The sequence below is a fragment of the Pseudomonas sp. TSO6 genome, from assembly GCF_056098905.1.
Genome location: NZ_JBLZWV010000007.1, coordinates 173,015 through 223,493 on the forward strand (window position 1 = coordinate 173,015; position 50,479 = coordinate 223,493).

47 protein-coding genes are annotated in these 50,479 nt (G+C 62.3%); 23 read left to right on the plus strand and 24 right to left on the minus strand.

Annotated features, from left to right (window positions below; translation table 11 throughout):
* Positions 1-165: 165 nt before the first annotated feature.
* Positions 166-381, minus strand: coding sequence for a 30S ribosomal protein S21 (gene rpsU / locus ACN6NG_RS01915; RefSeq protein WP_003255575.1), 216 nt, complete (start codon positions 379-381; stop codon positions 166-168).
* A 204-nt stretch (positions 382-585) separates the two neighbouring features.
* Here rpsU and tsaD point away from each other — a divergent pair, with 204 nt between their 5' ends.
* A complete protein-coding gene (gene tsaD / locus ACN6NG_RS01920; RefSeq protein ID WP_016497697.1) occupies positions 586-1,611 on the plus strand; it encodes a tRNA (adenosine(37)-N6)-threonylcarbamoyltransferase complex transferase subunit TsaD in 1,026 nt (341 codons plus the stop codon).
* Between the two features lie 17 nt (positions 1,612-1,628).
* On the opposite strand, the gene plsY is transcribed toward tsaD, so the two are convergent.
* Positions 1,629-2,198, minus strand: a complete 570-nt coding sequence (plsY, locus tag ACN6NG_RS01925; protein ID WP_016497698.1) for a glycerol-3-phosphate 1-O-acyltransferase PlsY — start codon at positions 2,196-2,198, stop codon at positions 1,629-1,631.
* A 74-nt stretch (positions 2,199-2,272) separates the two neighbouring features.
* Between plsY and folB the strand changes: the two genes are divergently transcribed.
* Complete coding sequence (gene folB, locus ACN6NG_RS01930; protein WP_004375185.1) at positions 2,273-2,629, plus strand: dihydroneopterin aldolase; 357 nt, start codon at positions 2,273-2,275, stop codon at positions 2,627-2,629.
* The gene (folK, locus tag ACN6NG_RS01935) at positions 2,620-3,129 is read left to right on the plus strand and encodes a 2-amino-4-hydroxy-6-hydroxymethyldihydropteridine diphosphokinase (RefSeq protein WP_353456140.1); all 510 of its coding nucleotides are present in this window, start codon (positions 2,620-2,622) and stop codon (positions 3,127-3,129) included. Before folB ends, folK begins: the two co-directional genes overlap by 10 nt.
* A 109-nt stretch (positions 3,130-3,238) precedes the next feature.
* On the opposite strand, the gene ACN6NG_RS01940 is transcribed toward folK, so the two are convergent.
* From ACN6NG_RS01940 to ACN6NG_RS01990, 11 genes are all read right to left on the minus strand, one after another.
* Entirely contained in the window at positions 3,239-4,345 is a 1,107-nt protein-coding gene (locus tag ACN6NG_RS01940; protein ID WP_063424404.1) for a multifunctional CCA addition/repair protein, read from the minus strand.
* A gap of 55 nt (positions 4,346-4,400) precedes the next feature.
* Entirely contained in the window at positions 4,401-5,969 is a 1,569-nt protein-coding gene (locus ACN6NG_RS01945) for a SpoVR family protein (protein WP_043202470.1), read from the minus strand.
* The gene (locus tag ACN6NG_RS01950) at positions 5,966-7,240 is read right to left on the minus strand and encodes a YeaH/YhbH family protein (protein WP_016497702.1); all 1,275 of its coding nucleotides are present in this window, start codon (positions 7,238-7,240) and stop codon (positions 5,966-5,968) included. Before ACN6NG_RS01950 ends, ACN6NG_RS01945 begins: the two co-directional genes overlap by 4 nt.
* A gap of 131 nt (positions 7,241-7,371) precedes the next feature.
* Positions 7,372-9,294: a PrkA family serine protein kinase gene (locus ACN6NG_RS01955; protein WP_474312847.1), complete on the minus strand. Its 1,923-nt coding sequence runs from the start codon at positions 9,292-9,294 to the stop codon at positions 7,372-7,374.
* A gap of 285 nt (positions 9,295-9,579) precedes the next feature.
* On the minus strand, positions 9,580-9,912 hold the full coding sequence (glpE, locus tag ACN6NG_RS01960; RefSeq protein ID WP_063424406.1) for a thiosulfate sulfurtransferase GlpE: 333 nt from the start codon (positions 9,910-9,912) through the stop codon (positions 9,580-9,582).
* Positions 9,913-9,926: 14 nt separating this feature from the next.
* Positions 9,927-10,793, minus strand: a complete 867-nt coding sequence (locus ACN6NG_RS01965; protein WP_063424407.1) for a symmetrical bis(5'-nucleosyl)-tetraphosphatase — start codon at positions 10,791-10,793, stop codon at positions 9,927-9,929.
* On the minus strand, positions 10,793-11,173 hold the full coding sequence (gene apaG / locus ACN6NG_RS01970; protein ID WP_049273767.1) for a Co2+/Mg2+ efflux protein ApaG: 381 nt from the start codon (positions 11,171-11,173) through the stop codon (positions 10,793-10,795). The genes ACN6NG_RS01965 and apaG overlap by 1 nt, the downstream gene beginning before the upstream one ends.
* A 205-nt stretch (positions 11,174-11,378) precedes the next feature.
* Entirely contained in the window at positions 11,379-12,182 is an 804-nt protein-coding gene (gene rsmA / locus ACN6NG_RS01975; RefSeq protein WP_016497706.1) for a 16S rRNA (adenine(1518)-N(6)/adenine(1519)-N(6))-dimethyltransferase RsmA, read from the minus strand.
* Complete coding sequence (gene pdxA, locus ACN6NG_RS01980; protein ID WP_258654858.1) at positions 12,179-13,168, minus strand: 4-hydroxythreonine-4-phosphate dehydrogenase PdxA; 990 nt, start codon at positions 13,166-13,168, stop codon at positions 12,179-12,181. The genes rsmA and pdxA overlap by 4 nt, the downstream gene beginning before the upstream one ends.
* Positions 13,165-14,484 carry a peptidylprolyl isomerase SurA gene (gene surA, locus ACN6NG_RS01985; protein ID WP_059394945.1) on the minus strand — a complete coding sequence of 440 codons (1,320 nt, stop codon included), beginning with the start codon at positions 14,482-14,484 and terminating at the stop codon, positions 13,165-13,167. The genes pdxA and surA overlap by 4 nt, the downstream gene beginning before the upstream one ends.
* On the minus strand, positions 14,465-17,269 hold the full coding sequence (locus ACN6NG_RS01990) for an LPS-assembly protein LptD (protein ID WP_063424410.1): 2,805 nt from the start codon (positions 17,267-17,269) through the stop codon (positions 14,465-14,467). The genes surA and ACN6NG_RS01990 overlap by 20 nt, the downstream gene beginning before the upstream one ends.
* 130 nt (positions 17,270-17,399) lie before the next feature.
* On the opposite strand from ACN6NG_RS01990, the gene ACN6NG_RS01995 reads away from it, so the two are divergent.
* The 3 genes from ACN6NG_RS01995 to ACN6NG_RS02005 are packed head-to-tail and all read left to right on the plus strand — an operon-like array spanning position 17,400 to position 19,856.
* Positions 17,400-18,419 carry an aminoglycoside phosphotransferase family protein gene (locus tag ACN6NG_RS01995; protein WP_063424411.1) on the plus strand — a complete coding sequence of 340 codons (1,020 nt, stop codon included), beginning with the start codon at positions 17,400-17,402 and terminating at the stop codon, positions 18,417-18,419.
* Complete coding sequence (gene murU, locus ACN6NG_RS02000) at positions 18,416-19,087, plus strand: N-acetylmuramate alpha-1-phosphate uridylyltransferase MurU (RefSeq protein WP_353456138.1); 672 nt, start codon at positions 18,416-18,418, stop codon at positions 19,085-19,087. The genes ACN6NG_RS01995 and murU overlap by 4 nt, the downstream gene beginning before the upstream one ends.
* Position 19,088: 1 nt before the next feature.
* Positions 19,089-19,856 (plus strand): TerB family tellurite resistance protein, encoded by a 768-nt coding sequence (locus ACN6NG_RS02005; RefSeq protein ID WP_059394941.1) that lies wholly within the window; start codon positions 19,089-19,091, stop codon positions 19,854-19,856.
* A 46-nt stretch (positions 19,857-19,902) separates the two neighbouring features.
* On the opposite strand, the gene ACN6NG_RS02010 is transcribed toward ACN6NG_RS02005, so the two are convergent.
* Entirely contained in the window at positions 19,903-20,901 is a 999-nt protein-coding gene (locus ACN6NG_RS02010) for an alpha/beta hydrolase family protein (protein ID WP_353456137.1), read from the minus strand.
* Between the two features lie 95 nt (positions 20,902-20,996).
* Between ACN6NG_RS02010 and ACN6NG_RS02015 the strand changes: the two genes are divergently transcribed.
* The 9 genes from ACN6NG_RS02015 to trpE all read left to right on the plus strand — a co-directional run bounded on the left by ACN6NG_RS02015 (position 20,997) and on the right by trpE (position 32,304).
* On the plus strand, positions 20,997-23,384 hold the full coding sequence (locus tag ACN6NG_RS02015) for a PAS domain-containing sensor histidine kinase (protein ID WP_063424414.1): 2,388 nt from the start codon (positions 20,997-20,999) through the stop codon (positions 23,382-23,384).
* A gap of 7 nt (positions 23,385-23,391) precedes the next feature.
* The gene (locus ACN6NG_RS02020) at positions 23,392-24,024 is read left to right on the plus strand and encodes a response regulator transcription factor (RefSeq protein ID WP_353456176.1); all 633 of its coding nucleotides are present in this window, start codon (positions 23,392-23,394) and stop codon (positions 24,022-24,024) included.
* Between the two features lie 295 nt (positions 24,025-24,319).
* A complete protein-coding gene (locus ACN6NG_RS02025) occupies positions 24,320-25,444 on the plus strand; it encodes an ABC transporter ATP-binding protein (RefSeq protein ID WP_016484622.1) in 1,125 nt (374 codons plus the stop codon).
* Between the two features lie 40 nt (positions 25,445-25,484).
* Positions 25,485-26,519: an ABC transporter substrate-binding protein gene (locus tag ACN6NG_RS02030; RefSeq protein ID WP_063424415.1), complete on the plus strand. Its 1,035-nt coding sequence runs from the start codon at positions 25,485-25,487 to the stop codon at positions 26,517-26,519.
* Between the two features lie 417 nt (positions 26,520-26,936).
* Positions 26,937-28,184, plus strand: coding sequence for an ABC transporter permease (locus ACN6NG_RS02035; RefSeq protein ID WP_174370962.1), 1,248 nt, complete (start codon positions 26,937-26,939; stop codon positions 28,182-28,184).
* A gap of 11 nt (positions 28,185-28,195) precedes the next feature.
* Complete coding sequence (locus ACN6NG_RS02040) at positions 28,196-29,023, plus strand: ABC transporter permease (protein ID WP_016497719.1); 828 nt, start codon at positions 28,196-28,198, stop codon at positions 29,021-29,023.
* A gap of 240 nt (positions 29,024-29,263) precedes the next feature.
* Entirely contained in the window at positions 29,264-29,938 is a 675-nt protein-coding gene (gene rpe / locus ACN6NG_RS02045; protein WP_049273746.1) for a ribulose-phosphate 3-epimerase, read from the plus strand.
* Entirely contained in the window at positions 29,935-30,753 is an 819-nt protein-coding gene (locus ACN6NG_RS02050) for a phosphoglycolate phosphatase (protein WP_049273745.1), read from the plus strand. The genes rpe and ACN6NG_RS02050 overlap by 4 nt, the downstream gene beginning before the upstream one ends.
* A 69-nt stretch (positions 30,754-30,822) precedes the next feature.
* On the plus strand, positions 30,823-32,304 hold the full coding sequence (gene trpE, locus ACN6NG_RS02055; protein ID WP_049273744.1) for an anthranilate synthase component I: 1,482 nt from the start codon (positions 30,823-30,825) through the stop codon (positions 32,302-32,304).
* A gap of 119 nt (positions 32,305-32,423) precedes the next feature.
* Here the strand turns inward: trpE and estP are convergent, their stop codons facing one another.
* Positions 32,424-34,313 carry an esterase EstP gene (estP, locus tag ACN6NG_RS02060; RefSeq protein ID WP_063424420.1) on the minus strand — a complete coding sequence of 630 codons (1,890 nt, stop codon included), beginning with the start codon at positions 34,311-34,313 and terminating at the stop codon, positions 32,424-32,426.
* 367 nt (positions 34,314-34,680) lie between these two features.
* Between estP and ACN6NG_RS02065 the strand changes: the two genes are divergently transcribed.
* The 4 genes from ACN6NG_RS02065 (at position 34,681) to ACN6NG_RS02080 (ending at position 38,017) form a co-directional block, all read left to right on the plus strand.
* A complete protein-coding gene (locus ACN6NG_RS02065) occupies positions 34,681-35,274 on the plus strand; it encodes an aminodeoxychorismate/anthranilate synthase component II (protein WP_016497723.1) in 594 nt (197 codons plus the stop codon).
* A 9-nt stretch (positions 35,275-35,283) separates the two neighbouring features.
* On the plus strand, positions 35,284-36,333 hold the full coding sequence (gene trpD, locus ACN6NG_RS02070) for an anthranilate phosphoribosyltransferase (RefSeq protein ID WP_016497724.1): 1,050 nt from the start codon (positions 35,284-35,286) through the stop codon (positions 36,331-36,333).
* The gene (gene trpC / locus ACN6NG_RS02075) at positions 36,330-37,163 is read left to right on the plus strand and encodes an indole-3-glycerol phosphate synthase TrpC (protein WP_063424422.1); all 834 of its coding nucleotides are present in this window, start codon (positions 36,330-36,332) and stop codon (positions 37,161-37,163) included. Before trpD ends, trpC begins: the two co-directional genes overlap by 4 nt.
* A gap of 149 nt (positions 37,164-37,312) precedes the next feature.
* Positions 37,313-38,017, plus strand: a complete 705-nt coding sequence (locus ACN6NG_RS02080) for a lipoate--protein ligase family protein (protein WP_063424424.1) — start codon at positions 37,313-37,315, stop codon at positions 38,015-38,017.
* A 9-nt stretch (positions 38,018-38,026) separates the two neighbouring features.
* Here the strand turns inward: ACN6NG_RS02080 and crp are convergent, their stop codons facing one another.
* The gene (gene crp, locus ACN6NG_RS02085) at positions 38,027-38,671 is read right to left on the minus strand and encodes a cAMP-activated global transcriptional regulator CRP (protein ID WP_063424426.1); all 645 of its coding nucleotides are present in this window, start codon (positions 38,669-38,671) and stop codon (positions 38,027-38,029) included.
* A gap of 189 nt (positions 38,672-38,860) precedes the next feature.
* On the opposite strand from crp, the gene ACN6NG_RS02090 reads away from it, so the two are divergent.
* Positions 38,861-39,283, plus strand: coding sequence for an OsmC family protein (locus tag ACN6NG_RS02090; protein WP_004376171.1), 423 nt, complete (start codon positions 38,861-38,863; stop codon positions 39,281-39,283).
* Between the two features lie 137 nt (positions 39,284-39,420).
* On the opposite strand, the gene ACN6NG_RS02095 is transcribed toward ACN6NG_RS02090, so the two are convergent.
* The 6 genes from ACN6NG_RS02095 to hemJ form a co-directional block, all read right to left on the minus strand.
* Entirely contained in the window at positions 39,421-40,461 is a 1,041-nt protein-coding gene (locus ACN6NG_RS02095) for a DUF2157 domain-containing protein (RefSeq protein WP_353456135.1), read from the minus strand.
* Positions 40,462-40,471: 10 nt separating this feature from the next.
* Positions 40,472-41,119, minus strand: a complete 648-nt coding sequence (gene coq7 / locus ACN6NG_RS02100) for a 2-polyprenyl-3-methyl-6-methoxy-1,4-benzoquinone monooxygenase (protein WP_016497729.1) — start codon at positions 41,117-41,119, stop codon at positions 40,472-40,474.
* Between the two features lie 65 nt (positions 41,120-41,184).
* Positions 41,185-41,523 carry a histidine triad nucleotide-binding protein gene (locus ACN6NG_RS02105; protein WP_016484636.1) on the minus strand — a complete coding sequence of 113 codons (339 nt, stop codon included), beginning with the start codon at positions 41,521-41,523 and terminating at the stop codon, positions 41,185-41,187.
* Between the two features lie 63 nt (positions 41,524-41,586).
* Positions 41,587-42,369 (minus strand): SDR family NAD(P)-dependent oxidoreductase, encoded by a 783-nt coding sequence (locus ACN6NG_RS02110; RefSeq protein WP_063424430.1) that lies wholly within the window; start codon positions 42,367-42,369, stop codon positions 41,587-41,589.
* A gap of 67 nt (positions 42,370-42,436) precedes the next feature.
* Positions 42,437-43,393, minus strand: a complete 957-nt coding sequence (locus ACN6NG_RS02115; protein WP_353456134.1) for an NAD(P)H-dependent flavin oxidoreductase — start codon at positions 43,391-43,393, stop codon at positions 42,437-42,439.
* 28 nt (positions 43,394-43,421) lie between these two features.
* Positions 43,422-43,847, minus strand: coding sequence for a protoporphyrinogen oxidase HemJ (gene hemJ, locus ACN6NG_RS02120; protein WP_049275156.1), 426 nt, complete (start codon positions 43,845-43,847; stop codon positions 43,422-43,424).
* A gap of 142 nt (positions 43,848-43,989) precedes the next feature.
* Between hemJ and argC the strand changes: the two genes are divergently transcribed.
* Together argC and erpA are read left to right on the plus strand one after the other, a co-directional pair.
* Positions 43,990-45,024 (plus strand): N-acetyl-gamma-glutamyl-phosphate reductase, encoded by a 1,035-nt coding sequence (gene argC, locus ACN6NG_RS02125; RefSeq protein WP_019472953.1) that lies wholly within the window; start codon positions 43,990-43,992, stop codon positions 45,022-45,024.
* A gap of 146 nt (positions 45,025-45,170) precedes the next feature.
* A complete protein-coding gene (gene erpA / locus ACN6NG_RS02130; protein ID WP_016497734.1) occupies positions 45,171-45,521 on the plus strand; it encodes an iron-sulfur cluster insertion protein ErpA in 351 nt (116 codons plus the stop codon).
* 59 nt (positions 45,522-45,580) lie between these two features.
* Here the strand turns inward: erpA and ACN6NG_RS02135 are convergent, their stop codons facing one another.
* On the minus strand, positions 45,581-46,672 hold the full coding sequence (locus ACN6NG_RS02135; RefSeq protein ID WP_063424434.1) for an anhydro-N-acetylmuramic acid kinase: 1,092 nt from the start codon (positions 46,670-46,672) through the stop codon (positions 45,581-45,583).
* 4 nt (positions 46,673-46,676) lie between these two features.
* A complete protein-coding gene (locus ACN6NG_RS02140) occupies positions 46,677-48,098 on the minus strand; it encodes a peptidoglycan DD-metalloendopeptidase family protein (RefSeq protein WP_063424436.1) in 1,422 nt (473 codons plus the stop codon).
* 213 nt (positions 48,099-48,311) lie between these two features.
* Here ACN6NG_RS02140 and tyrS point away from each other — a divergent pair, with 213 nt between their 5' ends.
* The gene (gene tyrS, locus ACN6NG_RS02145; protein WP_474312851.1) at positions 48,312-49,511 is read left to right on the plus strand and encodes a tyrosine--tRNA ligase; all 1,200 of its coding nucleotides are present in this window, start codon (positions 48,312-48,314) and stop codon (positions 49,509-49,511) included.
* The last annotated feature ends 968 nt before the right edge of the window (positions 49,512-50,479 follow it).

Genomic DNA, 50,479 nt, shown 5'->3' on the forward strand with positions numbered 1-50,479 from the left:
CATACAGCAAGAAAGACCAGCTCTGACGTTTCAGGCAGGTTGCCCCTGTGCACTTCGCGTGAAGCTTGTGCGGGGCCTTGAGCTAGCTGCTCAAGCTTGAAACGACCGCTGCCATCACCCGGCGGTTAGCCGGGCAGGGCAGAAGCTTTGCGTAGAACGTCTGTATTAGTACAGACGAACGGCGCGGCGCTGTTCGCGCTGTACTTTCTTGGCGTGACGCTTAACAGCAGCAGCTGCTTTGCGCTTACGCTCGGCGGTCGGCTTCTCGTAAAACTCGCGGCTACGAACTTCAGCCAGTACACCGGCTTTTTCGCAGGAGCGCTTGAAACGACGCAGAGCTACGTCGAAGGGTTCGTTCTCTTTAACTTTGACGGCTGGCATCCAGGGCTACCTTAATTCATTACCGGGGTAGACGTGCTCCTGGCAAAACAAAGGTGTGCTGGAGAACGTCGGTTTTCAAGGGTTGCGGATGTTAACCCTTAGCAAGCCGGAATGCAAAGCCTCTGATCGAAAACCGCTGGTCGGCATCCGACACGGGGACTATCATGCGCGCCTTCGAATTCAGCCCCCACAAGGGACGAACCCATGCTAGTACTGGGATTGGAAACATCCTGCGACGAAACTGGCGTCGCATTATACGACAGTGAGCGCGGCTTGTTGGCCGACGCACTGTTCAGCCAGATCGACCTGCATCGCGTGTTTGGCGGTGTGGTGCCCGAGCTTGCCTCGCGTGACCACGTGAAGCGCATGTTGCCGCTCATTCGCCAGGTGCTGGAGGAGGCGGGCTGCGTCGCCACCGAGATCGACGCCATTGCCTACACCGCGGGTCCTGGCCTGGTCGGCGCATTGCTGGTGGGCGCCTCCTGCGCACAGGCGCTGGCCTTTGCCTGGGACATTCCGGCGATTGGCGTGCACCACATGGAAGGCCACTTGCTGGCGCCCATGCTGGAAGAAAACCCACCTGAGTTTCCGTTCGTCGCTTTGTTGGTTTCAGGCGGACACACCCAGCTGGTACGCGTCGATGGCATCGGTCAGTACGAACTGCTGGGCGAAAGCCTGGACGATGCCGCCGGCGAAGCGTTCGACAAGACCGCCAAGCTGATCGGCCTCAACTACCCCGGCGGCCCGGAAATCGCGCGCCTGGCCGAGCAGGGTGTTCCTGGTCGCTTCGTGTTCCCGCGGCCGATGACCGACCGCCCGGGCCTGGAATTCAGCTTCAGCGGCCTCAAGACCTTCGCCCTCAACACCTGGCAGCAATGCAAGAACGCTGGCGACGACAGTGAGCAAACCCGTTGCGACCTGTCCCTGGCATTCCAGCAGGCGGTGGTGGAGACTTTGACCATCAAGTGCAAGCGGGCGCTCAAGCAGACCGGCCTCAAGCGCCTGGTCATCGCGGGTGGTGTGAGTGCCAACAAGGCTTTGCGCGCGTCCCTCGAAGACATGCTCGGCAGCATCAAGGGCAACGTGTACTACGCGCGCCCGCAGTTCTGTACCGACAACGGCGCGATGATCGCATACGCCGGTTGCCAGCGCCTGTTGGCGGGGCAGCACCAGGACCTGGCGATTAGCGTGCAGGCGCGCTGGCCGATGGAGCAGTTGCCGCCGCTGTAACGTGTGAAGCCGAACGCTCAGAAGTGCCGTTCGCGCCCGGCGAACAGGTCGCGCAGGTTGTTGCGGTGGCGCCACACGATCATCACGGTCAGCACGGTGATCGGCAGGAGTGCTTCGGGCTCGCGCCAGGCCAGCAATGGCAAGGTCAGCGGCGTGGCAATCAGCGCCGCCAGCGAGCTGGTGCGAGTGAGGTAGAACGTCAGCAGCCAGGCGCCGATGGCCAGCAGCGCGGCCGGGAAATACAGGCCCATGAGCATGCCGGCAGCCGTCGCCACGCCCTTGCCACCCCGGAAGCGGAAGTACAGGGGGAACAGGTGGCCCAGCACCGCGCACACGCCCACCCAGGCTTGCGCGTGCAGGTCCAGCCCGGCAACGCGGGCGAGCAATACCGGCAAAAGGCCCTTGCACAGGTCGCCAAGCAGGGTCAGGATCGCCAGTTTACGGCCTGCCAGGCGTAGCATGTTGGTAGCGCCGGCATTGCCTGAACCACTGGAACGCGGGTCCGGGCTGCCCGAAAGGCGGCTGAGGAGAATGGCGAAGGACAGTGAGCCGAGCAGGTAGGCGAGCAACGCCAGTAACCAAAACATGCTAACTATTCCGGGCGAGGACGCCCTGATTCTAACGGCGCCAGTCGCCCTTGTCGTGCTGTGGAGAGAAGTGCTTGGACAGAGTGTTCATCGAAGGCCTGGAAGTCGATACCGTCATCGGTGCCTATGACTGGGAGCGGGATATTCGCCAGTGCTTGCGCCTGGACCTGAGCTTTGCCTGGGACAACCGCCCGGCCGCAGCGGGTGACGACCTGAACCTGGCGCTGGACTACGCCAGTGTCTCGGCACGCATCCAGGCGTTTGCCGAGCAGGCCCGTTTCGAGTTGGTGGAGACCTTTGCCGAGCGCCTGGTGGCAACCTTGATGGAAGAATTCCATATCCCCTGGGTGCGGTTGAAACTGACCAAGCCGGGTGCGGTGCCGGCTGCCCGTGGCGGTGTTGGCGTGGAGATCGAGCGCGGATGTCTCTGAGCACGGTTTACCTTGGCCTTGGCAGCAACATCGACCGTGAGGCGCACTTGTGCGCCGGGCTCGATGCGTTGGCGGGCATCCTCACCGACATGCGCTGCTCGCCGGTGTTCGAAAGCCAGCCGGTGGGGATCAAGAGCGGGCCGTTCATCAATTTCGTGGTGACCGGGCAAACCGCACTGCCGCTGATCGAACTGGACCGTCGGCTGAAGTTCATCGAGGCCGAAAATGGCCGTTACGCGCCGGACCGCATAGGGCTGCCGCTGGATATCGATGTGCTGATGTATGACGATCTGCACGGCACCTTCGATGGGCTGGTGTTACCCCGGGCCGAGATCCTGAAGAACGCGTTTGTGCTGTGGCCGCTGTCGTTGCTGGCGCCTGAGCTGGTGCATCCGGGGGCAGGCAAGAGCATGGCCCGGTTGTGGCAAGAGGCACAGATTGACCAGGTACTGGCCCCGGTCGCCTTCGAGTGGCGTGGGTTGCAGCTGACACCCGCTTAAGCCTGTTCCGGCCCTTTTGCGGCTAAAGCCGCTCCCACAAGTACTACGCAGGTTTCTGGCCCACGTTGTACCTGTGGGAGCGGCTTTAGCCGCGAAGAGGCCGGTATGGTCAGTCGAGTTGGTAAGCCTCAAGCGCTTTCAGCCGCTCAGCCTTGAGCGCTTCGCCCAGTGCCTGCCCAGTCAGCCCAGCCTGCACCAACGGTTTCACATCCACCGCTCGCGCCGCTGCTGCTGCGCCACGCAGGTAATCGGCCTGTGGATAACCTGGCTGGCCATCACCTAGCGCCGCCATCTCGCAAGCGACCACAAAATCCTCGAACCGCTGCGGCCGTCGGTAAACATCGAACTTCTGCAACAGCTCCAGTAGCGCCGTGGCTGGCAGCTCCAGCGCCTGATTACCTTGTGCCAGGCACTCTCCGGTCAGTAAGGCCAGCTCCTGGCAATCCCTTGGGGCCTTGAGGCGCTGGTTGACGGCTTTGATCGATGCCGGTGCCAGCCCGCGCAACAGGCACGCCCAGCGCACGTGCAGAGGCTGTTCATGCGCCGCTGCCTGTTCCAGAGCCGCCAGGGCCTGGGCATCGTCAACAAGCTCAGGCAGCAGGGCCTGCAGGGCGTCGCAATCGCGCAGCACCTGGAAGAACACCTGGGGCTGTGCCTCCATCAGCGCCCGCTCGATTTCCTTCCAGCTGCGCTCTGCAGTCAGCGCCTGCAGCTCGCCAGAGGCGCTGATCTGGCGCATCAGCTCAAGTGTCTCTTCGGCAACCCGGAAACCTAGCGGTGCATAGCGGGCAGCAAAGCGCGCGACGCGCAGCACGCGCAAGGGATCTTCGGCGAATGCCGGGGAAACGTGGCGTAAAATTCGTCTTTCGAGATCGTCTTTGCCGTGGTGGGGGTCGTACACCGTACCTGCCTCGTCCTCGGCCATCGCGTTGATGGTCAGGTCACGGCGAATCAGGTCTTCCTCCAGTGTCACGTCAGGGCTGGCGTGAAAAGTGAATCCGCCATAACCGCGCCCGCTCTTGCGCTCGGTGCGCGCCAAGGCATATTCCTCGCCGGTTTTCGGGTGCAGGAATACCGGAAAATCAGCGCCCACCGGCCGATAACCCTTGGCGTGCATTTCTTCAACGGTGGCGCCTACCACCAGCCAGTCGATATCGCTGACAGGAAGGCCGAGCAAGCGGTCGCGCACGGCGCCGCCGACTTTGTAGATGTGCATGTGCAGCTCTCCATAACTGCCGACAGGATAACCCGTCGGCAGTTATGGCGTAGCACTAGAGGTGGTGAATGACAGCCAGGTCCATGCGCCCGTAGTCGGCGCTTTCGCCGTGCTCGCCACGGGGTGGCATGTGGTGGGTTTTCATCACTTGCTCGCCCTGTACGGTCTCCAGGTGGATATCGAAGCCCCACAGACGATGCAGGTGCTTGAGCACTTCATCGGTCGAGTCGCCCAGCGGTTTGCGGTTGTGTTGCTGGTGGCGCAGCGTCAGCGAGCGGTCACCGCGACGGTCGACGCTCCAGATCTGCACGTTCGGTTCACGGTTACCCAGGTTGTACTGCGCGGCCAGCAGTTCACGAATCACCCGGTAGCCGGCTTCATCGTGAATGGCGGGCACTAGCAGGTCGTCGCGCTGGTCGTCGTCGAGGATGCTGAACAGCTTGAGGTCGCGCATCACCTTGGGCGAAAGGTACTGCAGGATGAAGCTCTCGTCCTTGAAGCTGCTCATGGCAAACTTGATGGTAGAAAGCCAGTCACTGCCGGCAATGTCGGGGAACCAGTGGCGATCTTCATCGGTGGGGTTTTCGCACATGCGGCGGATGTCGGTGTACATCGCAAAGCCCAGTGCGTAGGGGTTGATGCCGCTGTAGTAGGGGCTGTCGAAGCCGGGCTGGAACACCACGCTGGTGTGCGAGGTCAAGAACTCCATCATGAAGCCTTCAGTGATCAGCCCCTCGTCGTACAGGTCGTTCATCAGCGTGTAGTGCCAGAAGGTTGCCCAGCCTTCGTTCATGACTTGGGTCTGGCGCTGCGGGTAGAAGTACTGGGCGATCTTGCGCACGATGCGCACCACTTCACGCTGCCAGGGTTCGAGCAGCGGGGCATTCTTCTCGATGAAATACAGGATGTTCTCCTGTGGTTCGGCGGGGAAGCGCCCCTCATCGCGTTCGTTGCCCCTTTCGGCGCTTTTCGGGATGGTGCGCCACAGGTCGTTGATCTGGCGCTGCAGGTGTTCCTCACGCTCCTTCTGGCGCCGCCGTTCCTCTTCTGCGGAGATGGGGTAGGGGCGCTTGTAGCGGTCCACGCCGTAGTTCATCAGGGCATGGCAGGAGTCGATCAGGTCTTCCACGGCGTCGATGCCGTGGCGCTCTTCGCACTGGGCGATGTACTGCTTGGCAAACACCAGGTAATCGATAATGGAGCTGGCGTCGGTCCAGGTGCGGAACAGGTAGTTGCCTTTGAAAAAGCTGTTATGGCCATAGCAGGCGTGGGCAATCACCAGTGCCTGCATGCACATGGTGTTTTCTTCCATCAGGTAGGCGATGCAGGGGTCGGAGTTGATCACGATTTCGTAGGCCAGGCCCATCTGGCCACGGCTGTAGGACTTTTCTGTGCTGAGGAACTGTTTGCCGTAGGACCAGTGGTGGTAACCCAGAGGCATGCCGACCGAGGCATAGGCGTCCATCATCTGCTCGGCCGTGATCACCTCGATCTGGTTGGGGTAAGTGTCCAGGGCGTAACGTTCGGCCAGGCGGCCGATTTCCCGGTCGTAGGTCTGGATCAGCTCGAACGTCCACTCGGACCCGGTGGAAATGGGTTGGCGTCTCTGTGCTCTGGCGGTCATGTGGCTAACCTGCGCTGGAAGAGTTCACGGAAGACCGGGTAGATGTCGCCGGCCGATACCAACTGCTGCTGGGCGAACGTGTCGGGGAAGGCTTCGCCGATGCGTTCATATTCGTACCACAGCGCCTGGTGCTCACGGGGGGTGATCTCGACGTAAGTGTAGTACTGCACGTGCGGCATGATTTGCTTGGACAGGATCTCGCGGCAGATCGGCGAGTCGTCGTTCCAGTTATCGCCGTCAGAAGCCTGAGCGGCGTAGATGTTCCAGTCACTGGCCGGGTAGCGTTCGGCCATGATCTCCTGCATCAGCTTGAGCGCGCTGGAGACGATGGTGCCGCCGGTTTCCCGCGAGTAGAAAAACTCTTCCTCGTCGACTTCCCGGGCGCTGGTGTGGTGGCGGATGAACACCACTTCGATGCGGTCGTAGTTACGCTTGAGGAACAGGTACAACAGGATGAAGAAGCGCTTGGCGATGTCCTTGGTGGCCTGGGTCATGGAGCCGGACACGTCCATCAGGCAGAACATCACTGCCTTGGAGCTGGGGTTGGGCTGCTTGACCAGCAGGTTGTACTTGAGGTCGAAGGTGTCGAGGAAGGGCAAGCGGTTGATGCGTGCCTTCAGGCGTTCGATTTCCTGTTCGACTTCCTGGATATCGGTGAAGTTGTCCGGCTCCTCGACCCGCAGGCGGTCGAGTTCCTTTTGTGCTTCGCGCAGCAGTGCGCGGCTGCTGCCGGTCAGGGCGATGCGCCGGGCATGGGCCGAGCGCAGGGTGCGCACGATATTGATGCGTGACGGGTTGCCCTCGTTGGCGATGCCCGCACGCACGGTCTTGAAGGTGTCGGTCCCGGTCAGGTGACGTTTGACCAGGTTGGGCAGTTCGAGATCCTCGAACATGAATTCGAGGAATTCTTCCTGGGTGATCTGGAAGACGAAGTCGTCCATGCCGTCGCCGGAGTTGCCCGCCTTGCCGCGGCCTCCGCCGCCCCCACCACCACCTTGCGGCCTGGGGATATGTTCGCCGGCAGTGAATTCCTTGTTGCCAGGGTGCACGACGGTCTGTTTGCCGCCGCGACCGTGGTGGAGCACGGGTTCGTCGATGTCGCGCCCCGGAATGCTGATTTGCTCGCCATGTTCCATGTCCATGATGGAACGGCGGCTTACCGCCTCTTCGACGGCTTTCTTGATGTGTTCACGGTACCGCCGCAGGAAGCGCTGGCGGTTGACCGTGCTCTTGTTCTTGCCGTTCAGGCGTCGGTCTATAACGTAGCTCATGGTCCCTCCGGTAGCTGGGAACAGCTGCACGCTTCAAGCTACGGGCTCGCTGCACCTACAGGCAGCAAGGCAGCTGCTGCCGCCCAAGGCTGGCTTGCCAGCGTTGGGCGCGCAGTGTGTAGCTTGTCGCTTTATTGCGATTTCCTGACCCGCAGGTACCATTCCGACAGCAGACGAACCTGTTTGTCGGTGTAGCCACGCTCCACCATGCGCGTGACGAAGTCGTTGTGCTTCTGTTGGTCTTCCTTGCTGGCCTTGGCGTTGAAGCTGATGACCGGTAGCAGGTCCTCGGTGTTGGAGAACATTTTCTTCTCGATCACCACCCGCAGCTTTTCATAGCTGAGCCAGCTCGGGTTCTTGCCGTTGTTGTTGGCACGGGCACGCAGCACGAAGTTGACGATTTCGTTGCGGAAATCTTTCGGGTTGCTGATGCCGGCCGGTTTTTCGATCTTCTCCAACTCTTCGTTGAGGGCGATACGGTTGAGAATTTCGCCGGTTTCCGGGTCGCGGTATTCCTGGTCCTGGATCCAGAAGTCGGCGTACAGCACGTAGCGGTCGAAAATGTTCTGGCCGTATTCGCTGTAGGACTCCAGGTAAGCAGTCTGGATTTCCTTGCCGATGAATTCGATATAGCGCGGTGCCAGGTACTCCTTCAGGTAGCGCAGGTAGCGTTCGCGCACTTCGGCAGGGAACTGTTCCTGCTCGATCTGCTGTTCGAGCACGTACAGCAGGTGAACCGGGTTGGCCGCAATCTCGTGTGGGTCGAAGTTGAAGACTTTGGAAAGGATCTTGAAGGCGAAACGGGTCGACAGGCCGTTCATGCCCTCGTCGACGCCTGCCGAGTCCCGGTACTCCTGGATCGACTTGGCCTTCGGATCGGTGTCCTTGAGGTTCTCGCCATCGTAGACGCGCATCTTCGAGTAGATGTTGGAGTTCTCTGGCTCCTTGAGGCGCGAGAGTACAGTGAACTGGGCGAGCATCTTGAGGGTGTCTGGCGCGCAATGGGCCTTGGCCAGCGAGCTGTTGATCAGCAACTTGTCGTAGATCTTGATCTCATCGCTGACGCGCAGGCAGTACGGCACCTTGACGATGTAGATCCGGTCGATGAACGCCTCGTTGTTCTTGTTGTTGCGGAAGGTGTGCCACTCCGATTCGTTGGAGTGGGCCAGCAGGATGCCGGTGTAGGGAATGGCACCCAGCCCCTCGGTACTGTTGTAGTTACCTTCCTGGGTGGCCGTGAGCAGTGGGTGCAGGACCTTAATCGGCGCCTTGAACATCTCGACGAATTCCATCAGGCCCTGGTTGGCCCGGCACAACGCGCCCGAATAGCTGTAGGCATCGGCGTCGTTCTGCGGGAATTCTTCGAGCTTGCGGATATCGACCTTACCGACCAGGGCGGAAATGTCCTGGTTGTTCTCGTCGCCCGGTTCGGTCTTGGCGATGGCGATCTGGTTGAGGATCGACGGGTACAGCTTGACCACTTTGAACTTGCTGATGTCGCCGCCGAACTCCTGCAGGCGCTTGGTGGCCCAGGGCGACATGATGGTGTTCAGGTAACGCCGCGAGATGCCGAACTCTTCCTCGAGGATGGCCCCGTCTTCGGTGGCGTTGAACAGCCCCAGGGGCGACTCGAATACCGGCGAGCCCTTGATGGCATAGAACGGTACCTTCTCCATCAGCTGCTTGAGTTTTTCGGCCAGCGACGATTTACCGCCGCCGACCGGGCCCAGCAGATAGAGGATCTGTTTCTTTTCTTCCAGGCCTTGGGCGGCGTGGCGGAAATAAGACACGATCTGGTCGATGCACTCTTCCATGCCATGGAAGTCGGCAAAGGCCGGATAGCGGCGGATAACCTTGTTGGAGAAGATGCGCGACAGCCTGGAGTTGGTAGAGGTGTCGATCAGCTCTGGCTCACCGATGGCCAGCAACAGCCGTTCGGCCGCCGATGCGTAGGCACTGCGATCCTCTTTGCACAGCTCGAGGTACTCCTGCAGCGAGAGCTCTTCCTGGCTCGTGGACTCGAAACGTTGTTGGAAGTGGCTAAAAATACTCATGACGTCACCTCGCTCGATACGTGGAGACGACGCCGGATCAGTCAGCTGATGCTGGCATGCAACCGATTTTGGCCGGCTGCTGTATACCCCCCAGAACACCCTGTAACGCTACCGATGACCCGCACGCCGGTGTACCGGCTCTCCCCTTTTTCTGGATGGCCTGCGCTTAAGAATAGTTGGTTATCGGTAAGTTCAAGGCGGCGGGACGGAGAAGTTGCGAACGACCGTTCGTCAGATAAGCCGCAAGCCCGCACGTGGCGCGGGCTGCAGTAAAAATGAAAATATTTATTCGGCGGTGCCTTGGGCGGTCTCGGCCGGGTAGGTAGCGCGCCACAGTTCAAAGCCGCCGTCCACGCTGTACACGTCGGAAAAGCCCTGGCCTACCAGGTAGGCGGCCGCGCTCTGGCTGGAGTTGCCGTGGTAGCAGACCACCAGGGTCGGGGCGTCGAGGTCGGCGTTGCGGATGAATTCTGCAACCGAATGGTTATCCAGGTGCCGGGCGCCGGTAATGTGGCCTGCGGCGAAGGCTTGCGAGTCACGAATGTCGACGACGACCGCACCTTCTTGCTTGCGAAGCTCCAAGGCCTGCTCGGGAGGGATGCGCTTGAATTCGCTCATGGGTACTACTTCCTTCAGGTGTGGTCGTTGAGTGTAGTGGGTTGTGCCGGCTGGCGCAGGGTGCCGTCGTCGGCGCAATCGCAGCGGTGGTATTCGCCGCTGTCGACGTTGTACAGGGTCATGGCGCCGCCCCACACGCAACCGGTGTCCAGGGCGATGACGCCCGGCTCGTCGACGCGGCCTTCGAGGGCGGCCCAATGGCCGAAGATGATCTTCACATGCCGCGAGCGGCGGTCCTTGTGTGCAAACCAGGGCTTGTAACCCTTGGGCGCGGTGCCCAGGCCTTCCTTGCTCTTGAGGTCGAGCTTGCCCTCAGCGGTGCAGAAGCGCATGCGTGTGAAGTAGTTGGTAATGGCCCGCAGGCGTTCGATGCCGGTGAGGCGCTTGCTCCACTTGTTCGGCTCGTTGCCGTACATGCCGTCGAGGTACAGCTTCAGGCGGCCATCGTCGCGCAGTACCTCTTCCACCTCAGCCGCAAGACCAAGGGCCTGGCCGAGCGTCCACTGTGGCGGGATTCCCGCGTGCGCCATGGCAATACCGCGTGCCTCGTCGTAATGCAGCAGTTTTTGCTGGCGCAGCCAGTGGAACAGCAGGTCGGCGTCCGGTGCTTCGATGATCTCGCGCAGCGTGTCGCTTTTTTTCAGGCGCTCGACGTTGTGCCAGGCGGCCAGCAGGTGCAGGTCATGGTTGCCCAGCACGCAGACCAGCGACTGGCGGATCGAATACAGGAAGCGCAGGGTTTCCAGTGATTCGGGGCCGCGGTTTACCAGGTCACCGACCAGCCACAGGCGGTCGACGGCCGGGTTGAAGCTGACACGTTCGAGCAGGCACTTGAGGGGCTGCAGGCAGCCCTGCACGTCACCGACGGCGTAGGTTGCCATCAGTGCAGTGCCCCGGGCACCGCGAGGCGGAAGGGGGCGATCTCGGCGTCGAAGCGCTTACCGTCTTCGGCGAACATCTGGTAACTGCCCTGCATGGTACCCACACGGGTGGTGATTACCGCACCGCTGCTATAGGTGTGGCTCTGGCCCGGATCGATGTTGGGTTGTTGGCCGACCACGCCGGAGCCGCGCACTTCCTCGACCTCGCCGTCACCATTGGTGATCAGCCAGTGGCGTGACAGCAGCTTGGCCTTGAGCGAGCCGCTGTTGTGCACGGTGATGGTGTAGGCGAAAGCGTAACGACTGTTTTCCGGGTCGGATTGTTCTTTCAGGTAGCGGGTCACGACGCTGACGTCGATCAGATAGCGAGGATCGGACATGCAATGGCCTTGGGCGAGCTGACGCAATAATGCAGTCTAGGTCATTGGGAGGGGGGAGGGCCAGCGGTGTGGGGCTTGTGGTCTTTGTTGTCAGCGCCGGCCTCTTCGCGGGTGAACCCGCTCCCACAGGGATTGCACAGTATTCGAAGGCTGTGGCGTACCTGTGAGAGCGGGTTTACCCGCGAAGAGGCCAGTACAGGCTGGATCAGGCTTGTTGCTGATCAGCCAGCTGGTCAGCCAGGCGCACAAAGGCGGCCAGGTCCAGCTGTTCGGGGCGCAGGCTGCCATCCACGCCGGCTGCCTCGATGGCCGCGCTGTCGAGAAGGCCTTTCAGGGTGTTGCGCAGTGTCTTGCGACGCTGGTTGAAGGCTTCGCGAACGACGCGCTCCAGCAGCAGGTGGTCCTTGGCCGGGAACGGCAGCACTTCGTGCGGTACCAAGCGGACGATGGCCGAGTCCACTTTCGGCGGCGGGTTGAAGGCGCCAGGGCCCACGTTGAACAGGTGTTCGACGCGGCAGTGGTACTGCACCATGATCGACAAGCGCCCCCAGTCACCACCACCAGGGCCGGCGGCCATGCGCTCGACCACTTCCTTTTGCAGCATGAAGTGCATGTCGCGGATCAGGCCGGCATGGCTGAGCAGGTGGAAGATCAGCGGGGTGGAGATGTTGTAGGGCAGGTTGCCCACCACCTTGAGGCTGCGCGGTGGCACGCCCAGCTGGTTGAAGTCGAACTTCAGGGCGTCGCCCTGGTGCAGCCGGAAGTTGCTGCGGTTACCGAACTTGTGCTGCAGGATCGGCACCAGGTCCTTGTCCAGCTCCACCACGTCCAGTTGTGCGCCGCTGCCCAGCAGGCCCTCGGTCAGGGCGCCCTGGCCCGGGCCGATTTCCAGCAGGTGTTCGCCGGCCTTGGCGTTGATGGCACGCAGGATGCGGTCGATGATGCCGGCGTCGTGCAGGAAGTTCTGGCCGAAGCGCTTGCGCGCCCGGTGTTGGTATTGCTCGTTCATGGTCGGTTCTCGGCCATCTGGTAGGCGGTTTCCAGCGCGACGCGCAGGCTGCCGGTGTCGACGTTGCCGGTGCCGGCGAGGTCCAGGGCGGTGCCGTGGTCGACCGACGTGCGGATGATCGGCAGGCCCAGGGTCACGTTGACTGCAGCGCCGAAGCCTTTGTATTTGAGTACAGGCAGGCCTTGGTCGTGGTACATCGCCAGCACTGCGTCGCAGTGCTCCAGATATTTGGGGGTAAACAGGGTATCGGCCGGCAGCGGCCCGCGCAGGTCCATGCCTTCGGTGCGCAGGCGGGCCAAGGTCGGCTCGATGATGTCGATTTCTTCGCGGCCCAGGTGGCCGCCCTCGCCCGCGTGCGGGTTGAGGCCACACACCAGTATGCGCGGGTTGGCAATGCCGAACTTGTCGCGCATGTCGGCATGCAGGATACGGGTTACACGTTCGACGCGCTCGGCAGTGATGGCGTCGGCAATATCACGCAGCGGCAGGTGCGTGGTCACCAGGGCCACACGAAGGCCGTGGGTGGCCAGCATCATTACTACCTGCGCGGTGTGGGTCAGCTCGGCGAGGAACTCGGTATGCCCGGAGAAGGCGATACCGCTTTCGTTGATCACGCCCTTGTGCACGGGGGCGGTGATCATCCCGGCAAAATGCCCATCGAGGCAGCCTTGCCCGGCGCGGGTCAGGGTTTCCAGCACGAACGCCGCGTTGGCTTTGTCGAGCTGGCCTGGCACTACCGGGGCTGCAAGAGGGGTATCCCACACGTACAGGCTGCCCGCGGGTGCCGGCCGGTCGGGCCATTGGCCCGGGACGACTGGCAGCAGGCTGACGGCCAGCCCCAGCTGCGTGGCCCGCTCGGCGAGCAGGTCACGGCTGGTGATGGCGATCAGGGGGTGGGGCTGGGCGTCTGCGGCGAGCAGCAGGCACAGGTCGGGACCTATGCCGGCAGGCTCGCCAGGGGTGACGGCGAAGCGCTGGGGCTTCACTGGGCGGCCTGGTCAGCGCCAGGCAGCTTGATTTCAACGTAGGCTTCGTCGCGAATCTGGCGCAGCCAGGTTTGCAGCTCTTCGTCGTACTTGCGGTTGCGCAGGACGCTCTGGGCCTGTTGCTCACGTGCCTGTTCGGTGCTGTCGGTGGCGCGGCGGCCCAGCACTTCCAGAACGTGCCAGCCGTACTGGGTCTTGAACGGCTTGGTCACTTCGCCTTGCTGGGCGTTGGCCATCTGTTCGCGGAACTCCGGTACCAGGCTGTTCGGGTCTACCCAGTTGAGGTCGCCGCCGTTGAGCGCCGAACCCGGGTCTTCCGAGAAGCTCTTCGCCAGCTCGCCGAAGTCTTCGCCGTTCTTGATGCGATCGTACAGGCGCTCGGCCAGTTGCTCGGTGGCCGCTTCGCTGCGGATTTCGCTTGGCTTGATCAGGATGTGCCGTACATGCACTTCGTCACGCAGCACGTTCTCGCTGCCACCGCGCTTCTCCTCGAGCTTGAGGATGATGAAGCCGTTGGGGATGCGAATAGGCTGGGTGATTTCACCGACCGGCATGCTGCTGAGCATCTTGGCGAAGTCTGGTGGCAGTTGGCCGGCTTTACGCCAGCCCATCTCGCCGCCTTCTAGGGCGTTTTCGCTGGCCGAGTTGGCAATCGCCATCTGGCCGAAGTCGGCGCCCTGACGCAGTTGCTGGTACACGTCACCCACCTTGCGCGCGGCCTTCTGGATATCATCCGAGCTGGCGGCTTCCGGGGTAGGAATGAGGATGTTGGCCAGGCGGTACTCTTCCGACATCTGCATCTTGCCCAGGTCGGAGTTGAGGAAGTTCTTCACTTCCTGCTCCGATACCTGGATGCGTTCGGCCACGCGGCGCTGGCGCACGCGGCTGATGATCATCTCGCGCTTGACCTGCTCGCGAGCGTCATCGAACGACAGGCCGTCACGGGCCAGGGCGGCGCGGAACTGGTCAAGCGACATGCCATTGCGCTGGGCAATGGTGCTGATGGCCTGGTTCAGCTCTTCGTCGGTAATGCGGATGCCGGAGCGCTCGCCGATCTGCAGTTGCAGGTTTTCGACGATCAGGCGCTCCAGTACCTGCTGTTCAAGGGCGCTGGTCGGCGGCACGCCGCCGCCGCGCTTGGCGATAGTTTGCTGTACCTCATGGACGCGCTGGTCCAGCTGGCTTTGCATGACCACGTCGTTGTCGACGATGGCCACTACGCGATCAAGAGGTTGTACCGCGGCATGCACCGCGCCACTCAGCAAAGCGGCGCCCAGCAACACTGGGCGCAGACGATCAATAAGCTTGGTCTTCACGTTCACGGTAACCTTGAATGCCTTGGTCGAGGAAAGATTCGACCTTGTTGCCCACTACGCCACCGAGGCCTTTCAGAACGATCTGAAGGAAGATGCCGTGGTCGCCTTTTTCGTTCTGCGGAAGCGCCTGGCTGAAGTCGTCGTAATCGATCCAGTAGCGGTTGATCAGACGCAGCTTCCAGCAGCAGTTGTCGTACTCGAAACCACCCATGGCTTCCAGGGTGCGGTTGCGGTTGTAGTCATGCTGCCAGCGAGCGATGACGCTCCACTGCGGAACGATCGGCCAGATGACAGAGAAGTCATGCTGCTGGATCTTGTAGTAGTCCTTGATGTAGTTCGGGTCGCCCGGGTTGCCGTAGCTACCGCCTTCCTTCCACCTACCCGTGGTGGAGTCATAGACGATGGTATCGTTGCGATAGCGATACCCGAGGTTGACTACCTTGTTCGGGTTTTCTTCAGGCTGGTAGTGGAACATCGCGCTGCCCGAGCGGGTGCTGTGGCTGTCCTGGTCCCAGTTGAAGTCCGAGTTGAAGCGCCAGTCGCGGTTGAAGTAATAGTTGTACACCAGCGCGTACGGCGACGTATCAGACTGTGAGGATTGACGGGTGCGGTAGTCAATTCCTGGCAGTTGGACCTTGCGGTCCTTGAAGTAATAGGCCTGGCCGATGCTGAAGTTTTGGCGCTCGAAACCGTTGTCTTCGATCCAGCGGGTGGTTACGCCCAGCGACAGCTTGTTCTCGTCGCCAATACGGTCTGTACCGCTGAAACGGTTGTCGCGGAACAGCGAGTCGTAGCTGAACAGTGTTTCGCTGGTATCGAACAGCGGGATGTCCTTCTGGTCCTTGTACGGGACATAGAGGTAGAACATGCGCGGCTCGAGGGTCTGCTTGTAATTGGTACCGAACAGCGACGTGTTGCGGTCGAAGTACAGTCCGCTGTCCACGCTAAAGATCGGTACATCGCGATTCACGGAGCTGTCATAGCTGCCGTAAGCGCTTGGGTTCTCGTTCTGCAAGGCGATTGCATCAGCTTTGCCTTTGCTGTCCAGGTCGAGGTCGTACTGGGTATAGGCATACTTCAGCTTGGGTGTGATGAAACCGTAGCTGGCTGTCATCGGGTAGCTGATTGATGGCGCGACGTTCAGACGTGTTCCGTTGGCGCGCTCAATACCCTGAATGTTCTGGTCGAGCCGGCGCCCATCGGGGCCTGCCGTGAGGTCCAGGTTGCCATCCTTGTCGAATACGGTGTCGTTCTTCAAGTCACGTTCGAAGCGCGCAGCCTCGGTTTCGTAGGCAAAGTTCAACCCGCCTGGCTGATAAGGCAGCACACCATTGAAGGTAATTTGCGGTAGGCGATCATAAGGCGTGATCTGCGAAATGGTCGCCGCCTCGTAGGCATGCACGTTCAACCGCGCGGTGTAGCTGTCGCCACGCCAGGTCAACGCGCCCTGCTGATCGAGGAAGTCCTTGCTTTCAACACCGATCTGGTCGGACTCCAGGTCCTGGAAGTAGAACGGGTCGCTGATGTCGGTGTAGTTCACCTCGGTCATCAGGCGCTCGTCCAGGCCACCCTTGTGCTGCCAGTTGACCATCCAGCGCTGTTCTTTGTAGTCAGTCTGGTCTTTGCGGTCGTCGTTCTTGTCGTTCAGGTACGCGCCACCGAGCTGGCCTTCGCTGGAAGGCGTCAGGTAGCGGAACTCGCCTTCCATCAGCAGGCCGCGTTTGGTCATGTAACGCGGGTACAACGTGGCGTCGTAGTTGGGCGCCAGGTTGAAGTAGTACGGCGTGACCAGCATGAAGCCGGTGTCGCTGCTGGTGCTGAACGATGGCGGCAGGAAGCCGGACTGGCGACGGTCGTCGATCGGGAAGTAGATGTACGGTGTGTAGAACACCGGGAAATCCTTGACCCGCAGCGTAACGTTGGTCGCAGTACCGAAACCGGTGGCCGGGTTCAGGGTGATGTTGTTGCCCTTCAGCTGCCAGGCGTTGCTGCCTGGTTCGCAGGTGGTGTACGTACCGTCCTTGAGGCGGATGATGGCGTTTTCACCGCGCTTGGCATACAGGGCACTGCCGCGGATGTGCGACTTGTGCATCACGTATTCGGCGTTGTCGACCTGGGCTTCGCCCGTGTCGAGCTGAATCTGTGCCTCGTCACCGACCACCAGCGAACCGTTGTCACGGATCCGGACGTTGCCCTTGAGCTCGCCACGGTTTTCGGTCTGGTAGAGGTTGGCCTCATCGGCCTCGGCCTGCATGCTGCCCTGGCGCATCACCACGTCACCGGCGAGGGTAGCGATCTGCTGCTCCTGCTGGTACTTGGACACCTTGGCGTTGATGTAGGTCGGCGACTCGTCCTTCGGCGTGGTATCGGCCATGCCCGGGCGCGTTGGCTCGATATAGGCGCCACCGCAGTACGGGCCGGTTTCGGCCAGCTGCGCTGCAGTCAGCTTGTCACGCGGCACCCAGTCGAGGTGGCTGTAGTCTTCGCTGCGCGACTTCAGGGCACGGCCCTTGGCCTCGGTGACCAGCATCGGCCGGTCCGCGGTTTCGGCTTCGCTCGCGGCTTCTGTGCCGGAGCTGACGGCCGCACCTTCGTGCACCGGGCGCGGCGGCAGGTTGTTGACTGGCGCTTTGGGCTTGCAGTCCCAACCACCGGAGGCGGACACTTGGCAGTCGAACTGTTCGGCTGCCACTACGTATGAGGTGGCCAGAGGTTGCAGGGCCAGCAGACCGCCGGTTACCAGCAACGGAAACTTTCTACGAAACGCGGGGGATTTCAATGCCATCTTATTAGTCCGGGCTTCCTGCGTGCCATCTGCCCGCGTGTGGGGCCGCACGCCTCTCGATGGTCTGAAAAAGATGCTGGATAATAAAGCATGACCCGCTTGACGGCTAGGGCCGTCGGAGACCCTTGTAATGCCTGAACACGATGTACGCCTGCAACAACTGACGGTCTGGCTCGATGAGCAGCTCAATGATCTTTTCCTGAACAACGCCTGGGGCGAAGTGCCCGCAGGCAGCCTGACCGCGGCCAGCAGCGACGCCAGCTTCCGCCGCTACTTCCGCTGGCAGGGCGCTGGGCACAGCTTCGTGATCATGGATGCGCCCCCCCCGCAGGAAAACTGCCGACCGTTCGTCGCCATTGACCACTTGCTGGCCAGCGCTGGTGTGCATGTGCCGCTGATCCATGCCCAGGACCTGGAGCGCGGCTTCCTGTTGCTGGGGGATCTGGGCCACCAGACATACCTTGATGTAATTGATGCCGACAACGCCGATGGCCTGTTCGCCGACGCCATCGAGGCCTTGCTGGCCTTCCAGCGCCTGCCAATGGATGCGCCGCTGCCCAGCTACGACGATGCCCTGTTGCGCCGTGAAGTAGAGCTGTTTCCCGAGTGGTACGTGGGGCGTGAGCTTGGCCTGGCCCTGAGCGAAGCGCAGAAAGCCACCTGGCAGCGCGTCAGCCAGCTGCTGATCGACAGCGCCCTGGCCCAGCCCAAGGTGCTGGTGCACCGCGACTACATGCCGCGCAACCTGATGCAGAGTACCCCCAACCCCGGTGTACTGGACTTCCAGGACGCGGTGTACGGCCCGGTCACCTACGACATCACCTGCCTGTTCAAGGACGCCTTCCTCAGCTGGCCGCAGGCACGGGTCGAAGGCTGGCTGCGAAACTACTGGCAGCAGGCCAGGGCGGCCGGCATCCCGGTGCAGGGCGACTTCGAAGCATTCCAGCGTGCCAGCGACCTGATGGGTGTGCAGCGCCACCTGAAGGTCATCGGCATTTTCGCTCGCATTTGCCACCGCGACGGCAAACCGCGCTACCTGGGCGACGTGCCGCGTTTCTTCGCCTATATAGAAGAAGTGATCGGCCGCCGGCCCGAATTGGCGGAGCTGGGTGAGCTGATTGCCGAGTTGCAGGCCGGAGCGCGTGCATGAAGGCAATGATCCTGGCAGCGGGCAAGGGCGAGCGTATGCGCCCGTTGACCTTGCATACCCCCAAGCCACTGATCCCGGTCGCCGGCCAGCCGCTGATCGAGTACCACCTGCACGCCCTGGCGGCGGCGGGTGTTACCGAGGTGGTGATCAACCATGCCTGGCTCGGCCAGCAGATCGAAGACCACCTGGGCGATGGCAGCCGCTTCGGGGTGAGCATCCGTTATTCACCCGAGGGCGAACCGCTGGAGACCGGTGGCGGCATCTTCAAGGCCCTGTCGTTGCTGGGTGACGCGCCGTTCCTGCTGGTTAACGGCGATGTCTGGAGCGACTACGATTTCATAGGCCTGCAGGCCCCCTTGCAAGGCCTTGCTCACCTGGTACTGGTCGACAACCCTGGCCATCACGGGCGCGGTGACTTCCGCCTGGTGGGCGAGCAAGTCGTCGATGGCGATGACGCTCCCGGCACGCTGACCTTCAGTGGGCTTTCGGTGCTGCACCCGGCCCTGTTCGACGGTTGCCAGCCCGGTGCCTTCAAGCTTGCACCGCTGCTGCGTCAGGCCATGGCGGATGGCAAGGTCACTGGCGAGCACTACCGTGGGCACTGGGTGGATGTTGGTACGCTTGAGCGCCTGGCCGAGGCTGAGCGTTTGATTGGCGAGCGCGCCTGATATGTGGTGGCCAGGCACGCTGATTGGTGTGGGTGCCGGTTTTGCTGTTGCCAGCATTCCGGGGGCCTTGCTCGGTGGGTTGCTTGGGCAGGCCCTGGACCGCCGCCTGCGCTTGCAGGGCTGGGAAGACATGCGCGAACGCCTGGGCGGGCGCTCGGCCTTGCGCGACGACGAGTTGCTGTTCGTGATGCTCGGGCGCCTGGCCAAGTGCGATGGGCGGGTGGCCGAGCAGCATATCCGCCAGGCGCGCCAGGAAATGCTGCGCCTGGACCTGGCCGAAGCGGCCCGGCTGCGCGCGATAGCCGCGTTCAACCGCGGCAAGGCAGGCAAGGACCGGCTGGGCAGCCATTTGCGCCGCATTCGCCACCAGCCGCATGCGGCGGAAGGCACCCTGCGTGCGTGTTGGCGCATGGTCTGGGCCGACGGCAAGATGGGCAACAAGGAACGTGAGCTGCTGCTGGACTGGGGGCAGAAGCTGGGCCTGAGCCGGCGGCAGGTGCAGGCGATGTCGCTGGAGTACGAGCCGCGCAAGGCAGCCGGAACGGAAGGGGTGGCCATGACTTATGCCGCGGCGTTGCGCTTGCTGGCGGTTGAGGCGGACACCGAGACCGACAAAGTCAAGCAGGCGTATCGCCGGCTGGTCAGCCGGCATCACCCAGACAAGCTGGCGGGTACCGGTGCCAGCGAGGCGCAGGTGCGTGAGGCGACCGAGCGCACCCGTGAGTTGCATCAGGCCTATGCCATGATTCGTAAGCGGCGGGGCCTGTAACCGGGCGGCGCTCGGTTCATGCCCCACCACAAGAATCAAGCCGAACTCAACCCTGCGGGCTCATCCACCCCCGTACCCGGCGGAACAACTGCTCTTGTTCCGCCGCCTTGTTCCCTGGCATGGCAATCAACGACAACTGCCGGTACTGGCTGTCCTTCTGCCGCTTGCTGGCCTGCAGGCGCTGCTCGGCCGCGTTGCGGTCGCTGCTACGGGTGACGTAGTAGATATCGGCAGTCGGCACCTTCAAGGTCGGCGTCAGGCTTTGCAGGTCATGTTGAACCCGCGCCGGTGTCTGCGCCGCGACCATCACCAGTTTTTGTACCTGTGGTGGCTGCTTCTCGCTCAGGTAGCGTGCCGCCCAATACGCACCGCTACCATGGCCGATCAGCACGATGCTGCGGGCGTTGTGTTGCTGTGCGTACGCTACGGCGGCATCCAGGCGGGCGAAGATACGCTCGGCATCTGCCGGGTCGGCCTGCTCGCTGGTCTGTTCAGCGTCAGTGCTTTCTGCGGTGTCGGCATCGGCCGCCGTGGCCTGGGCCACGTTGGCGTTGGCGTCGGCCGGTACGTCCTTGGCCGGTGCGCTTTCGCCTTTGTCTTTCTCAGGCTCGGCGGGCGGTGCGGCCTCGACCCTTGCCTGCGGGCTGTCGGCGAGCAGGTCGGGCAGGCTGACGCTCAGGCTGTGCCAGCCGACATCAGGGAATTTCTGCCGCAGTGGGCCGACCGCATTTGGCCAGTCCGCGGTCTCGCCTGCACCGGGAATTATGATGACTGCCCCTTGCGGGTCGTTGTCATTGGCGGGTTTCCAAAGGGCCAGGAAGCTGTCGGCACCGGCCTGCAAGGTCTGCTGCTCGGCCTTGGGCACAAGCCGTTCCAGCGCCTGGGCATCTTCCTGACTGCGCTCCAGCAGGGGCGGGCGCGGGGCTTCGGCGGCCGGAGCTTCGGTGGTGGTGGGTGGTTTTTCGGCTTCGGCAGCCAAGGCGCCGAGTGGAAGGATCGAGGCCAGGCAGCACATTGCCAGCGTCGTGCGATAAAGTGTGGACATGAGTCAACCCAAGGCCAGAATGATACCGGCAGCCTAATAGTATTTGCCCGTGACGGCCATGCTGCATGGCCGCCTTTGCCAAGACGAGCGTGTAGATGAAGCGAGTGCGTCGCCTGTTGGTTATCGGCTGCTTGTGGCTGCCCTTGATTGCATTGGCCCGGCCCGAGGTGGTGCCCACCGTTACGCTGGAGCCTGCGCAACAGCAGTGGCTGGACGCGCACCGCAGCTTGCGCGTCGGCCTGGTGCTGCAGGCGCCCTACGCCCAGTTCGACCGGCGCCTGCAGCAACTGTACGGGGCCAACGTAGAACTGGTGAACAGCCTGGCGCAGGCGCTGCGCCTGGACCTTACCTGGCGCAACTTCAGCGACCAGGCCAGCCTGGAACATGCCCTGCAGAGCGGCGAAATCGACTTCGCCCCCGGCCTTACCCAGACGCCGGCCAGCCTGCGGCTGTGGCTGTTCAGCGACCCGTACATGCGCGTGCCGCAACTGGTGGTGGGGCCACGCACCGGGGCCATGGCCGTGGATCTGGAAAAGCTTGAAGCCGAGCAGCGAGTGGCCGTACGCATGCCCAGCCAGCTGGCCGATTACCTGCGTGGCAACTACGGCAACCTCAACCTGCAGGGGGTGCCCAACGAACGTGAGGCCTTGCAACTGGTGGTAGGTGGCCAGGCCAGTTTCGCGGTGCTGGATGAAGCCCAGCTCAGCCGCTTGTCACGCGAAAGCGAGTTCAGTGAGCTGGCGGTGGTCGGTGATATCGGCCTGCCGCAGTTGTTGCGCATCGGCTCGCGGCGCGACTGGCCGCTGCTGGCCGATGTGCTCGAACGCGGCCTGCAGGCGCTGCCGGCCAAGGAGCTGGAGCAACTGCACCAACGCTGGCTGCAACCCAAATACCCACGGCTGAGCGAGTCGCCTGGCTTCTGGCAGAACCTGGCCTTGCTGTTCGGTATGTTGCTGTTGTGTGCCTTGGCCACCCTGGTGTGGCAACGCCGCCAGCAGCGCCAGCTGGAGCGAAGCCTGCTGACCACGCGGGAAAGCCTGGTGGAGCGACAAGTGCGTGAAGAAGCCCTGCGCCTGAGCCAATTCGCCATCGACCAGAGCACGGTGGGTATTCTCTGGGTCAACTGGGACAGCCACGTACGCTACGCGAACCATGCCGCCGAGCGCATGCTGGGTTATGGCGACGGCGAATTGCTGGAGCGGCCGTTGAGCACCTTCGAGCCCAGCCTGAACATGGACCGCTGGCTGGATTTGTGGAAGGGCGCACGCACGGGGGAGGGCGGTGTTGGCCAGTTCGAGGCACAGTGCCGGCGGGCCGACAACAGCCTGCTGCCGGTCGAGCTATCACTGAGTTTTCTGCGTTTTCGAGATTCCGAATACCTGGTGGTCTACCTCGCCGATGTCACCGAGCGCCACCGCGCCCTGGCGGCACTGCGCGAGAGCGAGGCGAGGCTCAAGGGCATTGCCGGCAACGTGCCCGGGCTGGTTTTCCGCCTGGAGCGTGACCCGGCCGAAGGCGAACTGGAATTCCCCTATATCAGTGAGGGCAGCGAGGCGTTGGTGGGCTATGCGCCTGTCGAGATCCAGCACCCACAGATGGGCCTGCGCAACCTGGTTCACCCCGAAGACCGCGCCGATTACCACCGGGTCCAGGACCTGGCCTTGGCCAGCGATCAGGACTGGTCCTGGCAGGGGCGCATCCTGACCCGCCACGGTGAACAACGCTGGGCCGACATCAAGGCCAGCACCCGGCGCCTGGCCAACGGCCAGGTGGTGTGGGACGGTGTGGTATGGGACATCACCCAGGGCAAGCGGGCAGAGTTGGCGTTGGCGAAATCCCAGGAGCAGCTGCGCGAGCTGTCGGCCCACCTGGAAAGCGTGCGCGAGGAAGAAAAGGCGCGCATCGCCCGGGAAGTGCATGATGAGCTGGGGCAGATGCTGACCGTGCTCAAGCTGGAGGTGTCGATGTGCGAGCTGGCGTTTGCCGACCTGGATCCCGGCCTGCATGAGCGCCTGGCAAGCATGAAGCGCCTGATTGCCCAGCTGTTCCAGTTGGTGCGTGATGTCGCCACTGCCTTGCGCCCGCCGATTCTCGATGCCGGTATTGCCTCGGCCATCGAATGGCAGGCACGGCGCTTTGAAGCCCGCACGCAGATCCCTTGCCTGGTACAAGTGCCGGATAATCTGCCAGCATTGAGCGATGCCAAGGCCACCGGCCTGTTTCGTATCTTGCAGGAGGCACTGACCAACGTCATGCGCCACGCCCAGGCGCACAGCGTGGAGATCGAGCTGGTGCGTGAGGAAGGGCAATTGCGCATGACGGTCAGCGATGATGGCCAAGGCTTTTGCCGCGAGCAGACCCGGCCCACTTCATTTGGCCTGGTGGGTGTACGCGAGCGGGTGCTGATGCTGGGGGGCAGCATGGCGCTGGACAGTGAACCGGGCGAAGGCACCAGCCTGAGTGTGGCCATTCCGTTGGAGTAGGAGAGCAATCGTGATTCGAGTACTGGTGGCCGAAGACCACACCATTGTCCGTGAAGGCATCAAGCAGTTGATTGGCCTGGCCAAGGACATGCGGGTGGTGGGGGAGGCCGGGAATGGTGAGCAGTTGCTCGACACCCTGCGCCACACGCCGTGCGAAGTGGTGCTGCTGGATATCTCGATGCCGGGGGTGAACGGCCTGGAGGCGATCCCGCGGATCCGTGCCCTGCACGATGCGCCGGCAATCCTGATGCTGTCGATGCACGACGAGGCACAGATGGCGGCGCGGGCGCTGAAGGCTGGGGCGGCGGGCTATGCCACCAAGGACAGTGACCCGGCGCTGCTACTGACCGCGATACGTCGGGTGGCAAGTGGCGGGCGTTACATCGACCCGTCGCTGGCCGACCGCATGGTGTTCGAAGTGGGCCTGACCGAGTCCCGGCCACTGCATACACTGCTGTCGGAGCGGGAGTTTTCGGTGTTCGAGCGCCTGGCCCAGGGGGCCAACGTCAACGACATCGCCCAGCAACTGGCGCTGTCGAGCAAGACCATCAGCACCCACAAGGCGCGTTTGATGCAAAAGCTGAAAGTGAACTCGCTGGCGGAGCTGGTGAAGTACGCCATGGAACACAAGCTGGTCTGATTGCGACATCCCCGTGCCCGAAACTTGCCGAAGCCTCTGTGGGAGCGGGCATGCCCGCGAAAGGGCCTGGCCTGCTGATCTCTATGGCTGAGCCGGCCTCTTCGCGGGCATGCCCGCTCCCACAGGTTTAGTGGTTGGCTCGCAAGGGCATTCAAATCCCGCCATTGTTGTAGGGCAATCCCTACAGCAAATCTTCCATCCGGATGATGGCATTCTCTCAGTGCCCCCGATTTTCGTGCGCTTGCGCCTCTTCTACTCTTTTGCCTACGCAGTCATCCAACAAGAAGGTGCAGGCATGAGCGAGGCGAAGTCGAACGCTGCAACCAGCGAAACGCTGGTCAGCTTCCGTGGTGTGCAGAAGAGCTACGACGGCGAGTCGCTGATCGTCAAAGACCTCAACCTGGACATCCGCAAGGGCGAGTTCCTTACCCTGCTTGGCCCGTCCGGCTCCGGCAAGACCACCAGCCTGATGATGCTGGCCGGCTTCGAAACCCCTACCGCCGGTGAAATCCAGCTGGCCGGGCGCTCGATCAACAACGTGCCGCCGCACAAGCGCGACATCGGCATGGTGTTCCAGAACTACGCGCTGTTCCCGCACATGACTGTGGCCGAGAATCTGGCCTTTCCGCTGACCGTGCGCAACCTGAGCAAGACCGACGTCAGCGAGCGGGTCAAACGCGTGCTGAACATGGTCCAGCTCGATGCATTCGCCAAGCGCTACCCCGGCCAGCTTTCCGGTGGCCAGCAGCAGCGGGTGGCCCTGGCCCGTGCACTGGTGTTCGAGCCGCAACTGGTGCTGATGGACGAACCGCTCGGCGCGCTGGACAAGCAGCTGCGTGAACACATGCAGATGGAGATCAAGCATATTCACCAGCGCCTGGGCGTGACCGTGGTGTACGTGACCCACGATCAGGGCGAAGCGCTGACCATGTCCGACCGCGTGGCGGTGTTCCACCAGGGCGAGATCCAGCAGATCGCCGACCCGCGCACGCTGTACGAAGAACCCTGCAATACCTTCGTCGCCAACTTCATCGGCGAGAACAACCGTATCAACGGCACCTTGCTGGCCAGCGATGGCAAGCGCTGCCAGGTGCAGCTGCCGCGCGGCGAGCGGGTCGAAGCGCTGGCGGTGAACGTCGGCCAGGCCGGCGAGCCGGTAACCCTGTCGATCCGCCCGGAGCGTGTGCGCCTGAATGGCCACAGCGAGAGCTGCGTCAACCGCTTCTCTGGCCGGGTGGCCGAATTCATTTACCTGGGCGACCACGTGCGGGTGCGCCTGGAAGTTTGCGGCAAGGCCGATTTCTTCGTGAAACAGCCGATTGCAGAGCTCGACCCGGCCCTGGCCGTGGGCGATGTGGTACCGCTGGGCTGGGAGGTGGAGCACGCCCGCGCGCTCGATCCGATTGCCGAAGCCCATTGATGGATTGCTTCACCAACCCTGTACTGTGGAGAGAATAAGAATGCGCAAGCAGTTGAAACTGACCGCCCTGGCCCTGGGGCTGTTCGCCGCTGGCCAGGCCATGGCCGCAGACCTCACCGTGATCTCGTTCGGGGGCGCCAACAAGGCCGCCCAGGTCAAAGCGTTCTACGAGCCATGGGAGAAGGCGGGGAATGGCAAGATCGTCGCCGGCGAGTACAACGGCGAAATGGCCAAGGTCAAGGCGATGGTCGACACCAAGAGCGTGTCGTGGAACCTGGTAGAGGTTGAGTCGCCAGAGCTGGCGCGTGGTTGCGATGAGGGCATGTTCGAAGAGCTCGACCCAGCCCTGTTCGGCAGCGAGGCCGATTACGTGCCTGGTGCCATCCAGCCGTGCGGCGTGGGCTTCTTCGTGTGGTCCACGGTCATGGCTTATAACGCCGACAAGCTCAAGACCGCACCTACCAGCTGGGCCGATTTCTGGGACACCAAGCAGTTCCCAGGCAAGCGTGGCTTGCGCAAGGGCGCCAAGTACACCATGGAATTTGCACTGATGGCCGATGGCGTTGCGCCCAAGGACGTCTACAAGGTGCTGGCCACAAAGGAAGGCCAGGACCGCGCCTTCAAGAAACTTGATGAACTCAAGCCCAGCATCCAGTGGTGGGAAGCGGGTGCACAGCCACCGCAGTTCCTGGCTTCAGGCGACGTGGTCATGAGCTCTGCCTACAACGGCCGTATTGCCGCTGTGCAGAAAGAGAGCAACCTCAAGGTGGTGTGGAACGGCGGCATCTACGACTTTGACGCCTGGGCGATCCCTAAAGGTGCCAAGAACGTCGAAGAGGCGAAGAAGTTCATCGCCTACAGCGTCAAGCCCGAACAGCAGAAGGTCTACTCCGAGAACATCGCCTACGGCCCGGCCAACTCCAAGGCCGTAAGCCTGCTGTCGGACGAGGTCAAGAAGGACATGCCGACCACGCCTGAGAACATTGCCAACCAGGTGCAGATCGACGTGGCCTTCTGGGCCGACAACAGCGAGCAGCTGGAGCAACGCTTCAACGCCTGGGCGGCGAAGAAGTAACAAACCGCAAAGCAGGGCCGCCATGCGGCCCATCGCCGGCAAGCCAGCTCCCACAGGGAGCGCGTAATCCCGCAAGCCAGTGCAGTGCCTGTAAGGGACAGGGATCAGAAGTCTCAAAGCCAGTGCAGTGCTTGTAAGGGACAGGGATCAGAAGTCTCAAAGCCAGTGCAGTGCTTGTAAGGGACAGGGATCAGAAGTCTCAAAGCCGGTGCAGTGCCTGTAAGGGACAGGGATCAGAAGTCTCAAAGCCAGTGCAGTGCTTGTAAGGGACAGGGATCAGAAGTCTCAAAGCCGGTGCAGTGCCTGTAAGGGACAGGGATCAGAAGTCTCGAAGCCGTTGCAGTACCTGTGGGAGCTGGCTTGCCGGCGATGGGCTGCACGGCAGCCCCATTTTCAGTTCGTATCGCGGAGTTCGCCATGGCCATTGCAGTGCCCCTCAACGAAGGCGCAGGTCCAAGTCTCAAGCAGCGCCTGAAGCACGCCGAGCGGGTCAACCGCTGGAAGGCGCAGGCGTTGATCGCGCCGCTGGCGCTGTTTCTTCTGCTGGTGTTCCTGGTGCCGATTGCGGCGCTGCTGTACAAGAGCGTCGGCAACCCGGAAGTGGTCGCCGGCCTGCCACGCACGGTAGACGTCATTACCCAGTGGGATGGCAAGAGCCTGCCCGGCGAGGATGTGTACAAGGCGCTGAGCCAGGACCTGGCCGAGTCGCGCAAGAACCAGACCCTTGGCGACCTTTCCAAGCGCCTGAACATGGAACTGGCCGGCTACCGCAGCTTGTTGACCAAGACTGCCCGCGCGCTGCCATTCAAGGCAGAGCCTGCCTCTTATAAAGACGCCCTGCAGGCCGTCGACGAGCGTTGGGGCGACCCGGCCTACTGGCAGGCGATACGCCGCAATACCAGTACGGTGACCTCGTTCTACCTGCTGGCTTCGGTGGACCACCGCATCGACGACCTGGGCGAGCTGGCCAAGGCCACGCCGGACCAGGCCATTTACCTGGATATCTTTGCCCGCACCTTGTGGATGGGTGTGGTGATTACCGCCATCTGCCTGGTGCTGGCTTACCCGCTGGCCTACCTCTTGGCCAACCTGCCGACCCGGCAGAGCAACCTGCTGATGATTCTGGTGCTGCTGCCGTTCTGGACCTCGATCCTGGTGCGGGTGGCGGCGTGGATCGTGCTGCTGCAATCGGGTGGCCTGATCAACAGTGCACTGATGGCCATGGGCATCATCGACCAGCCGCTGGAGCTGGTGTTCAACCGCACCGGTGTGTACATCTCCATGGTGCACATCCTGCTTCCGTTCATGATCCTGCCGCTGTACAGCGTGATGAAGGGCATTTCGCCCAGCTATATGCGTGCCGCGATCTCGCTGGGCTGCCACCCGTTCGCCAGCTTCTGGCGGGTGTACTTCCCGCAGACCTACGCCGGTGTTGGCGCGGGTTGCCTGCTGGTGTTCATCCTGGCCATCGGCTACTACATCACCCCGGCGCTGCTGGGGAGCCCGAACGACCAGATGGTCAGCTACTTCGTTGCCTTCTACACCAACACTAGCATCAACTGGGGCATGGCCACCGCATTGGGCGGGCTGTTGCTGCTGGCTACCGTGCTGCTGTACCTGATCTATAGCTGGCTGGTCGGCGCCAGCCGCCTGCGCCTGAGCTGAGGAGCCTTGTCATGCTGAGCCCATACATGTCGCCCGTGGAGCGGGTCTGGTTCTACAGCCTGCGCATTCTTTGCGGCCTGGTTTTGCTGTTCCTGATCCTGCCGGTGCTGGTGATCGTGCCGCTGTCGTTCAACAGTGGCAGCTTCCTGGTGTACCCGTTGCAGGGCTTTTCGCTGCAGTGGTACCAGGACTTCTTCGGCTCGGCCGAATGGATGCGGGCGCTGAAAAACAGCATCATCGTCGCCCCGGCGGCCACGGTGCTGGCCATGGTGTTCGGCACTCTGGCGGCCATTGGCCTGACCCGTGGCGATTTCCCCGGCAAGTCGCTGGTGATGGCGCTGGTGATTTCACCGATGGTGGTGCCGGTGGTGATCATCGGTGTGGCCAGCTACCTGTTCTTCGCCCCGCTGGGTATGGGTAACAGCTTCACCTCGCTGATTCTGGTGCATGCGGTGCTGGGTGTACCGTTCGTCATCATTACCGTGTCGGCAACCTTGCAGGGCTTCAACTACAACCTGGTGCGGGCGGCTGCCAGCCTGGGTGCGTCGCCGCTGCTGGCCTTCCGTCGGGTGACCCTGCCGCTGATTGCGCCCGGGGTGATCTCGGGTGCGCTGTTTGCCTTTGCGACGTCGTTCGACGAGGTGGTGGTGACACTGTTCCTGGCCGGGCCGGAGCAGGCGACCCTGCCAAGGCAGATGTTCAGTGGTATCCGCGAAAACCTGAGCCCGACCATTGCTGCGGCGGCGACATTGCTGATTGCCTTCTCGGTGGTACTGCTGCTGACCCTGGAGTGGTTGCGTGGGCGCAGCGAGAAGCTGAGAACCCAGCAGCCGGCCTGATTTTCTGGCGCCTGCGCTGGCCTCATCGCCGGCAAGCCAGCTCCCACAGAGATCTCTACAGGACCCTGCATCTGATAAGGCCTGTGGAGAACCCTGTGGGAGCTGGCTTGCCGGCGATGAGGCCAGCTCAGGCAGTGCAAGGCTCTTGGGTATCGGTCGCGATCATGTGATACCAATCAGCCCTCATCCGTTCGCCTGGGTTACAATGCGCGCCACCGTGATTCTGCCAACAGGTGCGCCATGCAGCCCTACGCTATTGCCCCCTCCATCCTCTCCGCCGATTTCGCCCGCCTGGGTGAAGACGTCGACAAGGTATTGGCTGCGGGTGCCGACATCGTCCACTTCGATGTCATGGACAACCACTACGTTCCTAACCTGACCATTGGCCCGATGGTCTGCACCGCCCTGCGCAAGTACGGTGTTACCGCGCCGATCGACGTGCACCTGATGGTCAGCCCGGTCGACCGCATCATCGGCGACTTCATCGAAGCCGGCGCCACCTACATCACCTTCCACCCGGAAGCCTCGCAGCACGTCGACCGTTCGCTGCAACTGATCAAGGACGGCGGCTGCAAGGCCGGCCTGGTGTTCAACCCGGCCAGCAGCCTGGATGCCCTGAAGTACGTGATGGACAAAGTCGACATGGTGCTGCTGATGAGCGTCAACCCAGGCTTCGGCGGGCAGAAGTTCATCCCGGGCACCCTCGACAAGCTGCGCGAGGCGCGGGCGCTGATCGACGCCAGTGGCCGTGATATCCGCCTGGAGATCGACGGTGGCGTGAACGTCAACAACATCCGCGAGATCGCTGCCGCTGGCGCCGACACCTTCGTGGCCGGTTCGGCAATCTTCAACGCCCCGGACTACCAGGAAGTCATCGCCAAGATGCGCGCCGAACTGGCTCAGGCCCGCCCATGAGTGGCTTCGAGCAGCTGTTCCCGGGGACGCTGCCCAGGCTGGTGATGTTCGATCTGGACGGTACCCTGATCGATTCCGTGCCTGACCTGGCCGCCGCCGTGGACCGCATGCTGCTCGAACTGGGGCGCCCGCCTGCCGGCCTTGAGGCAGTACGCCACTGGGTCGGCAACGGCGCCCAGGTGCTGGTGCGCCGTGCGCTGGCGGGTGGCATAGACCACGCCGCCGTGGACGATGCGCTGGCCGACCAGGCGCTGGCGCTGTTCATGGATGCCTATGCGCAAAGCCATGAGCTGACCGTGGTCTACCCCGGTGTGCAAGACACCCTGCGCTGGCTGCGCAAGCGGGGCGTGGAAATGGCCCTGATCACCAACAAGCCCGAGCGCTTCGTCGGCCCTTTGCTGGACCAGATGAAAATCGGCAACTACTTCCGCTGGATCATTGGCGGCGACACCCTGCCACAGAAAAAGCCAGACCCGGCGGCTTTGCTGTTTGTCATGCAGATGGCCAGTGTTACCCCACAGCAGTCGCTGTTTGTCGGCGATTCGCGCAGTGACGTATTGGCGGCCAAGGCGGCTGGCGTGCAGTGCGTGGGGCTGACCTACGGCTACAACCATGGCCGGCCGATCCACGACGAATCCCCCAACCTGGTAATCGACGATCTGCGTGCGTTGCTGCCCGGTTGCGCAGACCCGGCCACTGGGATAACGTTGGCCAACCTTCAAGCCTCACAAGACAGAGAGCCCACCGTGGTGGTTACTGGCAAATTCTGGATGAAAGTCATCAAGGCCCTGGCCCGTTGGCGTTGGCGCGCCTGACTTCCGCCTGCCGGCGCGTGCCGGCCCGTCCGTTTGCCTGACCTATTGCTGCTTGCCACGAGGCTACTCATGAACCGCGAAGAATTCCTGCGCCTGGCCGCTGCCGGCTACAACCGCATTCCCCTGGCCTGCGAAACCCTGGCCGACTTCGACACGCCGTTGTCGATCTACCTGAAACTGGCTGACCAGCCCAACTCGTACCTGCTCGAGTCGGTGCAGGGTGGCGAGAAATGGGGCCGTTACTCGATGATCGGCCTGCCGTCGCGCACCGTGATGCGTGTGCACGGCTACCACGTCAGCATCCTGCAGGATGGCGTCGAGGTTGAAAGCCACGATGTCGAAGACCCGCTGGCCTTTGTCGAAAGTTTCAAGGACCGTTACAAGGTCGCTGACATCCCTGGTCTGCCGCGCTTCAACGGCGGCCTGGTCGGCTACTTTGGCTATGATTGCGTGCGTTATGTGGAAAAACGCCTTGGCGCCAGCCCCAACCCCGACCCGCTGGGCGTGCCGGATATCCTGCTGATGGTGTCCGATGCGGTGGTGGTGTTCGACAACCTGGCAGGCAAGATGCACGCCATCGTGCTGGTCGACCCGGCTGAAGATCAGGCCTTTGAACAGGGCCAGGCACGCCTGCAAGGCCTGCTGGAAACCCTGCGTCAGCCGATCACCCCGCGCCGCGGCCTGGACCTGAGTGGCCCGCAGGCCGCCGAGCCGGAATTCCGCTCCAGCTATACCCGCGACGACTACGAGAACGCGGTCGGCCGTATCAAGGAGTACATCCTGGCCGGCGACTGCATGCAGGTGGTGCCGTCGCAACGCATGTCGATCGACTTCAAGGCTGCGCCCATCGACCTGTACCGTGCGCTGCGCTGCTTCAACCCGACGCCGTACATGTACTTCTTCAACTTCGGCGACTTCCATGTGGTCGGCAGTTCGCCCGAGGTGCTGGTGCGGGTCGAGGACAACCTGGTCACCGTGCGCCCGATTGCCGGTACCCGCCCGCGTGGCGTGACCGAAGAAGCCGACCGCGCGCTGGAAGACGACCTGCTGTCGGACGACAAGGAAATCGCCGAACACCTGATGCTGATCGACCTGGGCCGCAACGACGTCGGCCGTGTGTCCTCGACCGGCAGCGTGCGCCTGACCGAGAAGATGGTGATCGAGCGTTACTCCAACGTGATGCACATTGTCTCCAACGTCACCGGCCACCTGCGTGAGGGGCTGACGGCGATGGATGCACTACGGGCAATCCTGCCGGCTGGCACCCTGTCGGGTGCGCCGAAGATTCGCGCGATGGAGATCATCGACGAGCTGGAGCCGGTCAAGCGTGGTGTCTACGGTGGTGCAGTCGGCTACTTTGCCTGGAACGGCAACATGGACACCGCGATCGCAATCCGTACAGCCGTGATCAAGGACGGTGAACTGCATGTGCAGGCCGGGGGCGGCATCGTTGCCGACTCGGTGCCGGCGCTGGAGTGGGAAGAAACCATCAACAAGCGCCGGGCCATGTTCCGTGCCGTGGCGCTTGCAGAGCAGACGTTGGCTAAATAAACAGATTGGGGCTGCTTCGCAGCCCTTCGCGGCACAAGGATCGCGCAAATCCCGAGACCTGCGCGGTCCCTGTAGGAGCGGCCTTGTGCCGCGAAGGGCCGCTAAGCGGCCCCATCAATTCAAAAGTCCACGCTCACCCCCAGGCTAACCCCCTGCTGCGTCAACTCATCGCTCTTGCGCCAGTTGTAGTTCCCACGCAGATGCACCCCTGCCACCACTTCATGGCTCACCCCCAGGCTCGCCCGGGTCAGGTCGCTGTGCGGCGTATACCCGGTCAGGGTGAAGTCATTGGCCGGCAAGCTGGTCAGGTGCATGGTTACATCCTGCTGGTCATCCTCGAATTCATGCTCCTGTGCCACCTCGGCGAACAGCCGGGTACCTGGCAGCACCTGTACGCTGCCCAGCAACCCCAGGCCCAAGCGGCGTGACGTGCGTTCCTGGTCGTCGAAGCCCAGTGCCGTCGAGCGCCCGCTCTTCTCGTCATAGCCATCCACCTTCACCCGCGCATAATCAGCGCTGATAAACGGCGCCAGCTGCCAGCGGCTGCTTTCGGCTGCCAGGTTGTAGCCCAGCCGCCCGGACATCGCCCAGGCCTCGCCGTCGGTGTCGCCCTTTTCGCTGCGGTCGTTCACGCCGAGGGCGAAGGTGCGCTTGAGGTCGCTGTAGTCCAGGTGCCCGGCGGTCAATGCGGCATCGGCCCACCAGCGGTCCTGGCGGTATTGGGCGAAGGCGCTGGCCAGGTAGCTGTTCAGTTTGTAGTCCGAATCATTGGCGCCGGCCTCCAGCTTTTGCCGATACGCGCCGCCGGCCAGGCCCAAACGCCAAGCATCGTTCAAGCGATAGCTACCGCCCACGGTCAGGTTATAGCCGCGGCCATCGCCGCTGGCCGCGCTGCGCTGGCTGTCGAAGTCCAAGTCCTGGGCACCGGTGGCGACGAAGGCCTGCCATTGGCCAACGGCCTGCCAGGGCGTCTGCCATTGGTTGCGCAGTTCGTCCTGGTGGGCGCGCAGGCTGGCGTGGGCCATTTCCGGTAGCAGCGTCAGTTCCCACGGGGCGGAGATGATCGAATAGGCGTAGTCGGCAATCAGTTGCTGGCCAGCAATGGTCGGGTGCACCGAGTCGTTGAACAGCAGTTTGGTCGGGTCTGGGCTTGTGCCATTGATACCGTACACCGGGTTTTCCACGCAGCTGGCGCCGCTGTAGCAGGTACCGACCAGGTTCTGGTCGCTGGCCAGGCCGAACTGGTTGGGGCTGGCCAGTGCCTCGCCCAGCAGCACCGGGATGTTCAGCGGGATGATCTCGGCATCGATCTGACCGAGTTGGCTGATCAGTGACTGGTTGAACGCGCCAGACAGCAGTGACAGCGGGTTTTGCTGCGGCGTGCCGCTGAAGTTGGGCGTTTGGCCCAGGTCGGGCAGCAGCCAGACCATGATGTAGCGGGCACCACCTTGTTGCAGCGCCTGGGCGCTGGCCGCAAGGCGGGCACCGGCGGCCACGGCGTCGGCCGGGCTGTTCACCAGGCCTTGCAGGAAGTCGTTGCCGCCGCCCGTCAGGTAGTAAAGCGCGTTGGGGTCGGCACGCAGGCCGTTGGCCAGGTAGCCCGCCTTTTCACGCAGCACCAGGCCGGCGCCGGGGTTTCCTGGCGGGATAACGGTCTCGGAAGTTGTCGTGATCGAATCCAGGATCTGCTGGGTTGTATAACCACCGACAGCCCAGTTGTTGCCATCGGGCTGGATGCCCACTGACGTGGAGGGGTTCAGCTCATCCGGGTTTATACCCAGCCTTCCCCCCAGGATCATGGGCGACACAGGTGCAAAGTTGCCATTGGCATCGCGGTTTGTGAACCGTGCGCCGGGTGTGCCGCCGGTCAGGTCGGGAAACTGCCCCGCATCGGCGAGGCTGTCGCCAAACACGATCAGCGTGGAATAGGGCGAGGGTGCAGCGAACGCCTGGCTGCAGGCCAGGGCCAGTGAGGCAAGGGTAAAACGCAATAACGGGGCTTTTCGCATCTGGGAACATCCTTTTCTTTGTTTTTATCTGGACAACCTGATCGACCTTAGCAAATCGCAGTGCATCCCTCCCAAGTCCATTCGTTTCCCCGTGTTTAAAGGCATATTGCGCCCGCCGCCCCGGTAAGCTACTGTGCCGGGACGTATGAGCGAGACCTATCCTGTGTTGATCGTCAGTAAACTCTTGATGCGCGTAATCAAGGCCCACGCCCGTTGGCGTTGGCGCGCCTGACTTTATCCCCTGCCGGCCCGCCCGGCCCGCCCCCGTTTGCCTTCTTCTTTACTGCCCTTTGTGGCGAAGCCGTGCCTGTAGCGGCTGCAAGAAGGTTCGAATTCTGAAGTCAGTAAAATCAAGAGGTTTAACACCATGTTACTGATGATCGACAATTACGACTCATTCACTTACAACGTCGTTCAGTACCTTGGCGAGCTGGGTGCCGAGGTCAAGGTCATTCGCAATGACGAAATGACCATCGCTCAGATCGAAGCCCTCAACCCCGAGCGCATCGTCGTGTCCCCGGGCCCGTGCACGCCAAGCGAGGCTGGCGTGTCCATCGAGGCCATCCTGCATTTTGCCGGCAAGCTGCCGATTCTGGGTGTGTGCCTGGGCCACCAGTCCATCGGCCAAGCCTTTGGCGGTGACGTGGTGCGTGCCCGCCAGGTGATGCACGGCAAGACCAGCCCGGTACACCACCGTGACCTGGGCGTGTTCGCCGGCCTCAACAACCCGCTGACCGTGACCCGCTACCATTCGCTGGTGGTCAAGCGCGAAACCTTGCCCGATTGCCTGGAGGTCACTGCCTGGACCGCTCATGCAGACGGTTCGGTCGACGAGATCATGGGCCTGCGCCACAAAACGCTGAATATCGAAGGGGTGCAGTTCCACCCCGAGTCGATCCTGACCGAGCAGGGCCACGAGCTGTTCGCCAACTTCCTCAAGCAGACCGGCGGCCACCGCTAAGGATCGAACATGGATATCAAGAGCGCGTTGAGTCGTATCGTCGGCCAGCTGGACCTTTCTACCGAAGAAATGCGCGACGTCATGCGCCAGATAATGACCGGCCAGTGCAGCGAGGCGCAGATCGGCGCCTTCCTGATGGGCATGCGCATGAAGAGTGAAAGCATCGACGAAATCGTCGGCGCGGTGTCGGTGATGCGTGAGCTAGCCGACAAGGTTGAACTGAAAAGCCTGGATGGCGTCGTTGATATCGTCGGCACCGGCGGTGATGGGGCCAATATCTTCAACGTGTCCACCGCGTCTTCGTTCGTCCTGGCGGCGGCGGGCTGCACCGTGGCCAAGCACGGCAACCGCGCAGTGTCGGGCAAGAGCGGCAGCGCCGACCTGTTGGAAGCTGCCGGCATCTATCTGAACCTGACGCCAGTTCAGGTGGCCCGCTGTATTGACAGCCTGGGCATCGGCTTCATGTTCGCGCAAAGCCATCACTCGGCCATGAAATATGCTGCCGGCCCGCGCCGCGATCTGGGGTTGCGTACCCTGTTCAACATGCTCGGCCCGCTTACGAATCCGGCCGGAGTGAAGCATCAGGTGGTCGGCGTGTTCGCTCAGGCCCTGTGCCGCCCGTTGGCTGAGGTTCTGCAACGCCTGGGTAGCAAGCATGTGCTGGTGGTGCACTCCAAGGATGGCCTGGATGAGTTCAGCCTGGCTGCCCCCACCTTTGTTGCCGAGCTGAAGAACGACGAAATTACTGAATACTGGGTCGAGCCGGAAGACCTCGGCATGAAGAGCCAGAGCTTGCATGGCCTTGCCGTCGAGAACCCGCAGGCGTCGTTGGAGTTGATCCGCGATGCGCTGGGCCGGCGCAAGACCGAGAACGGTCAGAAGGCCGCCGAGATGATCGTGCTTAATGCTGGCGCGGCACTGTATGCAGCCGACCATGCCATGAGCCTGAAAGCCGGTGTAGAACTGGCCCATGATGTACTGCACACCGGCCTGGCCTGGGAAAAGCTGCAGGAACTGGGTGCCTTTACTGCAGTATTCAAGGTGGAGAACGAAGCATGAGTGTGCCGACGGTGCTGGAAAGGATCATTGCCCGCAAGTTCCAGGAAGTGGCCGAGCGCAGCGCGCGCGTCAGCCTCGCCGAGCTGGAAGGCCTGGCCAAGGTTGCCGATGCCCCGCGTGGCTTCGCCAATGTGCTGATCGAGCAGGCTAAGCGCAAACAGCCAGCGGTGATCGCCGAGATCAAGAAGGCTTCGCCGAGCAAGGGCGTGATCCGCGAGCACTTCGTGCCAGCGGAAATCGCTGTCAGCTACGAGAAGGGCGGTGCTACCTGCCTCTCGGTGCTGACCGATGTCGATTACTTCCAGGGTGCCGATGAGTACCTGCAGCAGGCACGTGCTGCCGTTTCGCTGCCGGTGATCCGCAAGGACTTCATGGTCGACCCTTACCAGATCGTCGAAGCCCGGGCCTTGGGCGCGGACTGCGTGCTGCTGATCGTCTCGGCGCTGGACGATGTGAAAATGGCCGAATTGGCCGCGACTGCAAAAGACGTCGGCCTCGACGTGCTGGTGGAAGTGCACGATGGCGATGAGCTGGAGCGCGCGTTGAAAACCCTGGATACGCCGCTGGTGGGGGTGAACAACCGCAACCTTCACACTTTCGAGGTCAGCCTGGAAACCACCCTTGACCTGCTGCCGCGCATTCCGCGTGATCGCCTGGCGATTACCGAGAGCGGTATTCTGAACCGGGCCGATGTCGAGCTGATGGCAATCAACGAGGTTTACTCGTTCCTGGTGGGCGAGGCGTTCATGCGCGCTGAGCAGCCTGGGCTGGAGTTGCAGCGGTTGTTCTTCCCCGAACAAGTGAAGAAGACTGTTCAGCACCTGGACTGATCAAATGAAGCCGGCGTTTTTGCCGGCTTTTTTGTATGCCTGACATGGCCCTTTCGCGGGTTCTTCACCACTCTTAAGCCCTGTGTCAGACCTGTGGGAGCGGGCCTGCCCGCGAATAGGCCATCAAAAACAACATCAAAGGTGGATCAATGAACGATCAACCCCTGGCTCTGACCGTCGAGCAAGGCCTGCACGCCGAACAGGACCTGCTGGCCGCGGTGTGCCGCGGCGAACGCGAAAGTGGCGTGCTGTTCTGGCGCCCTACCGACCATGCCCTGGTCATGCCCCGGCGCATGAGCCGCCTGGACAACTTCGAAGCCGCCTGTTCGGAGCTGGCGATTGCCGGCTGGCCGGTGCTGCTGCGCGAGACTGGCGGTGAGCCGGTGCCTCAATCCCATTCCACCGTCAACGTCGCACTGGTCTACGTTGCCCCGCGCAGCGAAGGCGATCACGGCCGCATCGAAAGCGCCTACGAGCGCCTGTGCCTGCCGCTGTGCGATGTACTGCGCGAGTGGGGCGGGGTGGCGTCGGTGGGTGAAATCGACGGGGCGTTCTGCGATGGCCGCTACAACGTCAACCTCAATGGCCGCAAGCTGGTGGGTACCGCCCAGCGCTGGCGTCAGGGCCTGGGTGGCAAGCGCCCGGTGGTGCTGGTGCACGGTGCGTTGCTGCTGGACAACGAGCGTGAGTCGATGGTGGCGGCGGTCAACCGCTTCAACGAGTGTTGCGAGCTGGAGCAGCGCTGCCGCCCCGATGCACATATAGCCCTGCATGAAGTGGCGCCTGCGGCGCCCTGGTTCGAGCGCTTGTCGCAGGCCTATGCCAAGGTGCTTGCAGACCTGCCCAAGGACTAGGCTTTGTCCCTAACGGGTACCGTAGACCACCATGGTCTTGCCCTTGACCTGCACCAGGCTGCGTTCTTCAAGGTCCTTGAGGACGCGGCCGACCATTTCCCGTGAGCAACCGACGATTCGGCCGATTTCCTGACGGGTGATCTTGATCTGCATGCCGTCGGGGTGGGTCATGGCATCGGGTTGCTTGCACAATTCCAGCAGGCAACGGGCAACCCGCCCGGTGACGTCGAAAAATGCCAGGTCACCGACCTTGCGCGTGGTGTTACGCAGGCGCTGGGCCATCTGGCTGCCCAGGGCATAGAGGATTTCCGGGTCCTGGCGCGCCAGTTCGCGGAACTTCTCGTAGCTGATCTCGGCAACTTCGCACTCAGTCTTGGCTCGCACCCAGGCACTGCGCTGCTGTTCGCCGCCAACCGGCTCGAACAACCCCAGCTCGCCAAAGAAATCGCCATTGTTGAGATAGGCAATGATCATTTCACGGCCGTCGTCGTCTTCGATGAGGATGGTGACCGAACCCTTGATGATGAATGACAGTGTCTCGGCCCGGTCGCCGGCGCAGATGATGTTGCTCTTGGCGGTATAACGGCGGCGCTGGCAGTGTACCAGCAGCTTGTCGATGTTCTTGATCTTGGCGGGTAGGGCGGAGGCAACCATCACGAAATCCTGTTCGATACGACCCGTAGGCTTTTTATAAGGCTGTCTGGCGCAAGCGCCATTCATTTGGCGCCAGCTTATCAGACGTCACCGGATGTTTCGGTACTAAACCGACACGTCTCGTGCTTTTCCCACAGCCGCACAAGGTCTAAGCTGACAGCCTTTTCCGAATATCAGGAGTCCGGGTAGATGAAGGCACGTATCCAGTGGGCCGGTGAGGCCATGTTCCTCGGCGAATCGGGGAGTGGTCATGTCGTCGTGATGGACGGCCCGCCCGAGGCAGGCGGCCGCAACCTGGGTGTGCGTCCGATGGAAATGTTGCTGTTGGGCCTGGGTGGCTGCAGCAGCTTTGACGTGGTGAGCATTCTGAAGAAATCGCGCCAGGCGGTGGAAAGCTGCGAGGCGTTTCTGGAAGCCGAGCGCGCCAGCGAGGACCCGAAGGTGTTCACCAAGATTCACATGAACTTCGTGGTGAAAGGCCGTGGTCTGAAAGAAGCACAGGTCAAGCGGGCGGTGGAGCTGTCGGCAGAGAAGTATTGCTCGGCTTCGATCATGCTCGAACGTGCGGGGGTTGAGATTACCCACGGGTATGAAATCGTAGAGCTCGGTTAACGCAACGGTTTTGGGGCTGCTTCGCAGCCCATCGCCGGCAAGCCAGCTCCCACAGGTATATCGCCCGATTCTAGGTCAGCGCAGTACGTTTGGGAGCTGGCTTGTCGGCGATGGGCCGCAAAGCGGCCCCGGCAATATCAGCTCCGAAGCGCAGGCAGTGCAGCTTGCACCCACCCTGGCAGCCATCCCCGCATTACTTGGCTCAACCGCTCCCGCCGCTTCTGGTAAACCAGCCCCAGCCAGATAACCCCCAGCCCGATCAAGGTCACCACCACCGGGAACAGCAGCGACTGGGCAAACACCTCGTACGACAGGTACCCCAGGTAAGCCGCCACCCCCAGCCCACCAAACACCATGAACACCGGCCGGCGCAGCAGCACTGCCATGCCCATCAGCACGATGTTGATCAGGCAGTACAGGGCCTTGCCCAACTCACTGCCACTGTCCACCAGCGTCAGCCCGCCCCAGAATGCCGCCAGCCCGGCCAGGTAGCCCCAGCGGGCATAGTCCTCTCGCGTGCGGCCGTCTACAACAACGAACACCACCAGCAAAGCCAACCCGAACCACAGCGAAACCTCGCGGCGCTGCTCCCAGCTGAACGGCGAGCCGAAGAACCATTCGCTCAGGTCCATCGACATGAACCACAAGGCCACGGCTATCGGCATCACGACGAACGGGTAGGGGATCAGCCGCAGCATCAGCAGCCCGGCAAGCACCGTGGCCGCTTCCATCGCCAGCCAGCCGCCCTGCACGTAGGTGTAGTACTGGTGATAGTTGGCTTGCGCGTCGTCCAGTGGCCACCAGCCCACCAGGCGTTCGATGGCGAACACTGCCAGTGGCACGATGCTGACCGCGACGGCCGCCAGCACCCCGGCAGCAACAGGCTGGGCGCGGCGTTGCAGATGCAGGGCGAACAAGGTGAGCAGCAGGATATAGAGGCTGGCGATGACCAGCAGAGCGCCGTCGCCAATGCTCATCCAGGCTTCGGTGAGCAACCAGCCCATGGCTGCCATGATCAGCATGGCGCCGAAGTAGAAGGCGACATGGGCCAGCTGGAAGCTGCCCCGTTGGGCGGGTTGCTGGCGCAGGAATACCAGCAGGGCCTGGTCCTGGCCCGGCTGGAGAATGCCGGCTTGCACGGCGCGCGCCAGGTCCTTGGCGTCGAATCGATCCGTCATGGCGATGCCTTCAGATGCGGTAGGTGCTCTTGGTCATGACCTTGGCCAGCAAGCTCATGCCAAAGCGGACCGGTGCCGGGAAGCGATAACCACCGGCTTCCAGTGCAGACTCGGCATGCTGCTCTTCATCGATGCGCATCTGCTCGAGAATGGCCCGGGACTTTTCGTCTTCGTGCGGGATCTGCTCCAGGTGCTCGTCGAGGTGCTTGCACACCTGGTGTTCGGTGGCGGCGACGAAGCCCAGGCTGACCTTGTCGCTGACCAGGCCGGCGAGTGCGCCGATGCCGAACGACATGCCATAGAACAGGGGGTTGAGCACGCTTGGGTGGCTGTTCAGCTGGCGAATGCGCTGTTCGCACCAGGCCAGGTGGTCCACTTCTTCCTCGGCAGCATGCTCCATGGCCTTGCGTACCTGGGGCAGTTTGGCGGTCAGCGCCTGGCCCTGGTACAGCGCCTGGGCACACACTTCACCGGTGTGGTTGATACGCATAAGCCCGGCGATGTGGCGGGTCTGCTGATCGTCCAGGTCCGCGTCCGGCTGGACTATGGCCGGCGATGGCCGGGCGGGTTGGCCGCTGAAGGGCAGCAAGGTGCGCATGGCGGTATCGGCCTGCAGCAACAAGCGGTCGAGCGGCGAGTAGTGACGTTCGGTAGCCATCGGGCACCTCCGCAAGAATGTGCCCGACAGTTTACCGCAATAGCGGCGGGGTCGCTTGCCGTGGATCAGCCCGGTGGCCAGTTCATCTGGCGCTGGCCAAGCACGTGCATATGGATGTGATAGACGGTCTGGCCGCCTTTCGGGTTGCAGTTCATGACCACGCGGAAACCTTCCTCGCAGCCTTGCTCGACAGCCAGGCGCTGGGCGGTAAACAGGATGTGGCCAGCCAGGGCCTTGTCTTCTTCGGTCAGGTCATTGAGCGTGCGGATGTGTTTTTTCGGGATGACCAGAAAATGTACCGGTGCCGCGGGTGCAATGTCCTTGAAGGCCAGGACCTGGTCGTCTTCGTAGATGATATCCGCCGGGATTTCCCGGTTGATGATTTTGAGGAATAGATCGTCCACAGCACTTGCTCCATGGTGAGGGTCGGGCCGAGTGTACTCAGCCGAGCGCCGCTCGCCCAGTGGCTATTCCATGCCGGCCGGGCAATAGCGGCGGTGGATGGCGCCGGCCAGTTTGCACACCAGCCAGCGCGGCAGCAGGCGCGGGGCGAATGCCAGCCAGCGGTTGCGCCGGCCGGGCAGGATCAGCGCGCGGTTCTTGTCCAGCGCACGTACTGTGTACAGCGCGATTTCCTCGGGGCTGAGGCAGCGGGGTTTGCCGTCGAGCCGGGCAATGCGCCGGCGCGGGGAGCGTACCGGCCCGGGGCACAGCACCGAGACCTTGATGCCGGCACGCTTGAGCTCTTCGCGCAGCGCCTGGGAAAAGCTCAGCACGTACGCCTTGCTGGCGGCATAGGCCGCCATCCACGGGCCGGGTGCCACCCCGGCCAGGCCGGCGACGTTGAGGATCTGCCCGCCACCCTGCACGGCCATCAGGTTGCCGATGGCATGGCACAGGCGGCTCAAGGCCAGAACGTTGACTTCCAGCAGGTCCTGTTCGTCGGCCCACTCATGGGCCAGGAACGGCCCGTAGGTGCGCAAGCCGGCGCAGTTGACCAGCAGGTCGATACGCCGTTCGCCTTCTTCCAGTTCCAGCACGAAGCCCGACAGGCGCAGCGGCTGGCTGAGGTCGCAGGCGCGGAACAGCACCTCGACACCAAAGCGCTGGGTCAGCTCGATGGCCACGGGTTCCAGCGTTTCACGCTGACGTGCCACCAGGATCAGGTTGCGCCCGCGCCGTGCCAGCGCTTCCGCCAGGGCCAGGCCCAGGCCGCAGGAAGCACCAGTGATCATGGCGTAACGGGTCATGCAAGGCTCCTGGGGGCGAAAGAGGGCGCCTAGTGTACAGCTTGGCCGGGCAAGGTGTTGCGTTTTGCTACAAGGTGCGGGCGCGCAGAATCTGGCAGCGCTCCAGGGCTTCCCGGTACTCACTGTGGAGCCGTTCGATCAATGCACTGGCACTGGGCAGGTCATGGATTTCGCCGACGCCCTGGCCCGCCGACCATACGGTCTTCCAGGCTTTGGCTTCGTCGTCGATAGGTTTGAGCTTGCCTTGCTCGTGGCCGCCTTTGAGGGCGTTCATGTCGTAGCCAGCCTGCTCCAGGCTCGAACGCAGGAAGCTTGCAGGGATGCCGGACACTGCCGGGGTGTGAATGATGTCGGCGGCGTGGGCATCGAGCAGCATCTGCTTGTAGGCATCCTGAGCCTGGCTTTCTGTAGTAGCGATAAACCGTGTGCCCATGTAGGCCAGGTCGGCGCCCAGCAATTGTGCGGCGAGGATTTCGTGGCCGTGGTTGAGACAGCCGGCCAGCAGCAGGGTCTTGTCGAAGAACTGGCGAATCTCTGCGGCCAAGGCGAACGGGCTCCAGGTGCCTGCATGGCCGCCTGCGCCAGCAGCGACAGCGATCAGCCCGTCGACACCCGCGTCGGCGGCTTTCTCTGCATGGCGGCGGGTGGTGACGTCGTGGAACACCAGGCCGCCGTAGCCATGCACGGCATCGACCACTTCCTTGACCGCCCCCAGGCTGGTGATGACGATCGGCACACGGTGTTCCACGCACAAGGCCAGGTCGGCCTGCAGGCGTGGGTTGGTCGGGTGCACGATCAGGTTGACTGCATGGGGGGCTGGCGCCTGCAATTGCGCCAGGCCTGCCTCGATCTCCTCCAGCCAGGCCTTGAAGCCGGCGCTGTCGCGCTGGTTAAGGGCCGGAAAACTGCCGACCACGCCGCTGGCGCAGCATGCCAGCACCAGTGTGGGGTTGGAGATCAGGAACATCGGCGCCGCAACCACAGGCAGGCGCAGGCGTTGTTCGAGCGAGGCAGGTAGCGACATGGCAAGGCTCCTTGAACGGGTGGCTATGTCAGAACGGTTTGACCACCACAAGAATTACGATGCCCAGCAGGAACAGCACGGGCACTTCGTTGAACCACCGGTAGTAGACGTGGCTGCGGGTGTTGTTGCCGCTGGCGAAGCGTTTGCGTTGGGCACCGCACATGTGATGGTAGCCGGTCAGCAGGATGACCAGGGTCAGCTTGGCATGCAGCCAGCCCTGGCTGAGCCAGCCGGGGGTGAGGTAAAGCATCCACGCGCCGAACACGTAGGTGGCGATCATTGCCGGGTTCATGATGCCGCGGTACAGCTTGCGTTCCATGGTGACGAAGCGGTCCTTGCTGATGCTGTCCTCGCTCTGGGCGTGGTAGACGAACAGCCGCGGCAGGTAGAACAGGCCGGCGAACCAGCAGACCACGCTGACGATATGCAGCGCTTTGATCCATAGGTAAAGCATGGAGGGAGTTCCTTCAGGTATTCACGGTCGTCAGATAGTAGTGGTCAAGCGCCCGAAGGGTCACCCGAAGAGTTGTTACAGGCGCTTCGCGCCCCTATTATCGTGCGCTTTCCAGACGGCTCGTTGATAAGGGGCAAGCGTTATGATCAAGGTCGGTATCGTCGGCGGCACGGGTTACACCGGCGTCGAACTGTTGCGTCTGCTGGCACAGCATCCACAGGCCGAAGTGGCGGTCATCACTTCGCGCTCCGAGGCGGGCGTGGCGGTGGCGGACATGTACCCGAACCTGCGCGGCCACTATGACGGGCTGGCGTTCAGCGTGCCGGACAGCAAGGCCCTGGCCGCCTGCGATGTGGTGTTCTTCGCCACTCCGCACGGTGTTGCCCATGCCCTGGCTGGCGAACTGCTGGCGGCCGGTACCAAGGTGATCGACCTGTCGGCCGACTTCCGCCTGCAGGATGCTACCGAGTGGGGCAAGTGGTATGGCCAGCCGCACGGCGCGCCAGAACTGCTCAAGGACGCGGTATATGGCCTGCCTGAAGTCAACCGCGAGAAGATTCGCCAGGCGCGCCTGATCGCCGTGCCGGGTTGCTACCCGACCGCCACCCAGCTGGGCTTCTTGCCCCTGCTGGAAGCGGGCCTGGCCGACCCGTCGCGCCTGATTGCCGACTGCAAGTCGGGTGTCAGTGGCGCTGGTCGTGGTGCTGCAGTCGGTTCGCTGTTCTGCGAGGCCGGCGAAAGCATGAAGGCCTATGCGGTCAAGGGCCATCGTCACCTGCCGGAGATCAGCCAGGGCCTGCGCCTGGCCGCTGGCAAGGACATCGGCCTGACCTTCGTGCCGCACTTGACGCCAATGATCCGTGGCATCCACGCCACCCTGTACGCTAACGTGGTCGACACCTCGGTCGACCTGCAGGCGCTGTTCGAAAAGCGCTACGCCGACGAACCGTTCGTCGATGTGATGCCAGCGGGCAGCCACCCGGAAACCCGCAGTGTGCGCGGCGCCAACGTCTGCCGCATTGCCGTTCATCGCCCGCAGGGTGGTGACCTGGTGGTGGTGCTGTCGGTGATCGACAACCTGGTCAAGGGCGCGTCGGGCCAGGCGGTACAGAACCTGAACATCCTGTTTGGTCTGGATGAGCGCATGGGCCTTTCCCACGCGGGCTTGTTGCCGTAAGCAAGCCGCTATCGAAATGGCCCGCCTGGTGCGGGCCATTTTGTTTGTCGCGACTAAAGCCGCACAATTGTTGACCGATTTTCTCGGGAAAGCGGATAATGCGCGTCATCGAGTTTTAAGGCGGCAACTGCGCCGGGAGAGTCAACATGAGTGTCGAAACCTTCACCCCTACCGGTCTGGAATTCACCCATGGGGCAGCCCAGAAAGTGAAGAACCTGGTCGATGAGGAAGGCAATGAGCGTCTGAAGCTGCGGGTGTTCGTGACCGGTGGTGGTTGCTCGGGCTTCCAGTACGGCTTCACTTTCGATGAGGATGTGGCCGAAGACGACACCATCGTCGAGCGCGAAGGCGTGGCGCTGGTGGTCGACCCGATGAGCTTCCAGTATCTGGCTGGTGCCGAGGTGGACTACCAGGAAGGCCTGGAGGGTTCGCGCTTTGTGATCAAGAACCCGAACGCTGCCACTACGTGCGGTTGCGGTTCCTCGTTCTCGATCTGAAGTCTGGCCTTACGAAAACGCCGCGCAATTGCGCGGCGTTTTGCTTTCTGGCGTAGCGGTTATGCCGGGTAGATTGCGCCCAGTACCCGCAGGCCTTTGGCCGCTGTCACGCTTGGGCGGTTGGCACAGATGCCTTCCAGGCAGCAGTGAGCCAGCCAGGCAAAGGCCATGGCCTCTACCCAGTCAGGGTCTACGCCATGGGCGCCGGTGCTGGCGACACGGGCCTCGGGTAGCAGTTGGCCGAGGCGGGCCATCAGGGCGCCGTTACGCGCGCCACCACCACACACCAGCAACGCCTTGGTGCCTTGCTGGGCATTCCTCAGCGAGTCGATGATGCTGCGAGCGGTAAGCTCCAGCAGCGTCGCCTGGACATCCTCGTCCTGGTAAGTGGGCAGGCCCGCCAGGTGACCATCCAGCCAAGGCAGGTTGAACACCTCGCGGCCTGTACTTTTCGGGCCGCTGCCAGCGAAGAACGGGTCGGCCAGCAATACACCGAGCAAGCCCGGCTGCACCACGCCCGAGGCCGCCCAGGCACCATCGGCATCGTAGGCCTGGCCGCGCTTGCGCTCTATCCAGGCATCCAGCAGCACGTTACCCGGGCCGCAATCGAAACCGTGGACCGGCTTGTCCTGCTCGATCAGGCTGAGGTTGCTGAAACCGCCAACGTTCAGGACTGCCAGGCGCTGGCCCAGGTGGCCGAACAGGGTTTCGTGGAAGGCCGGTACCAAGGGCGCACCTTGGCCACCAGCAGCCACATCGCGCCGGCGGAAGTCGGCAACCACGCTGATGCCGGTAAGCTCGGCGAGCAACGCCGGGTTGCCGATCTGCACGGTAAAACCGCGTGCGGGTTCGTGGCGGATGGTCTGGCCGTGGCTGCCGATAGCGCGGATGGCATCGGCCTGCAGACCCTGACGGGCCAGCAGTTCACGGATACCTTCGGCTGCCAGGCTGGCCCAGCGGTTTTCTGCCAGCGCCGCGCGCGCGATCTCGTCAGCGCCGCTGCTGCACAGGGCAAGCATGTCCTGACGCAAGTCGCCGGGCATGGGCAGGTAATGGGTGGCGAGCAGTTCAAGCTGCTCGCCTTGTTTGATCAAGGCGATGTCCAGGCCATCGAGGCTGGTGCCGGACATCACCCCCAGGTAGAGCGCCATGGGCTTAGCGCTTGTTCGCTGCGAGCAGGGTGGCTTTTTCCTGATCCATACGGGCGATCAGGGGTTGGCTCTGCTGCTGGAAGCGCTGGCGCTCGTTTTTGGCGATCGGGTCGGCCATCGGCACTTTCTGGCTGAGTGGATCGACGTGCACACCGTTGACCTGGAACTCGTAGTGCAGGTGCGGGCCGGTGGACAGGCCGGTGGTGCCGATGTAGCCGATGATCTGGCCCTGCTTCACTGAGCTGCCAGTCTTGATGCCCTTGGCAAAGCCTTGCATGTGACCGTACAGCGTCTTGTAGCGGTTGCCGTGCTGGATGATCACGGTGTTGCCGTAACCGCCACGGCGCCCGGCCAGTTCGATGCGGCCGTCACCGGCTGCCTTGATCGGCGTACCGCGCGGGGCGGCGTAGTCGACGCCTTTGTGGGCGCGGATCTTGTTCAGGATCGGGTGCTTGCGGCCGGCGGAAAAGCGCGAGCTGATGCGGGCGAAGTCCACTGGAGTACGGATGAAGGCCTTGCGCAGGCTGTTGCCGTCGGCGGTGTAGTAGGTGGTGTTGCCCTGCTTGTTGGTGTAGCGCACGGCGGTGTAGGTCTTGCCGCGGTTGGTGAAGCGGGCAGACAGTATGTTGCCGGTGCCGACCACCTTGCCGTCCATCACCTTCTGCTCGTAGACCACGTCGAACTCGTCGCCCGGGCGGATATCCTGGGCGAAGTCGATGTCGTAACCCAGCACCCGGGCCATGTCCATGGTCATGCTGTGGGACAGGCCGGCGCGCTGGGCCGAGGCCGACAGCGAGCTCTTGATCACGCCGTGGGCGTAGGCGGTACGCACCACCGGTTTGCTGATTTCACGGTTGAAGGTGTAGCCCTTGGCGGACTTGGTCAGGCGAATGGTTTCGAGGTTGCTGACCTTGCTGTGCAGGCTGGCCAGTTGGCCATCCTTGTCGAGTTCGAACTGCAGCACCTGGCCGTGCTTGAGCTGGCTGAACTGCTTGGCCTGCTTGTTACTGGCCAGCAGATCGTGCACCGCATTGCTCGGCAGGCCGACCTTGGCGAACAGGGTGGACAGGGTGTCGCCACGGGCCACGGTGACCTCGCGATGGCCAGGCTCCTTGGCGGCTTCGGCGACAGGCTCGGCGGCAGGGGCTGATTGCTCGGCCTTCTGGGTCTCGGGGGTAGCCTCTTCGATCTGGGCGAATGGCGAGCCTTGCTCGCCTTCGGCCTGCACCAAGGGCGCAGCGCGAGATTCGTCTTTCAGCTGCTCGGCAGGGCTCTCCAGCTCGAGGTTGAGGGTAGTTTTTTTGGCTTCCACTTCGCTGGACGGAAATACCAGCAGAGCCAGACTGAGCAGGGCGGCAATGCCGCTGGCGGCCAACAGATGGCTTTTCGGATAAAGCGGGGGCGCTTTAGGCGGTTCGTTGGTCATGGGTAAGGTGACTTTGAAAAAAGTGAAATGGAAAAGATGAATGACATGATGAAGATGAAATAACTGTATAAAATATAACCAAATCCATTTTCACGCAAGGGCGCGTAGACGCCGCAAGCCCGTGCCCGGGTCACATTCCGTTGCGAAACTTGTATTTGACGGCCGATCTTGTATGGTTGGCTCCCCCTGAATCTGAGCCTTGCGGGTTTGTCTATGAAGTCGGTTGAAGAGCAGCTGGCGCTTATTAAGCGCGGCGCGGAAGAAGTACTGGTCGAGTCGGAACTGGTGGAGAAGCTCAAGCGCGGCCAGCCTCTGCGCATCAAGGCCGGCTTTGACCCGACTGCGCCTGACCTGCACCTGGGTCACACGGTGCTGATCAACAAGCTGCGTCAGTTCCAGGAGCTGGGCCACCAGGTCATCTTCCTGATCGGTGACTTCACCGGCATGATCGGTGACCCCAGCGGCAAGAGCGCCACGCGCCCACGGCTGACCCGTGAGCAAGTGCTGGACAACGCCGAGACCTATAAGCAGCAGGTGTTCAAGATTCTCGACCCGGCCAAGACCGAGGTTGCGTTCAACTCCACCTGGATGGACAAGCTGACCCCGGCCGACTTCATTCGCCTGGCGTCGCAGTACACCGTGGCGCGCATGCTTGAGCGCGACGACTTCGACAAGCGCTACACCACCAACCAGCCGATTGCCATCCACGAGTTCCTCTACCCGCTGGTGCAGGGTTATGACTCGGTGGCGCTGAAGGCGGACGTCGAGTTGGGTGGTACCGATCAGAAGTTCAACCTGCTGATGGGGCGCGAGTTGCAGCGCGCCTATGGTCAGGAAGCGCAGAACATCGTGACCATGCCGTTGCTCGAAGGGCTCGACGGCGTGAAGAAGATGTCCAAGTCGCTGGGCAACTATGTAGGCATCCAGGAAGCGCCGGGGGTGATGTACAGCAAGCTGGTCTCGATCCCGGATACCTTGATGTGGCGTTACTTCGAACTGCTGAGCTTCCGTTCGATGGAAGAGATCGAGCAGTTCCGTGCCGACGTCGTCAAAGGTGCCAACCCGCGCGACATCAAGATCAAGCTGGCCGAAGAGGTCGTTGCGCGCTTCCATGGTGAAGAGGCTGCGGCCAACGCTCACCGTGGTGCAGGTAACCGCATGAAAGAAGGCGAGTTGCCGGAAGACCTGCCGGAAGTCGAAGTGGCTGCAGCGGAAGACTTGCCAATTGCGGCCGTGTTGAACCGGGCTGGCCTGGTGAAGAACTCGGCTCAGGCGCGGGACCTGTTGAGTGGCGGTGCTGTTAAGGTCGACGGTGCGGTAGTTGATCGTGACTTCGTGTTTGCGCTGGGTGCGACCCATGTGTGCCAGGCGGGCAAGAAGTCGTTTGCGCGGGTTACCCTCAAGGCTGAGTGAGTGCTTGCAGGTGTAGCTATATAGAAGCGGGGAGGCCGAAAGGCCTCCCCGCTTTGTTTTTGGGGGTGTTCGCCTTGGGCATTCAGCAGTGTTCGCCTTGGGGCTTTCAGCGCCTATGAGATCGAGCGCCGTCCGCGCGGCGCATCGCCGGCAAGCCAGCTCCTACATTTGTTTCGGGCCAGTTCAGCCTGTGCCATTGGCGCGCGACCCCTTGTGTGTTCCATTCGATATCGAAGGTTGCGCCGCCGCTTCTCTGCAACCTCCAGCCATACACCCAGGGGGGGCGCGCGCCAATGGCTCAGGAATTATTGGCCCGAAACAAATGTAGGAGCTGGCTTGCCGGCGATGCGCCGCGCGGGCGGCGCTCGATCTCACAGGCGCTGAATGTGTTGTGGCGGACACCTGGTGGCCTTGATACGGCCTTCGCCAGGAATATTCCAAATAACTGAAATTAAAGGTTGACGCCCTTCCGAATCCCCTTATAATGCGCCCCACTTCCAGCGACATCGGAACGACAAACTCCTTGAGATTCAATGAGTTAAGTAGTTAAGGTGATGCTGAAAGGGCTACGATCGAAAGATCGCAAGCGGTTGAAATGGTGGTTGACAGCGCTTCTAAACGCTGTATGATTCACCTCCCGCTACGAGAGATCGCAGCGAGTTAAGTGTTTGAAGCTAAACGAGTTTCTCGCAAAAAACTTCAAAATAAACGCTTGACAGGCTCTGAGGAAAGCGTAGAATGCGCGCCTCGGTTGAGACGAAAAGCTCTTAACCAAACGCTCTTTAACAAATTGAATCAAGCAATTCGTGTGGGTGCTTGTGAGTACGGACTGATAGTCAAAAAGATTATCAGCATCACAAGTGACCATGCGAGAAATCACATAGTCATTTGAGATTGCTGAGCCAAGTTTAGGGTTTCTTAAAAACCCAAGCAGTATTGAACTGAAGAGTTTGATCATGGCTCAGATT

Excerpts from the sequence above, each read along its gene's own strand:
- rpsU (WP_003255575.1), bottom strand. The coding sequence starts at position 381 with ATGCCAGCCGTCAAAGTTAAAGAGAACGAACCCTTCGACGTAGCTCTG.
- tsaD (WP_016497697.1), top strand. The coding sequence starts at position 586 with ATGCTAGTACTGGGATTGGAAACATCCTGCGACGAAACTGGCGTCGCA.
- plsY (WP_016497698.1), bottom strand. The coding sequence starts at position 2,198 with ATGTTTTGGTTACTGGCGTTGCTCGCCTACCTGCTCGGCTCACTGTCC.
- folK (WP_353456140.1), top strand. The coding sequence starts at position 2,620 with ATGTCTCTGAGCACGGTTTACCTTGGCCTTGGCAGCAACATCGACCGT.
- ACN6NG_RS01940 (WP_063424404.1), bottom strand. The coding sequence starts at position 4,345 with ATGCACATCTACAAAGTCGGCGGCGCCGTGCGCGACCGCTTGCTCGGC.
- ACN6NG_RS01945 (WP_043202470.1), bottom strand. The coding sequence starts at position 5,969 with ATGACCGCCAGAGCACAGAGACGCCAACCCATTTCCACCGGGTCCGAG.
- ACN6NG_RS01950 (WP_016497702.1), bottom strand. The coding sequence starts at position 7,240 with ATGAGCTACGTTATAGACCGACGCCTGAACGGCAAGAACAAGAGCACG.
- ACN6NG_RS01955 (WP_474312847.1), bottom strand. The coding sequence starts at position 9,294 with ATGAGTATTTTTAGCCACTTCCAACAACGTTTCGAGTCCACGAGCCAG.
- glpE (WP_063424406.1), bottom strand. The coding sequence starts at position 9,912 with ATGAGCGAATTCAAGCGCATCCCTCCCGAGCAGGCCTTGGAGCTTCGC.
- ACN6NG_RS01965 (WP_063424407.1), bottom strand. The coding sequence starts at position 10,793 with ATGGCAACCTACGCCGTCGGTGACGTGCAGGGCTGCCTGCAGCCCCTC.
- apaG (WP_049273767.1), bottom strand. The coding sequence starts at position 11,173 with ATGTCCGATCCTCGCTATCTGATCGACGTCAGCGTCGTGACCCGCTAC.
- rsmA (WP_016497706.1), bottom strand. The coding sequence starts at position 12,182 with ATGAACGAGCAATACCAACACCGGGCGCGCAAGCGCTTCGGCCAGAAC.
- ACN6NG_RS01990 (WP_063424410.1), bottom strand. The coding sequence starts at position 17,269 with ATGGCATTGAAATCCCCCGCGTTTCGTAGAAAGTTTCCGTTGCTGGTA.
- ACN6NG_RS01995 (WP_063424411.1), top strand. The coding sequence starts at position 17,400 with ATGCCTGAACACGATGTACGCCTGCAACAACTGACGGTCTGGCTCGAT.
- murU (WP_353456138.1), top strand. The coding sequence starts at position 18,416 with ATGAAGGCAATGATCCTGGCAGCGGGCAAGGGCGAGCGTATGCGCCCG.
- ACN6NG_RS02005 (WP_059394941.1), top strand. The coding sequence starts at position 19,089 with ATGTGGTGGCCAGGCACGCTGATTGGTGTGGGTGCCGGTTTTGCTGTT.
- ACN6NG_RS02010 (WP_353456137.1), bottom strand. The coding sequence starts at position 20,901 with ATGTCCACACTTTATCGCACGACGCTGGCAATGTGCTGCCTGGCCTCG.
- ACN6NG_RS02015 (WP_063424414.1), top strand. The coding sequence starts at position 20,997 with ATGAAGCGAGTGCGTCGCCTGTTGGTTATCGGCTGCTTGTGGCTGCCC.
- ACN6NG_RS02025 (WP_016484622.1), top strand. The coding sequence starts at position 24,320 with ATGAGCGAGGCGAAGTCGAACGCTGCAACCAGCGAAACGCTGGTCAGC.
- ACN6NG_RS02030 (WP_063424415.1), top strand. The coding sequence starts at position 25,485 with ATGCGCAAGCAGTTGAAACTGACCGCCCTGGCCCTGGGGCTGTTCGCC.
- ACN6NG_RS02035 (WP_174370962.1), top strand. The coding sequence starts at position 26,937 with ATGGCCATTGCAGTGCCCCTCAACGAAGGCGCAGGTCCAAGTCTCAAG.
- ACN6NG_RS02040 (WP_016497719.1), top strand. The coding sequence starts at position 28,196 with ATGCTGAGCCCATACATGTCGCCCGTGGAGCGGGTCTGGTTCTACAGC.
- rpe (WP_049273746.1), top strand. The coding sequence starts at position 29,264 with ATGCAGCCCTACGCTATTGCCCCCTCCATCCTCTCCGCCGATTTCGCC.
- ACN6NG_RS02050 (WP_049273745.1), top strand. The coding sequence starts at position 29,935 with ATGAGTGGCTTCGAGCAGCTGTTCCCGGGGACGCTGCCCAGGCTGGTG.
- trpE (WP_049273744.1), top strand. The coding sequence starts at position 30,823 with ATGAACCGCGAAGAATTCCTGCGCCTGGCCGCTGCCGGCTACAACCGC.
- estP (WP_063424420.1), bottom strand. The coding sequence starts at position 34,313 with ATGCGAAAAGCCCCGTTATTGCGTTTTACCCTTGCCTCACTGGCCCTG.
- ACN6NG_RS02065 (WP_016497723.1), top strand. The coding sequence starts at position 34,681 with ATGTTACTGATGATCGACAATTACGACTCATTCACTTACAACGTCGTT.
- trpD (WP_016497724.1), top strand. The coding sequence starts at position 35,284 with ATGGATATCAAGAGCGCGTTGAGTCGTATCGTCGGCCAGCTGGACCTT.
- trpC (WP_063424422.1), top strand. The coding sequence starts at position 36,330 with ATGAGTGTGCCGACGGTGCTGGAAAGGATCATTGCCCGCAAGTTCCAG.
- ACN6NG_RS02080 (WP_063424424.1), top strand. The coding sequence starts at position 37,313 with ATGAACGATCAACCCCTGGCTCTGACCGTCGAGCAAGGCCTGCACGCC.
- crp (WP_063424426.1), bottom strand. The coding sequence starts at position 38,671 with ATGGTTGCCTCCGCCCTACCCGCCAAGATCAAGAACATCGACAAGCTG.
- ACN6NG_RS02090 (WP_004376171.1), top strand. The coding sequence starts at position 38,861 with ATGAAGGCACGTATCCAGTGGGCCGGTGAGGCCATGTTCCTCGGCGAA.
- ACN6NG_RS02095 (WP_353456135.1), bottom strand. The coding sequence starts at position 40,461 with ATGACGGATCGATTCGACGCCAAGGACCTGGCGCGCGCCGTGCAAGCC.
- coq7 (WP_016497729.1), bottom strand. The coding sequence starts at position 41,119 with ATGGCTACCGAACGTCACTACTCGCCGCTCGACCGCTTGTTGCTGCAG.
- ACN6NG_RS02110 (WP_063424430.1), bottom strand. The coding sequence starts at position 42,369 with ATGACCCGTTACGCCATGATCACTGGTGCTTCCTGCGGCCTGGGCCTG.
- ACN6NG_RS02115 (WP_353456134.1), bottom strand. The coding sequence starts at position 43,393 with ATGTCGCTACCTGCCTCGCTCGAACAACGCCTGCGCCTGCCTGTGGTT.
- hemJ (WP_049275156.1), bottom strand. The coding sequence starts at position 43,847 with ATGCTTTACCTATGGATCAAAGCGCTGCATATCGTCAGCGTGGTCTGC.
- argC (WP_019472953.1), top strand. The coding sequence starts at position 43,990 with ATGATCAAGGTCGGTATCGTCGGCGGCACGGGTTACACCGGCGTCGAA.
- erpA (WP_016497734.1), top strand. The coding sequence starts at position 45,171 with ATGAGTGTCGAAACCTTCACCCCTACCGGTCTGGAATTCACCCATGGG.
- ACN6NG_RS02135 (WP_063424434.1), bottom strand. The coding sequence starts at position 46,672 with ATGGCGCTCTACCTGGGGGTGATGTCCGGCACCAGCCTCGATGGCCTG.
- ACN6NG_RS02140 (WP_063424436.1), bottom strand. The coding sequence starts at position 48,098 with ATGACCAACGAACCGCCTAAAGCGCCCCCGCTTTATCCGAAAAGCCAT.
- tyrS (WP_474312851.1), top strand. The coding sequence starts at position 48,312 with ATGAAGTCGGTTGAAGAGCAGCTGGCGCTTATTAAGCGCGGCGCGGAA.